Consider the following 55433-nt stretch of genomic DNA (forward strand, 5'->3'; position numbering starts at 1 on the left):
AACCTGCCACGCCTGATCCGCCGGCCGCAGGCTTTGGCCGGCGCCCTCGGCCTGCTGCTCGCCCCCTGGGGACTCGGCCAGGCGCTCAAGGGCCATGCCTGGACCGCGTCTGCCGGCGCGCCGCTGAAGATCGCCGCGGTGCAGGGCAACGTGCCGCAGAACCTCAAGTGGGACCCGGAGCAGCTCAGTGCCCAGCTGATGCTCTACCGCGACCTCACCCTGCAGCGGGCTGCTGCGGTCGACCTGGTGGTCTGGCCGGAAACCGCCGTGCCGATTCTCCGCGAGTATGCCGAGGACTACCTCGCCGGCCTCGACCGCTACGCCCGCCCGCGCAACATCGCACTGCTCACCGGGGTGCCGATCCGCCAGCGCAATGCGCAGGGCGAGCCGCACTACTACAACGGCATCACCGTGGCCGGCGAAGGCGCGGGCACCTACCTGAAGCAGAAACTGGTGCCCTTCGGCGAATACGTGCCGCTGCAGGAGCTGCTGCGCGGGCTGATCGCCTTCTTCGACCTGCCGATGTCCGACTTCGCCCGCGGCCCGGCCGACCAGCCGCTGCTCGAGGCCCGCGGCTGGCGGATCGCCCCCTACATCTGCTACGAGGTGGTCTACCCGGAATTCGCCGCCGGCCTGGCCGCGCGCAGCGACCTGCTGCTCACCATCAGCAACGACGCCTGGTTCGGCACCTCCATCGGCCCCCTGCAGCACCTGCAGATGGCGCAGATGCGCGCCCTGGAGGCCGGCCGCTGGATGATCCGCACCACCAACAACGGCGTCACCGCGCTGATCGACCCCTTCGGGCGGATCACCGAGCGCCTGCCGCAGTTCCAGCGCGCCGTGCTCTACGGCGAGGTGACGCCGATGCAGGGCCTCACCCCCTACCTGCAGTGGCGCGCCTGGCCGCTGGCGACCCTCGCCGTCCTGCTGCTCGGCTGGGCGCTGCTGCGCCGGCGCGCCGAACGGGCCTCGGCGGCCGGCGCGACCATCGAGGCTCAGCGGTAGAGAAGCGGATAGGCCAGTTGCCCGAGCGCCTCGTTGAGCAGCAGGCCGCTCTGCCACAGCGCCCGCCCCTCGGGCAGCCAGCCGCCCAGCGGGCGGCCGTTGGGCACGCCGAGAAAGCCCGCCGGGGCCGGCAGCACCGTGAAGCCGGCCCGCTCGAAGCACCAGCGCGCCCGCGGCATGTGCCAGGCCTGGGTCACCAGCACCACCCGGCGGATGCCCTCCGCCTGCAACAGCTCGGCGCTGTAGCGGGCGTTCTCCCAGGTGGTGCGGCTGCGCTCCTCGCGCCAGCGCAGCGGCAGGCCATGGTCGCGCTCCAGTACCTCGCCGAGCAGCGCCGCCTCGCTGGGCGGCGCACCGAAATGCAGTCCGCCGCTGGCCAGCAGCGGCAGGCCCGAGGCCCGCGCCAGGCGGGCGGCGTAGCGCAGCCGCTCGAGCGCCAGCGGGCTCGGCTGATCGCCGCCCCAGGCCGGATCGCCGCGCTCGCGGCCGCCGCCCAGCACCACGATGGCCTCGGCGCGCTGCGCCAGCTGCGGCCACTGCGCCTCGACCAGCGCCGGCTCGCGCTCGATGGCTCGCGCCGCCCACTCCACCGTCACCGGCAGGCTGAGCAGCCACAGCCCGCCCAGCCCGAGGGCGAAGCACAGCCCGGCCGCCCGCGGCGCACGGCGGCGCAGCCACCAGCCGAGCCCCAGCAGGAGCAGCAGGCCGGACGGCGGCAGCAGCAGTTGCTTGAGCAGATAGCGAAGCGGCATGGGCACCTCCGGGCGAGGCGCAGAGCCTAACCCGAGCGGCGCCGCAGAGCGACCCGGAACAGTCGCGAAGCGCAGACCGGACAGGCCGCGACGCAGCCGGCGCGCCGCCAGCGCACGGCCCGGCCGCACAGGGCGCAGAGCAAGTGGGCATGGCGAAGCCGCGGTGGCGCGGCGGGACGCTCCCTCGGCACGAAGAGATGGGCACGCTCCTGACGCTCGATCAGCGCCAGCTCCTCGGCCGCCGCCTGCCAGCCGCGCAGCCACTGCAGGTCCCGGCGCAGCCAGGCGCGGATCAGCGCCCGCTCGGCGGGCGACAGATCGTGCAGCTCCAGCACGACCGGCTCCGGCCCGCCGCGACAGCGTGCGCCCTCGGCTCCGGCGAGGGCGCAGGCGACCCGCTCGATCAGCCGCCGGTACAGTCCGCCACGCGCGCCCATCTCGTCCATCCCACACCTCACACCGGGAGAAACGATCTCTTTTCCCTGAGCTTAGCGTCCGCCCCCGCCGCGGTCGGCCGTCGCGACCAACGGCGGCGGAGTGCCAGCGGCCGGCGCCCCGCGCCGGCCAGGCGTTTCCCATGGCCAAGCCCGCTCATGTATGCTACCGGGTTTTCCACGCCCCCTTTTCCAGCGCCAGCAGACCATGCACGAACAGTATCAGCCCCGCGAGATCGAAGCCGCCGCGCAGTCCCTCTGGGATGCCCAGAAGTCCTTTGAAGTGCGCGAGCAGCCCGGCAAGGACACCTTCTACTGCCTGTCGATGTTCCCCTACCCCAGCGGCAAGCTGCACATGGGGCACGTGCGCAACTACACCATCGGCGACGTGATCGCCCGCTACCAGCGCATGCAGGGCAGGAACGTGCTGCAGCCGATGGGCTGGGACGCCTTCGGCATGCCGGCGGAAAACGCCGCGATGAAGAACCAGGTGGCGCCGGCCAAGTGGACCTACGAGAACATCGCCTACATGAAGTCCCAGCTGAAAAGCCTGGGCCTGGGCATCGACTGGTCGCGTGAGGTCACCACCTGCAAGCCGGACTACTACCGCTGGGAGCAGTGGCTGTTCACCCAGCTGTTCGAGAAGGGCGTGATCTACCGCAAGAACGGCACCGTCAACTGGGACCCGGTGGACCAGACCGTGCTGGCCAACGAGCAGGTCATCGACGGCCGCGGCTGGCGCTCCGGCGCGCTGGTCGAGAAGCGCGAGATCCCCATGTACTACTTCCGCATCACCGCCTATGCGGAAGAACTGCTGAGTAGCCTGGACGAACTGAGCGGCTGGCCCGAGCAGGTCAAGACCATGCAGCGCAACTGGATCGGCAAGAGCTTCGGCGCCGACATCGTCTTCGACTACGACGTCGCCAGCGTCGGCGAGGCCGGCCAGCTGAAGGTCTACTCGACCCGCCCGGACACCCTGATGGGCGCCACCTACGTCGCCGTCGCCGCCGAGCACCCGCTGGCCCAGCGCGCCGCCGAGCACAACGCCGAACTGCAGGCGTTCATCGCCGAATGCAAGGCCGGCTCGGTGGCCGAGGCCGACATGGCGACCATGGAGAAGAAGGGCCTGGCCACCGGCCAGTTCGTCATCCACCCGCTGAGCGGCGACAAACTGCCGGTGTTCGTCGCCAACTACGTGCTCTGGGGCTACGGCGAGGGCGCGGTGATGGCCGTGCCGGCCCACGACGAGCGCGACTTCGAGTTCGCCAACAAGTACGGCCTGCCGATCAGGCAGGTCTACGCCGCCGAAGGCAAGGACTTCAGCGCCGCCGAATGGCAGGCCTGGTACGCCGACAAGGAAGGCCTGACCACCGTCAACAGCGGCAAGTACGACGGCAAGGACTTCACCGCCGCCTTCGACGCCATCGTCGCCGACCTGGAAGCCGGCGCCCACGGCGCGCGCAAGACCCAGTTCCGCCTGCGCGACTGGGGCATCAGCCGCCAGCGCTACTGGGGCTGCCCGATCCCGATCGTCCACTGCGACAGCTGCGGCGACGTGCCGGTGCCGGAAGACCAGCTGCCGGTGGTGCTGCCCGAGGACGTGGTGCCGGACGGCAGCGGCTCGCCGCTGGCCAAGATGCCGGAATTCTACGAATGCACCTGCCCGAAATGCGGCAAGCCGGCCAAGCGCGAAACCGACACCATGGACACCTTCGTCGAGTCGTCCTGGTACTACGCCCGCTACGCCTCGCCCACCTATGAGCAGGGCATGGTCGACCCGCAGGCGGCCAACCACTGGCTGCCGGTGGACCAGTACATCGGCGGCATCGAGCACGCCATCCTGCACCTGCTCTACGCGCGCTTCTTCCACAAGCTGATGCGCGACGAGGGCCTGGTCTCCTCCAACGAGCCGTTCAGGAACCTCCTGACCCAGGGCATGGTGGTCGCCGAGACCTACTACCGCACCCTGGAAAACGGCGGCAAGGACTGGTTCAACCCGGCCGACGTGGAAGTCGAGCGCGACGCCAGGGCCAAGGTGATCGGCGCGAAGCTCAAGACCGACGGCCTGCCGGTGGAGATCGGCGGCACCGAGAAGATGTCCAAGTCGAAGAACAACGGCGTCGACCCGCAGGCGATGATCGACGCCTACGGCGCCGACACCTGCCGCCTGTTCATGATGTTCGCCGCCCCGCCGGAACTCAGCCTGGAGTGGTCCGACGCCGGCGTCGAGGGCGCCAGCCGCTTCCTGCGCCGGGTCTGGCGCCTGGCTCAGTCCCATGTCGCCGCCGGCCTGCCGGGCGTGCTGGACACCGGCAGCCTGAGCGACGCCCAGAAGGAAATCCGTCGCGCCACCCACCTGGCCATCAGGCAGGCCAGCCAGGATGTCGGCCAGCACCACAAGTTCAACACCGCCATCGCCCAGGTGATGACCCTGATGAACGTGCTGGAAAAGGCCCCGACCGCCAGCGAACAGGACCGCGCCCTGCTCCAGGAAGGCCTGGAAACCGTGGCCCTGCTGCTGGCGCCGATCACCCCGCACATCTGCCACGCGCTCTGGGAGGCGCTCGGCAAGGACGGCCTGATCATCGACGCCGCCTGGCCGGCGGTGGACGAGTCCGCCCTGGTGCAGGACACCCTGACCCTGGTGGTGCAGGTCAACGGCAAGCTGCGCGGGGAAATCCAGGTGCCGGCCGCCGCCTCCCGCGAAGAAGTCGAGGCCGCCGCCCGCGCCAACGAGAACGTGCTGCGCTTCACCGAGGGCCTGGCCATCCGCAAGGTCATCGTGGTGCCGGGCAAGCTGGTCAACATCGTCGCCAATTGATGCGCGTCCCGGCGGCAAGACGCCGCCGGTCACTCCAAGGGGAAAGCAGATGATCAAACGGAGCCTCGCGCTCATCGCCCTGACCGGCCTGCTCGGTGCCTGCGGCTTCCAGCTGCGCGGCACCGGCGAGACTGGACGCCTTGCCCTCAGCGAACTCAACCTGAGCGCCCGCAACGCCTACGGCGAGACCCAGCGGCTGCTGCGCCGCCAGCTCGAAGCCAGCGGCGTCAAGGTGTATCCCGGCGCGCCCTACGAGCTGGTGCTGGCCCGTGAATCCGAGAAGCAGCGCACCGCCAGCTACACCAGCTCGGCGCGCAGCGTCGAATACGAGCTGACCACCACCCTCGAATACGAACTGCTCGACGCCCGCAAGCAGCTGCTCGGCAGCAACGAGCTGGAGGTGCAGAAGGTCTACGTGCACGACCAGAACAACATCACCGCCTCGACCCAGGAAGCCCAGCAGCTGCGCGAGGAGATGCGCCGCGAGATGGTCCAGCAGCTGATGCTGCGTCTGCAGCAGCTCACCCCGGAGCGCATCGCCCTGATGGAGCAACGGGCCAAGGAGCGTGCCCAGGCCGAGGCACAGGCCGCGGAGGCGGAGCGCCGCGCCCAGGAAGAGCAGCAGGAAGCGCCGCAGCAGTCGCCGCTCGAACTGCCGCCCGCCCTCATGCCCTGATGTCGCCGGGCGGGGCCCAGGCCCCGCCCCTTCCGCCATGAAGCTCTCTTCCGCGCAACTGCCCAGGCAGCTCAAGGACACCCTGGCGCCGGTCTACGTGGTCAGCGGCGACGAGCCGCTGCTCTGCCAGGAGGCCTGCGACGCCATCCGCGGCGCCGCCCGCGCCCAGGGCTTCAGCGAGCGGCAGGTGTTCAACGCCGACGCCAACTTCGACTGGAACCAGCTCTACGCGGCCGGCGCCAGCCTGTCGCTGTTCGCCGAGAAACGCCTGCTGGAGCTGCGCATTCCCAACGGCAAGCCCGGCGACAAGGGCGCCGCGGCGATCCTCGAATACCTGACCCGTCCCGCCGAGGACAACCTGCTGCTGATCAGCCTGCCCAGGCTCGACGCCGCCACCCAGAAGAGCAAGTGGGCCAAGGCGCTGCTCGACGGCCCGCAGGTGCAGTTCGTGCAGGTCTGGCCGGTCGACGCCCAGCAGCTGCCGCAATGGATCCGCCAGCGCCTGTCCCAGGCCGGGCTGGCCGCCAGCCAGGAAGCGCTGGAGCTGATCGCCGCCCGCGTCGAAGGCAACCTGCTGGCCGCCGCCCAGGAGATCGAGAAGCTCAAGCTGCTCGCCGAGAACAACCAGGTCGGCGCCGACACCGTGCAGGCCGCGGTGGCCGACAGCGCCCGCTTCGACGTCTTCGGCCTGCTCGACGCCGCCCTCGCCGGCCAGGCCGCCCACGCCCTGCGCATGCTCGATGGGCTGCGCGGCGAAGGCGTGGAAACCCCGGTGATCCTCTGGGCGCTGGCCCGCGAACTGCGCCAGCTGGCCACGCTCGCCCAGCAGTACGCCCAGGGCGTGCCGCTGGACAAGGCCTTCGCGCAGCTGCGCCCGCCGGTCTGGGAAAAGCGCCGCCCGCTGCTGACCAAGGCCCTGCAGCGCCACCCGGCGGCGCGCTGGAGCCAGCTGCTGCTCGACGCCCAGCTGATCGACGCGCAGATCAAGGGCCAGGCCGAAGGCGAGCCGTGGAACGGCCTCGCCCGGCTGGCGCTGGCCATCGCCGGCCAGCGCCTGCAGCTGCCGCCGGAAAGCTGAGGCGGGCGCGGGAGCTTCCCCTGACGCGCCGGGGAGTCGAGGAATGCAGGCGGCGGAAACGAAAAAGCCCCGCGGAGACAGCGGGGCTTCGTCCTGAAAGCAGCGTCACATGGCCGAAGGGTCAGGCCCAGCGCAGCACGTTGGCGTCCAGTTCCATGCCACTTTTCGGGATGATTTTTGCGTTCAGTATTTCCGCCAGCGCCTCTACCGACAGCCTGGACTCGGGGCCGGAGTCCGCGATGCGCGCGTACACCTCCAGCATCCGCCGATAGCCGTCGGCCAGGATCCTGTGCGAGTCGGTATCGCGCCCCCTGAAGGCCGGCCAGCGGCCCAGGTCATCCACGAGGATATGGACGATCCCCCGCAGATCGGCCTCATGGCTGCCATCGAACCCGCAAAACCGTGGGTCACGCCCGAAAGCCGGGGCCAGTTCGGCCAGCTGATCTTTCCGGGCCTGATCGAACCCGGCATAGGTCTCCTCGATGGCCTCCCACATGGTCAGCACTTCGGCGACAAAGGTGACGGCCTCGGGGGCTTCGATGCCGTCCTCGAACAAACCGGGATAGGCCCAGCCAAGCGCCCAACCGTGACCACCCTGAACCATCCGCCGCACAAAGAGCGGATCAACGCTGTTGTCGATCCCAAGATGCGCGTGGATATCGGTGAGCAGGGTGATGATCAGCTTTTGTTGGTTGGAAAACTCCATTTCTACCTCATCCTTGTTTTTGTTTTGCTGGGGTACCAGCATAGTCCAAAGGTCCGAGGAGGCGCATGAACGAACCCCGCAGAGCGGCTTCCAGGACTGGCCAACGGATGCCTGGCCGATGTTCCGGACTCCGCAACCGCGCGACTGGACATTTTTTGAGCAGCCGCGCATGATGCGCGCGCCTGCATGGGGCAGGTCTCGCAGGAGGAACCTGATGGGCAAGAAATCCCGCTCCCGGCCGAACAAGGCCAAATCCCTGGTCGCACAACCGCTGTTCCGCTGCCGCCAGGAACAAGCGAAGAAGGGCAAGGGCAGCTACCGCCGCGAAGCCTTCCGGTCCGACGACCGGGAGGCTTTTGTCTTTCTGGCCGCCTGAAAGGCCCGCGTCCCCTCTCCTCCCCGTTTCCCTCCCTCTTCATTCGCCGCCACGGCGGAAATCTCTCCGGCACCAGCCACAGGTACGCGCCGAGAGCCGTACGTTTTGCCGTTCTCCCCGCCGTGCGCCTCGATGCCCAGGCATCTCGCCGCGAGCGTTCAGCGTCCCCGCGTGCCGTGCTTTCGGTCGGCCGTACATCAACAAACCAACAGCGGTGCCGGGAGATAGGCCTGTCCAGCACTCAAGAATTGAAAGATGGCGCCCGGGAGCAACCGGGAAATATCCAGACGCCCCGTCATCCACAGGTAAGCACCACCTGCCAGCACACCCGCCACCAGCATCGCCAGTATCCATGGCCATATCTTCCAGCCCTTTTCAACGGGCCGGGCTTTCCCTTTCCCGAACTTGCGCCATTCCCACGGCGGCACCCGCTTTGCCTTCGGCAAGGCCCACAGCCCCTGCCTGGCCTTGCGTGCCCGCTCTTCCAGCCGGGCAAACTCCGGCTCCCTGGAATAGTCATGGTAAACCCAGGCATGGCCATGCCTGACCATCTCCTCATTGACGAACGTACGTCCACGAAAGACCTTTCCGACAATGCGGCCATAACGATCCCGGGCAGTCTGTTCGATCCTGACGCTCTTGTTGAGCACCATCGCCGCCAGTGCCTCTCTCGCCTCCGGACCATAGGGCTGAGCCTGCTCCGGGGTATCGATGCTGCACAACCGCACCACCACGGTCAGGCCATTGCCACAGTTCGCCTTCAAGGTATCCCCGTCGGGGACATGAACCACCTTTGCTTCCAGCAGCTTCTTCCTGCCTACCATCAATGAACACCACTCACGCTGAAACCATATCCGGGACCCTCCGCAGCTCATGGCCCCCGACTGACGATGAAAAAGGCCGCGCAGTATGACAGGGGACTTCCACGCCGTAAGCCATCGCCTACAGCAGATCGAGCGCTCTCCCCATTGGTTCGGAACGGCCAGCGGCGTAGATTGAATCCCACCAAGACGTCGAAGGATCGACGCAGGCCGACCACGGATGGCGGCCAGAGGGACGGTTGCAGGATGCGGCCACTTCGTCAGGACGACGAGCAAGGGACGTAAGAAGCAAAAACGGCGAGGCCAACCCCCTCGCCGTTTTTGCGTGCGCCGGAAAAAGCAGCGGCCCAGTTCCGCTGCCGCCGAAAGCACCCCCGGAAAAGCGCAGCGGCGTGCTATGCCGAAGGCGCATCCAGCAGGGCCAGCACGGCCCGCACCGCCGCCTGGGCGCACTGCTCGTCCTCCCGCTCGGAAGCGCCCGAGATGCCGATGGCGCCCACCGCCGTCCCCTCGAACAGAAAAGGCTCGCCGCCGCCGAACAGCGCCATGCGCGGCTGCAGCGGCAGGCCCTGGCGGACGGCATCGGACATCCCGGCCAAGCGCTCCTCCCAGACCCGCGTCGGCACCCCGAAGCCCACGGCGGTGAGCGCCTTGTTCAGGGCGATGTCCCGGCACTGCAGCGGCGCGCCGTCCATGTGCGCGGTGTGGATCGGCAGCCCTGCCGCGTCGACCACGGCGATGCTGACCCGCACCGACAGCGCCGTAGCCTGGTCGAGCGCCGCCTGCAGGGCGTGCATGGCCAGGGCCAGGTTGATGCTGTCGATCCGGCGAAGAGAAGGTTTCATCGGGTTCACGTCCTGTCTTGGCAAAAAATACCCGGGAGCGAAACCGCTCCCGGGCTCGAAAAGCCGCCGCGGCACTGCCGGGCGGATCGCTTGGCTTCTTATGCGGAAGCCTGGCGGGCAGCGTCTCCCTGCTGGCGCAGCAGATCCAGCGCCACGTCGACGATCATGTCCTCCTGGCCGCCGACCATCCGCCGCTTGCCCAGCTCGACGAGGATGTCCACGGTGCTCAGGCCGTATTTGCTCGCCGCCACCTCGGCATGGCGCAGGAAGCTCGAGTAGACGCCGGCATAGCCGAGCGCCAGGGTCTCGCGGTCGACCCGCACCGGGCGGTCCTGCAGCGGGCGGACGATTTCGTCGGCGGCGTCCATCAGGGTGTAGAGGTCGGTGCCGTGGTTCCAGCCCAGGCGCTCGGCCGCGGCGATGAACACCTCCAGCGGCGCGTTGCCGGCCCCCGCGCCCATGCCGGCGAGGCTGGCGTCGATGCGGTCGCAGCCCTCCTCCACCGCAACGATGGAGTTGGCCACGCCGAGCGACAGGTTGTGGTGGGCGTGGATGCCGGTCTGGGTCGCCGGGTCGAGCAGGTCCTTGACCGCGCGAAAGCGCTCGCGCACGTCCTGCATGCTCAGCGCGCCGCCGGAGTCGACCACGTAGATGCAGGTGGCGCCGTAGCTTTCCATCTTCTTCGCCTCGACCGCCAGGTTCTGCGGGCTGGTCATGTGGCTCATCATCAGGAAGCCCACGGTGTCCATGCCCAGCTCGCGGGCGTAGGCGATGTGCTGCCGGGAGACGTCGGCCTCGGTGCAGTGGGTCGCCACGCGCACCACGCGGGCACCGGCCTCGTAGGCTTCCTTGAGATGGTGCACCGTGCCGATGCCGGGCAGCAGCAGGGTGGCGATCTTCGCGTGGCTCACCACTTCGGCGACCGCTTCGATCCACTCGATATCACTGTGGGCGCCGAAGCCGTAGTTGAAGCTCGAACCCTGCAGGCCGTCGCCGTGGGCGACCTCGATGGAGTCGACCCTGGCCTTGTCCAGCGCGCGGGCGATGGCCTGCACGTTGGCGATCGAGTACTGGTGACGGACGGCGTGGCTGCCGTCGCGCAGGGTCACGTCGGAGATGTACAGCTTCTTGTTCGGATCGAAAGTCATCTTGGCTCTCCTCGGGCGGCGCTATTCGTGCCGCTTTCCTTGACGGGTAACTGCCTCACAGCTTCACGCAGACGTTCTTCAGCTCGGTGTAGAACTCCAGCGAGTGCACCCCGCCTTCGCGGCCGATGCCCGACTGCTTGGCGCCGCCGAAGGCGGTGCGCAGGTCGCGCAGGAACCAGCTGTTGACCCAGACGATGCCGGCCTCGATCTGCCCGGCGACGCGGTGGGCGCGCGAGGCGTTCTCGGTCCAGATCGCCGAGGCCAGGCCGTAGGGCAGGCTGTTGGCCAGCTCGACGGCTTCCTCCTCGGTGTCGAACGGACGGATGTGGCAGCAGGGGCCGAAGATTTCCTCGGTGACCACCGGCGAATCGTCCGACAGGCCGGTCCAGATGGTCGGCTGCACCCAGGCGCCGCCGGCCAGGTGCTGAGGCATGTCCGGCACGCCGCCGCCGGTGACGATGGTGGCGCCCTCGTCCTGGGCCTTCTGGTAGTAGCTGAGGACCTTCTCGCGGTGCTTGTGGCTGACCAGCGGACCGAAGTTGGCCTTCGGATCGTTCGGCTCGCCGATCACCAGCGCCTCGGCGCCGGCCTTCAGGCGGGCGACGAATTCGTCGAAGATCGGCCGCTGCACGTAGACGCGCTCGGTGCCCAGGCAGACCTGGCCGCAGTTGGCGAAGGCCGAGCGCAGGGTGCCCTCGATGGCCTTGTCCAGGTCGGCGTCGGCGAAGACGATGCCGGCGTTCTTGCCGCCCAGTTCCAGGGACACCTGACGCACGCCCTTGGCCGCGGCGCGCATGATGGTTTCGCCGGTGCCGGTTTCGCCGGTGAAGGTGATGCCATCGACGTCCGGGTGGGCGGTGAGGAAGGCGCCGGCCGAGTCGCCGCCGAAGCCGTGCACCACGTTGTAGACGCCGGCCGGCACGCCGGCGGCATTCATCACTTCACCAAGCAGGGCGGTGGTGGTGGGGGTTTCCTCGGACGGCTTGACCACCACGGTGTTGCCGCAGGCCAGCGCCGGGCCGACCTTCCAGGTCATCAAGAGCAGCGGCAGGTTCCACGGACTGATCACGCCGATCACGCCCTTGGGCCGGCGCACGCCGTAGTTGAGCGCGCCGGTGCCGTCCGGGGTGGCCATCTCGAAGGCCTCGGTGGGCACGTTCTTCACCAGGTCGGCGAACACCGAAAAGTTGGCCGCGCCGCGCGGGATGTCGATGTGCGAGGCGAGGGACTTCGGCTTGCCGGTGTCCTGGCACTCGGCCTCGAGGAACTCGTCGAAGCGCGCGGTGATGCCGGCGGCGACGCGGTGCAGGATCTCGGTGCGCTCGGCCACGCTCATCCTGCCCCAGGGGCCTTTCAGGGCGGCGCGGGCGGCCTTGACCGCGGCGTCCACTTCGGCCTCGCCGGCTTCGTGGACCTTGGCGATCACCTGGCCGTTGGCCGGGTTGACGTTGTCGAACAGCCTGCCGCTGGCCGAACCGACGTATTCGCCGTTGATGAAATGCTTGATCTCTTTCATGGGCTCAATCTCGTGAAATCTGGAATCAGGTCAGGGCGGTGAGGAAGCGTTCGTTGAGCTGGCGGTCGTGGTAGAAGATCGCCTTGCCCAGCTGGTCGGCGGTCCAGGTCACCGGCGGATGGTCCGGGTAGTGGTAGTCGCCGCCGCAGAACACCTCGTTGCGGTTGCCCGACGGATCGAAGAAATAGATGGTCTTGCCGTGGGTCAGGCCGTGGCGGGTCGGACCGATGTCCAGCGAAGTGCCGCTCATGCTGATCAGGTCGGCGGCGCGCAGCACGTCCTCCCAGCTCTCGAGGAAGAACGAGGCGTGGTGGAAGCGGCCCTTCTCCGGATGCTGGATGAAGGCCACGTCGTGGGCCTTCATGCCGACGGTGAGGAACTGGGCGACGCGCTTGCCCGCATCGTCGAGCACCTGCTCGGCGAGGCTGAAGCCGAGCACCTCGGTGAACAGGCGCAGGGTTTCCGGCAGTTCGACGCCGTACAGCAGGCAGTGGTCGAAGCGGGTCGCCTTCATGCCCTGCAGGCCGCGCGGCCAGGCTTCCGGGTTGACCTCGGAGACGCCCCACTTGCCGGTCTGCTCCTTCTCGGCGAACAGCTCGAAGCAGTGCCCGGAGGGCGCCTCGAAGCGGATGCGCCGGCCGCAGCCCTTGAGTTCGCCGGCCGGCAGGCTTTCCACCTGGCAGCCGAAGGCGGCCAGCTCCTCGCTCAGGCGGCAGAGGGTGGCGTCGTCGACGACCTTGAAGCCGAGGAAATCCATGCCCGGCTCGTCGGCCTCGCGCAGCACCACCGAGAACCGGTCGATTTCGGTCCAGCCCTTGAGATACACGCGGCCCTGCGCATCCCTGTCCATCTCGATCAGCCCGAGCAGATCGACGTAGTGTTTGAGGGCAGCCTGCATGTCCAGCACGCGCAGCTGGATATGGCCCGGACGCATTACACCTTTTTTCATGATGACACCTATTGTTGTTCTGGAGCCGCCCGGACTGCCTCGCCGCACGCCTGTACCTCGGAATCGCCCAGGGGAAAGAGCCGGCAGGCCAGGGCCAGGCCCCGACCGCGCTCGTCGGTGCTTATGTGGCGGCAACTCATGGCGCCGAAGTCGAACCGGCCGGAAACCACCCGGACCTTGCAGACTCCGCAGCCGCCGCCCCGGCAACCGACCGGAATGCACCCCTTCCCATGGCGTTCCATGGCGCACAGCAACGATTCGCCAGGCCGCACTTCAAGCACTTCACCACTGACCCGCTCGAGGACCCGATGCGACCGGCTCATGGCCGTCGCCTCCCGCGAGCCCGGTCCACCGTCTAGACCAGCGCCGAAGGCAGAACCCGTACCTTGCCGCGCTCGGCCATCCGCTCGGCGCAGGACAGCGCCGCCGAGGTCATGATGTCGAGGTTGCCCGCATAGGCCGGCAGGTAGTGGGCGGCGCCCTCCACCTCGAGGAAGATCGAGGTCTTGAGGCCCGCGACCATGCCCACGTCCGGCACGTTGACCGGCGTCTCGAGCAGGTCGAACTGCACCTCCTGCTTGAGCCGGTAGCCCGGCACGTAGCGCTGCACGCTGGCGACCATCTCCGCGACGCTGGCGGCGATGGCGTCCCGGTCAACCGCCTCGGAGAGCACGAACACGCTGTCGCGCATGATCAGCGGCGGCTCGGCCGGATTCAGCACGATGATCGCCTTGCCCTTCTGCGCCCCGCCGATCACCTCGATGGCCTTGGAGGTGGTCTCGGTGAACTCGTCGATGTTGGCGCGGGTGCCGGGACCGGCCGACTTGCTGGCGATCGAGGCGACGATCTCGGCGTAGTGGACTTTGGCCACGCGCGACACCGCAGCGACCATCGGGATGGTCGCCTGGCCGCCGCAGGTGACCATGTTGATGTTCGACGCATCGAGCTCGGCGTCCAGGTTGATCGCCGGGACCACGTAGGGGCCGATGGCCGCCGGGGTCAGGTCGATGACCTTCACCCCGTGGGCCTGCAGCAGCTCGTTGTGATGGGCATGGGCGCCGGCCGAGGTGGCGTCGAAGGCGATGCCGATGTCCTTGAACTCCGGCAGCGCCAGCAGGCCCTCCACGCCTTGCGCGGTGGTGGCGACGCCGAGCCGCCTGGCGCGCGCCAGACCGTCGGACGCCGGATCGATACCGACCATGGCGCCCATTTCCAGGTGCTTGCCATGGCGCAGCACCTTGATCATCAGGTCGGTGCCGATGTTGCCCGAACCGATGATCGCAACCTTGCAACGGGACGATGTTCTATCCACGGAAAACCTCGATTGTTGTCATTGTGCTGGATGTCGGGCGGCGCGCTCAGCGGCCGCGCTGCTTGGCCGTCTGCCCGGCGATGCCGAAGTTGCTGCTGGGCACCTCGGTGATCACCACCCGTACGCTCTCGATCGGCGCATCGATGGCGTCCACGGTGGCACGGGTCAGGGCGTCGATCAGGCGGGCCTTCTGCTCTTCGCTGCGGCCTTCGATCAGGTAAACCTGCATGATGGGCATGGTGTCTTCCTCGCGGTCATACGAAGCGCATCGATACGCTGCCCAGATGCTGGTAGCGCACAATGACGTTGTCGCCGGCGGCCACCGCCACCGCCTCGGTGACCCCGCCGGTGAGAATCAGGGTGCCGGCGGGAATCTCACGGCCGCGGGCGCCGAGCATGTTGGCGAGCATCGCCACGCTCTGTGCCGGATGGCCGAGCACCGCGGCGCCGGAGGCCATGGCCACCACCTCGCCGTTCTTCTCCATCACCACGCCGAGGTTCTTCAGGTCGATGCCCTCGGCGTTGCGGTGGGTGCCGCCGAGGACGTAGCGCGCGGACGAGGTGTTGTCGGCGATCACGCTCTTCAGGTCGAAGCGGAAGTTCTCGTAGCGCGAGTCGATGATCTCCACTGCCGGCAGGATGAAGTCGGTGGCCGCCAGCACGGTGCCGATGTGGCAGCCCGGGCCCTTCAGCGGGCGCCTGGTGACGAAGGCGATCTCCGCCTCGACCTTGGGATGGATCAGGCGCCGGGTGTCGATCTCGCCGCCGTCGGCCACTGCGCCGTAGTCGGTGATGAAGCCGTAGACCGGATCGACGACGCCCATCTGGCGCATCTTGGCGTGGGAGGTCAGGCCCATCTTCAGGCCGGCGACGCGCATGCCGCGGGCTTCCTTGAGGGCGCGCAGGGCGTCCTGGATGGCGTAGGCGTCCTCCCAGTCCATCTCCGGGTAGTCGTCGGTGATCTTGTGGACCTCGCGACGCTCGGTTTCGGCGGCGTCGAGGTGGGCGGCGAGGCGCTCGATGGTTTGCGGGTCGAGATTCATCGAAATTCTCCTGTCAGACGAAACGCACGCCGGCCGAGCCGATGCCGCCGATGCTGATGCGCAGGTTGTCGCCGGCCTTGACCGGCAGCATGGTGGAGAGGGAACCGGAGAGGATCACCTCGCCGGCCTTGAGCGGCACCTCCAGGCGCCCGAGGGTGTTGGCCAGCCAGGCCACGGCGTTGGCCGGATGGCCCAGCGCGGCGGCGCCGGCGCCGGTGGCGGCGATCTCGCCGTTGAGTTCGAGGGTCATGCCGACCACGCCCAGATCCAGGCGGCGCGGATCGACGGCGGCATCGCCGAGCACGAACAGCGCCGAGGAGGCGTTGTCGGCCACGGTGTCCTGGATCCTGATCTTCCAGTCGGCGATCCGCGAATCGACGATCTCGAAGCAGGGCACCACGTATTCGGTGGCGCGCAGCACGTCGGCGACGGTCACCCCCGGTCCGGCCAGCTCGTGCTTGAGGACGAAGGCGATCTCGCCCTCGGCCTTCGGCGCGATCAGCCCGGCGGCCTCGATGGCCGCGCCGTCCTCGCGAAGCATGCCGGAGGTCAGGTGGCCGAAGTCGGGCTGGTCGACCTTGAGCAGGTCCATGACCACCCGGCTGGTGACGCCGATCTTCTTGCCGATCACGGTCTCGCCGTCGGCGTCCAGGCGCCGGGCGATCAGGCGCAGCTGGATCTGGTAGGCCTCCTCCAGGGTGAGCTGCGGATCGCGCTCGGTCAGCGGGGCGATGGGACGGCAATCCTTGAGCGAGCGGTAGAGCTCGTCGGCGTACTGGTTGAGCAGGGCTTGGCGCATGGTTGTTTTCCTGCGGGCTAAGCGTGAATGGCGAAAGGGGTGTCTGTATCGAGGCGCCCGCCAGGAGCGGAACGCTTCGGGAGTGGCTGGAAGGTAAACAGGGGCAGCAATGCCGTCCAATCGAATCTAGGCACCAAACGATGCCTTGAAGGCATCATTGAATTCCGCTCTTCGCGATTGCCGAAGAACTTCCAGCAAATCAGGCGATTGCCTTTTTCCACAGGCGGAAGTTGCCTGCCCAAGTTCAAGGAAATGTTCTTTCCGGATATCCGGTTTTCGATTTTGCGCACTTGGCCGAAGACGAAAACACGCTCTTTTTCGATCATCAACCAAAACGACAACAGTCTGTTTCGCATTTATGCCTTGTCCTCCCGAGCAGATAACCCTGAAACTTTGAAAACGTTGTGTGGAACAGTTCGGCAGCCTGTTTCCTGCAACCTTCCGATATACCCATACGGCCCGGCGTTAATTGCTCGCACAGGAAACTCCGGACAAAGACGACTAAAACAACTTGATCGCATAGTTGATGATGATGCGGTTCTCATCGATGTCGGTGGCGTAGTTGGAACGGGCGATCGCGTTGCGCCAGCGGATGCTGACGTTCTTCAACGGCCCGCTCTGGATGGTGTAGGCCAGGTCGAGGTCGCGCTCCCACTCCTCGCCCTCGAAGCCGCGCGGCCCGGTGTCGACGTTGTCGCCCTGGACGTAGCGCAGGGTGCTGGTCAGGCCGGGCAGGCCGAGGGTGGCGAAGTCGAAGTCGTGGCGGATCTGCCAGGAGCGCTCGTCCGGCGCGGAGAACTGGTAGGTCGGCAGCTCGTTGCCGAGCGGCGAGAGGGTGTCGCCGATGCGCAGGAAGCCGTCGTCGCCGTAGACGCCCTGGTAGCCGACGAAGAAGGTGTGGCCCTGGTATTTGGCCGAGAACAGCCCGTAGAGCAGCTGATTGTCGAGGCTGCCGGCGTCGGTGTTGCCGTCGTCCTGGGCGGTGTAGTAGCCGATGTCGGCGGCCAGGGTCCAGGCGCCCAGCGGCAGGGCATGCCTGATGCCGTAGAAGCGCTGCTGGTAGATGTCCTCCAGCTGGCCCTGCCAGAAGCTCAGCGTGGTGCGGTTGGCGTTGAAGCTGTAGTCGCCGCCGATGTAGTTGTAGTGATCGCCCGTGACGTGGGCCAGGCGCCTGGGGTTGATCGGGTCGTTGATGATCAGTGCGGTCATCTCGCCGTCGTCGGTCGAGTTGCGCATGCTGGCGGAGTTCAGCCGGCCGGCCTGCAGGGTCAGCCCGGGGATCTCCCGGGAAATCAGGGTCGTGCCCTGGTAGGTCTGCGGCAGCAGGCGGTTGTCGGTGTGCGCCAGGATCGGCAGGTTCGGCGTCTGCTCGCCGAAGCGCAGCTCGGTGTTGGAGAAGCGGGTCTTCAGCGTCAGCCCCAGGCGGGCGTACTCGTCGGCCGCCTCGCCGTCGTCGTGCACCGGCAGCAGCGCAGTGTTGGTGCGGTCGCGGCTGCTGTCGAGCTTGACGCCCACCAGGGCGAGCGCGTCGAGGCCGAAGCCGACCGGTCCCTGGGTATAACCGGACTTGAAGTTGAGGATGAAACCCTGCGCCCACTCCTCCGCCTTGGACTGCCGGTTGCGTCCCTGGATATCGGAGAAGTCGCGCATGAAATAATAATTGCGAAGTTGCAGGGTGGCGGTGGAGTCCTCGATGAATCCACTTTCGGCCATTGCTGCAGGAATACCGCCGGCCGTCGCAAGAGTTATAGCGAATTGCAGTTTTCGCTTCATGATGTGTCTCTTGTTGTTATTGTCAAAAGTGCCTGGAAAGTTATCAGGCGCACTCACATGCAGTTGTTGGCAATAGAGTTCTCGAATGCAGCAATGCCGGCCTCGGTTCGGCCGCATTGATTCACGGTGCTGTGTTTATTTCCCGTTTCCGGGACAACTTTCGTGAGACGGCGAAAGAGCGCGCGAAAACAGACCCGGCAGCCCTTCGCTTCCCCTCCGCCGCCTCTCCCGCCCGTTACGCCAGGGCCGCGGCGCCTGTCGCCTGCCGGTGCGCGCAGAACAGGGTCATGGCGATGGCCGCGACCAGGCCGGGGATGGCGAAGGCGATGAAGTTCACCTGCAGCGGCAGGCTCATGCCGACCAGCGCCCCGCCGAGCAGCGGGCCGACGATGGCGCCGTTGCGGCCGATCCCCGAGGCCCAGCCGAGACCGGTGGAGCGGATGGCCATGGCGTAGAACTGCGCGGTACAGGCGTAGAGCAGGATCTGCGAACCGATGGTGGTGGCGCCGGCGATGGCGATCAGGCCGTAGAGCACCGGGGTCGGCGTCTTGAAGCCGAGCAGGCCGATCGACAGGGCAGCGACGGAGAAGAACGCCACCAGCACCTTGGGCAGGTTCAGCCGGTCGCCCAGCCAGCCGCCACCGATGGCGCCGAACACCGCGCCGAAGTTCAGCACCAGCAGGAACGACAGGCTGGAGCCGAGGCTGTAGCCGGCGCTGGCCATCATCTTCGGCAGCCAGGAGCTGAGCGCATAGACCATCAGCAGGCAGCAGAAGAACGCCACCCAGATCGACAGGGTGCGCAGCGCGCGGCCCTCGCGGAACAGCTGCAGCACCGGCGCGCCCTCGCTTTTGGCCTCGGCCATCTCCAGCAAATCGTCATCCGTCAGTAGCCGGTCCGGGTCGATGCGCCGGAGGATGGCGCGCGCCTGCTCGGTACGGCCCTGGCGCAGCAGGTAGCCGACCGATTCGGGCAGGAACCAGAGGATCAGCGGCAGCAGCAGCAGCAGCGGCACGGCGGCGGCCTGGAACATCGCCTCCCAGCCGAAGCGCGGCAGCATGTAGATGCCGAGCCCCGCGGAGAGCATGCCGCCCAGCGAATAGCCGCTGAACATGATCGCCACCAGGGTGCTGCGGATCTTCTTCGGCGCGTATTCGTTCATCAGCGCCACCACGTTGGGCATCAGCCCGCCGATGCCGAGGCCGGCGAGGAAGCGGCAGATGCCGAACTCGGTGGGGGTGCGGGTGAAGCCGTTGAGCACGGTGAAGCCGCTGAACAGCAGAAAGCAGATGGCGATGCCCTTCTTGCGGCCGATCTTGTCGGCTAGCGGGCCGAAGAACAGCGCGCCGAACATCATGCCGAACAGCGCGTAGCTGCCCAGGGCGCCGGCCTCCAGCGGCGTCAGGCCCCAGGTCTTCATCAGTACCGGCAGGACCACTCCATAGATGAACAGGTCATAGCCGTCGAAGATCAGCAGCAGTGCGCACCAGCACAGCACCATCCAGTGGAAGCGGTTGAAGCGCGCCTCGTCGATGAGGCGATTGACATCGATTGTTTGCATGGCGTGGATCTCTGTTGTTGTTGTAATCGCAAAACCACGTGCGCGCTCCGCCCGACGGCGGAGCCCCGGCTTCAACCCAGGTCGCCGCCGCCCACCGGCAGGGTCGTGCCGGTGATGTAGGAGGCCTCGTCGGAAGCCAGGAAGAGGATCGCCCCGACCTGCTCGTCGATGGTCCCGTAGCGCTTCATCAGCGAGCTGTCGACGGTCTGCTCGACGATCTGCTGGTACCAGGCCTTCTCCTGCCCGCTCGGCTCGGCGGCGTTGCGCGGGATGCGCCGCGGCGGCGCCTCGGTGCCGCCGGGAGCGGTGGCGTTGACGCGGATGCCGCGCTCGGCGGTCTCGAAGGCCAGGCAGGCGGTGAGCGCGTTGACGCCGCCCTTGGCCGCGCCGTAGGGCACCCGGTTGACGCCGCGGGTGGCGATCGAGGAGACGTTGACGATGGCCCCCCTGCCCTGTTCGAGCATCGGCGGCAGGGCGGCGCGGCAGCACCACAGGGTGGGGAACAGCGAGCGGCGCACCTCGGCCTCGATCTCCTCCTCTGCGTAGTGCTCGAAGGGCTTGGCCCAGATGGTGCCGCCGACGTTGTTGATCAGGATGTCGAGACGGCCGAAGCGCTCGACCGTCGCCGTCATCACCCCCTGGCAGTCGGCGAAGCGCTCCAGGTCGGCGGTTAGGGTCAGCACCCGGCCGGCGCCCAGCGCCTCGAGCTCGTGGACCAGCTCGGAGCGGTCCACGGCGACCAGCCGGGCGCCCTCGGCAACCAGCCGCTCGGCGACGCGCCGGCCGATGCCCTGGGCCGCGCCGGTGACCACCGCGACCCTGTCTTGAAAGCGTTTTTCATGCATGGCGTTTCTATCCTTGGGGCCGCCCGTGCGGACACGGGGCGGCGGCTCAGACGCTGGCGGCGAACTTCTCGTAGTGGAAATTGGCCGGCTGGATGCCCTGCTCGCGGAGGAACCCGTTGACCGCCTCGACCATCGGCGGCGGGCCGCACAGGTAGATGTCCACCTCGCCGTCGTTCAGGTGCACCGGCGCGATGTGCTGGGTGACGTAGCCCTTGTGCGGATAACTGCTCTCCGGGCTGGCCACGCAGGCGGTGAAGCTGAAGGTGGGAATGCGCGCGGCGAACTCCTGCAGGCGGTCCATTTCCACCAGGTCGGCATCGTGGGTGACGCCGTAGATCAGGTGGACCGGATGCTCGCTGCCTCTTTCGGCGATCTTCTCCAGCATGGCGGTGAAGGGCGCAAGACCGGTGCCGCCGGCCAGCATCAAGAGCGGGCGGCGGATCTCGCGCAGGTAGAAGCTGCCCAAGGGCCCGGTCAGGGTCATGGCGTCGCCGGCCCTGGCCTGCCGGCTGAGATAGCCGCTCATCAGGCCGCCCGGCACGTTGCGGATCAGGAAGCTGACCTCGCCGTCCTGCGGCAGCGAGCTGAACGAGTAGGCGCGGGTCTGGTCGCTGCCCGGCACCCGGAGATTGACGTACTGGCCCGGCAGGAAGGACAGCCTGGTCAGGGACGCGCCCTTGATCGACAGGCCGATCACGCTGGGAGACAGCGCGCGCACGTCGCTGATGAGCGCCTCGTAGCTGGCCTGCGCGGTCTTGCAGACTTCGGAGGAGGCCGGAATGCGCAGCACGCAGTCGCTCTCCAGACGCATCTGGCAGGTCAGCACCAGGCCTTCGGCCTTCTCCGCCGCGCTCAGCGCGTCCTCGATGTAGTTGTCGCCCAGGTCGTAACGACCGGCCTCGGCAAGGCACTTGCAGGCGCCACAGGCTCCGTCGCGGCAGTCCAGCGGAATATTGATGCCCTGACGGTAGGCGGCGTCGGCGACGGTTTCGCCACTGTCCACCTCGATGAAACGGGTGACCCCGTCTTCGAAATTCAGCGCAACCTTGTATGACATATGGCACCCCGCTCTCATTCTTCGGTTGGAGCAGCCGCCGGACGGCGGGCGGGACGCAGGGGTCCCGCACGGCGCCGGCGGAGCGCGGTCTTCGAGCTGTGTTCAGACGTGATAGATGTCGAGGACGTGACGCACGTAGTCGTTCTTCAGCACCACCTTCTTCGCCTTGATCAGCGGGTTCTCGCCGCGGATGTCCAGGGTGTAGAAGCTGGTGCCGTAGAACTGGTCGACGGTCTTGTAGCGGAAGCTCAGGGTGTGCCAGTTGAAGCGCAGGCGGCACAGCTCGCCGGTCTGCTCGAGGATTTCCAGGTTGGCGATGTTGTGCGAGGTGCGGGTATCCGGGATGGTCGCGCTGGAGCGCTCGGTGCGGATGCGGAACACCCGGTCCTCCAGACCGCGGCGGTTGCCGTACCAGATCAGCGAGATCTGGCTCTGCGGATCTTCGGTCAGCTGGTCGCGGTCGTCCCAGGACGGCATCCAGAAGGTGCAGTCGGGGGCGTACTGCTCCAGCCAGCTGTCCCAGTCCTTCTCGTCCAGATAGCGGGCTTCACGGTAGAGGAAGTCGCGTACGGCTTCGTAGGATGCGTTCATGATCAGTTGCCCTCCACGTGAATCAGCTTGTCCTGCTCGTTCTTCAGTGCCGCGGTCATGCGCTCCTGCCAGTAGCGGTGCTGCATGATGTAAAGCCCTTCGTCCTCGGTGCGCACGCCGCTCATCTTCGGCGCCAGGCCGATTTCCCTGGCGGCCTCGTCAGCCCCGTCGATCCAGTGGGTGGCACCGCGGGACATGTCGTTCCAGACCGCCGCGCGGCCCTGGAAGCCCTGCTGGCAGGCGCGGAACTCCTCGAGGTCGTCCGGAGTGGCCATGCCGGTCACGTTGAAGAAGTCTTCGTACTGGCGGATGCGGTGGGCGCGCGCCTCGGCGTTCTCGCCCCTGGGCGCGATGCAGTAGATGGTCACCTCGGTCTTGTCGACCGAGATCGGCCGGAGCACGCGCAGCTGCGAGCCGAACTGGTCCATCAGGTAGAGGTTGGGGTACAGGCAGAGGTTGCGCGAATGGCCGATCATCCAGTCGGCGCGTGCCTGGCCGAACGCCTGGGCCAGCTCGTCGCGGCGCTGGTACAGCGGACGGTCTTCCGGGTTGTCCCAGCGGGTCCAGAGCAGGATGTGGCCGTTCTCGAAGGCGTAGAAGCCGCCGCCCTTCTTGCCCCAGCCGCCGGCGCTCATGGCGCGGATGTCGTCGCCGGCCTCCTTGAGCTTGCGCTGGTTCTGGGTCGCGGCGTAGTTCCAGTGGGTGGCGGTCACGTGATAGCCGTCGGCGCCGTTCTCGGCCTGCAGCTTCCAGTTGCCCTCGAACACGTAGGTGGAGGCGCCGTGCAGCACTTCCAGGCCTTCCGCCGACTGGTCGACCACCATGTCGATGATCTTCGCCGACTCGCCGAGGAACTCGCTCAGCGGCTGGACGTCGGCATTCAGGCTGCCGAACAGGAAGCCGCGGTAGGACTCGAAGCGGGCGATCTTCTGCAGGTCGTGCGAGCCGTTGCAGTTGAAGCTGTCCGGGTAGCCCGCATCGGCCGGGTCCTTCACCTTCAGGAGCTTGCCGGAGTTGCTGAAGGTCCAGCCGTGGAACGGACAGGTGTAGGTGGCCTTGTTGCCGCTCTTGAAGCGGCACAGCGCCGCGCCGCGGTGGCTGCAGGCGTTGATGAAGGCGTTCAGCTCGCCGTCCTTGGTGCGGGCGATGATGATCGGCTGGCGGCCGATGTAGGTGGTGTAGTAGTCGTTCTTCTCGGGGATCTGGCTGTCGTGGGCCAGATAGATCCAGTTCCCTTCGAAGATGTGCTTCATCTCCAGCTCGAAGAGTTCTGCGTCGATGAACATGTCCCGCTTGCAGCGATAGAGGCCCTTTTCGCGATCCTCTTCCAGCAAGCCATTGATCTCGTCGATTCCAAGAGTCATTGCCGTCGGCTCCGTTGTTGTTATGTCAGAGCCCCATGCTAAGAAGCGGCAACAGCCGGAAATATCCGTTTTCTGCAGGACCTTTATCCACTCTCTGCAAGCGCGGTATGCAGGTTCCGAACGGAAACGAACGCGCCGCCCAAGCACAAGGCCGGGGCGGCGCGGATGACGGTGCGGCGAGGTGGAAGGGTCAGCAGGCGCGGCGTTTCAGGGTGTCCGAAGGCAGCTCGCCGAAGGCGTTGCGGTAGGATTCGGAAAAGCGCCCCAAGTGCAGGAAGCCGTAGTCGAGCGCCACCTCGGTGATGTTGCGCACCGGCGCCGAGGGGTCGCGCAGGCTGGCGTTGATCCGCTCGAGCTTCTTCTGCCGCACGTAATGCCTGGGCGTGGTCCTGGCGTGTTTCTCGAACAGAGCATAGAGCGAGCGCGGGCTGACGTTCACCAGCCCGGCCAGCTGTTCGAGGGTGATGTCCTGCTTGAGGTTCTCCTCGATGAAGTGCACGACCCGCTCGAAGATCGCCGAGGCACCTCCCGGCTGCTCGCGGCGCACGTTGTTCTGCAGGCAGAGCAGCTTGTTGGCGATGATCCGCCCGTAGTGCTCCTGCAGGCGGGGCGGCGCGATGCCGGACTCGGCCTCCTCGCAGACCAGGCCGAGCAGGTTGAGCAGGCCGCCGATCTCCTGAAGGCTGTGCCGGCTGGCGGTGAAGCGGATGCCCTCGCCGGGCCAGTGCCAGTGGTTCTCGGCGCAGGCCGCCTCGAGCAGGGAGCCGGGCATCTTGACGATGAACTTCTCGCAATCCTGCGAGTAGGTCAGATCCACCGGATCGTCCGGATTGATCAAGAGCAGCTCGCCCGGCACGAAGTGGTGCTCCTGGCCGCGCGCGCCGCGCCACAGGCAATGGCCCTTGAGCAGGATCTGCAGGTGATAGATGGTTTCCAGGGCTTCGGAAGTGACGCGCACGGTGCCGCCGTAGCTGATCCGGCAGAGGTCGAGATCGCCGAACTTGCGATGGCTGAGGTCGGCGGCGGGATGGCTGGACTGCGACAGGCGGATGGAATGGGAGCCGACATGCTGGTTCACGTAGCCGGAAACGTCGTAGGGGTCGGCGCCCTGGAAGACCACGCTCTTTTCTTTCAGTAAAGAAAACTCCATCACTCAAGGCCTCTCGATATTGTTTTTCTTATAAAACCCAGGCGGTGCTTTGCCGCTCTGGACTCGTTCTTCACAACGCACACCATCCATCCCTGGCGGGGGATTCTACCGATTGCTCTCCTGATGCCGGCACGCCACCTAAGTTGAAGATAAACAGCCGCGGCGATGCCGTCCAATCGAATACAATCACCGAACGATACCCGAACGGCATCGGTGCCCCCTCGTTTCCGACCAGCATGGTGATCCCTTGGAAATCAGGCAGTTGAAGTATTTCGTCGCGGTGGCCGAAGAGCTGAACTTCAATCGCGCCGCCGAACGGCTGTACATCACCCAGCCCGCGCTGAGCCGGCAGATCCAGCAGCTGGAGGAAGCCATTCCCGCCGTCCTGCTGGAGCGCAACTCCAAGCGCGTCGCACTGACCGACGCCGGCCAGGCCTTCTACCAGCAGGCGCTGAACATCCTTGCCCAGCTGCAGCACGCGGCCGACGAGTCGCGCCTGCTCGCCGAGGGCCGCAAGGGCAGTCTGGTGATCGGCATCTTCGGCTCGTCGATCCTCGACTTCATCCCGCGGGTGCTGCAGGCGTTCGGCCGCACCCATCCGGCCGTGGAGATCTCCCTGCATCCGATGGACAAGGACGCGCAGATCCAGGCGCTGCGCGAGCGCCGGCTCAGCATCGGCTTCAACCGCCTGGTGCCCGGCGAGCCGGACATCGAGCAGGAACTGGTGCGCAGGGAGGCGCTGATGCTGGCGCTGCCGGCCAAGCACGCGCTGGCGGCGCGGGACAGCATCGAGCTGGGCGAGGTGCTGGAGGAACCCTTCATCCTCTACCCGCGCGGCGTGCGGAAGGGCCTGACCACCCATGTGCGGCGGCTGTTCGCCGACTACGACGCCACCCCCCGGGTGGTTCAGGAGGTCACCGACGTGACCACCAGCATCGCCTTGGTGGCCGGCGGGCTGGGGCTCTGCGTGGTGCCCCAGTCCACCGTCAACCTGCGCCTGCCGGGGGTGGAATACCGCGCCCTGCGCTGCCGCGGCAAGGCCGAGATCGAGCTGGCCTGCCTGTACCGCAAGGGCGACAGCTCGCCGATCCTGCGCGCCTTCCTCGATACGGTCCGCCAGCTCGGCAGCCAGGAAGCAACGCTCGCGGCGGACAACCGGCAGGCGTCGTGAGGACGGCGGCAGCCTGAGCGGGAAGGCTGCTCAGGCCGTCGGCTCCTGCTCCAGGCGGTCCGGCAGCGCCGTCCGCTCCTCCGCCCGCAGCGCGGGCGCCGCCTCCTCGCGGTGCAGCCAGCGGTACAGCGCCGGCAGCACCAGCAGGGTCAGCAGGGTCGAGGAGACGATCCCGCCGATGACCACGGTGGCCAGCGGCCGCTGCACCTCGGAGCCGGCGCCGACGTTGAAGGCCATCGGCAGAAAGCCCAGCGAGGCCACCAGGGCGGTCATCAGCACCGGGCGCAGGCGGCCGAGGGCGCCCTCGACGATCGCCGTCTCGAGCCCGGCGCCGCGCTCGCGCAGCTTGCGCACGAAGGCGATCATCACCAGCCCGTTGAGCACCGCCACCCCGGACAGGGCGATGAAGCCGACCCCGGCGGAGATCGACAGCGGAATGCCGCGCAGCGCCAGGGCGATCACCCCGCCGGTCAGCGCCAGCGGCACGCCGCTGAACACGATCAGCGCGTCGCGCACCGAGCCGAAGGCCCAGAACAGCAGGGCGAAGATCAGCGCCAGGGTCGCCGGCACCACGATCGCCAGGCGCTGGCTGGCCGAGATCAGCTGCTCGAAGGTGCCGCCGTAGTCGACCCAGTAGCCGGCCGGCACCTCGACCTCGGCGGCCACCCGCTGGCGCAGTTCGGCGACGAAGCCGCCGAGGTCGCGGCCGCGCACGTTGGCGGTCACCACCACCCGGCGCTTGCCGTTCTCGCGGTTGATCTGGTTCGGCCCTTGGTGGACCTCCAGCGTCGCCACCTCGCGCAGCGGCACGGTCTGCGGCGCGCCGGCCAGCCAGGCGGCGGCGCGGCTCGACTCGTCGGCGTTGAGGCTGGCGCCGAGCGGGATCGGCAGGTCGGCCAGGGCCGCCGGGTCCTGGCGCAGGCGCTCGGGCAGGCGCACCACGATGTCGAAGCGCCGGTCGCCCTCGAACAGCTGGCCGGCGACCTCGCCGCCGACCGCCGTGGCCAGGGTGTCCTGTACCGCGCCGGGGTTGAGGCCATAGCGCGCCAGCGCCTGGCGGTCGGGGCTGACGCTGAGCAGCGGCAGCCCGGTGGCCTGCTCCAGCTTGACGTCGGCCGCCCCCGGCACCGCCCTGGCGACGCGCTCGATCTCCTGGCCGACCGCCACCAGCTGCTCCAGGTCGTCGCCGTAGAGCTTGATCGCCACGTCGGCGCGCACCCCGGAGATCAGCTCGTTCATGCGCATCTGGATCGGCTGGGTGAACTCGTAGTTGTTGCCCGGCAGGCGCTTGACCGCCGCCTCGATCTCGCCGATCAGCTCGGCCTTGGGCTTGCGCGGGTCGGGCCACTGCTCGCGCGGCTTGAGGATCAGGAAGGTGTCGGCCACCGAGGGCGGCATCGGGTCGGTGGCCACCTCGGCGGTGCCGAGCTTGCCGAACACCCGCTCGACCTCGGGGAACTGCTTGATCCGCGCCTCCAGGGTCGCCTGCATGCGGATCGCCTGGTCCAGGCTGGTGCCGGGAATGCGCAGCGCGTGCAGGGCGATGTCGCCCTCGTCGAGGCCCGGCACGAACTCGCTGCCGAGGCGGGTGGCGAGCGCCCCGCAGGCGGCGACCAGCGCCAGCGCCGCGGCGATCACCCAGCCGCGCCGGCGCAGCGACCAGCCCAGCACCGGCGCATAGCCGCGCCGCGCCCAGCGCATCAGGCGGGTGTCGTGCTCGGCCACCCGGCCGCGCAGGAACAGCGCGACGGCCGCCGGCACGAAGGTCAGCGAGAGCAGCATGGCGCCGCTCAGGGCCAGCACCACGGTGATCGCCATCGGCTGGAACATCCGCCCCTCGACGCCGCCGAGGGCGAAGATCGGCAGGTAGACGGCGGTGATGATGCCGAGGCCGAACAGGCTCGGGCGGATCACCTCGGCGGTGGCCGAAGCCGCGGCGTCCAGCCGCTCGCCGTCGTTCATCGGCCGGCCCAGCGCCTGCTGCAGCATCCCGAAGCGGCGCAGGCAGTTCTCGATGATGATCACCGCGCCGTCGACGATCAGGCCGAAGTCCAGTGCGCCCAGGCTCATCAGGTTGCCCGACACCCCGCCGCGCAGCATGCCGGTGACGGTGAGCAGCATGGACAGCGGGATCACCGCCGCGGTGATCAGCGCGGCGCGGAAGTTGCCGAGCAGGAGGAACAGCACCACGATCACCAGCAGCGCGCCCTCGGCGAGGTTCCTGGCCACCGTCTCGATGGTGCGCTCGACCAGCAAGGTGCGGTCGTAGACCGGGTTGGCGCTGACCCCGGGCGGCAGGCTCCGGCTGGCCTCGGCCAGCTTCTCCGCCGAGGCCAGGGCGACCTCGCGGCTGTTCGCGCCGATCAGCATGAACACCGTGCCCAGCACCACCTCGCGGCCGTTCTGGGTGGCCGCGCCGTTGCGCAGCTCCGGCCCCTCGCCCACCTCGGCCACGTCGCGCACGCGGATCGGCACGCCCTCGCGGCGGTCCAGCACGATGTCGCGCAGGGCGTCGAGGTCGGCGATCTGCCCGGGGGCGCGGACCAGGAACTGCTGGCCGTTGCGCTCGATGTAGCCGGCGCCGACGTTCTGGTTGTTCGCCGCCACCGCGCGGACCACGTCGTGCAGGGTGAAGCCCAGGGCGACCAGCCGCGCCGGATCGGGAGTGATGTGGATCTGCCGGGCGAAGCCGCCGATGGTGTTGACCTCGGTGACGCCGGGGGTGTTGCGCAGCTGCGGGCGCACCACCCAGTCCTGCAGGGTGCGCAGGTCGGTGGCGCTCCAGGGGCTGCCGTCGGGCTTGCGCGCTCCGGGGTCGGCCTCGAGCGTGTACATGAAGATCTCGCCCATGCCGGTGGCGATCGGCCCCATCGCCGGCTCGAGGCCGGCCGGCAGCTGGCCGCGCACCTGCTGCAGGCGCTCGCCGACCTGCTGACGGGCGAAGTACAGGTCGGTGCCGTCCCTGAACACCACGGTGACCTGCGACAGGCCATAGCGCGAGATCGAGCGCGTGTAGTCCAGGCCGGGCAGGCCGGCCAGTGCGGTCTCGATCGGGAAGGTCACGCGCTGTTCGGCCTCGAGCGGCGAGTAGCCGGCGGCCTCGGTGTTGATCTGCACCTGGACGTTGGTGATGTCCGGGGTGACGTCGATCGGCAGCCGGGTGAAGCTCCAGCCACCCAGGCCGGCCAGGGCCAGGGTGAGGGCGAGCATCAGCCAGCGCTGGGCGATGGCGAAGCGGATGATGTTCTCGAGCATCGCGGCGTCCTCAGTGGTCGTGGGAAGCGCCGGACTTCTCGATGTCCGCCTTCACCAGGTAGCTCTGCTCGACCACGATCTGGTCGCCCTTCTCTATTCCGGCCAGCACCTCGACCCGCTCGGCGTCGCGCCGGCCCAGTTCGACCGGGCGCACCTCGTAGGTGTCGCCGACGCGGACGAACACCACCTCCCAGTCGCGGAAGGTCTGCAGCGCCGCCAGCGGCACGACCAGTTCGGCCGGCTGGCGGGCGACGACGATGCGCGCCTTGACCGCCGAGCCGGGACGCCAGAAGCCGTCGGCGTTGGCCAGGCTGGCGCGGGCCACGGTGCTCTGGCTGACCGTCGCGGTGCCGGGCAGCACGCGCTCGAGCACACTGCGGGCAGTGGCGCCGTCGCTCAGGCGGGTCACCTCGACCGGCAGGCCGGGGCGGATGTGCTGGGCGTCGGCGCCGAACAGGTGCAGGTCGACCCACAGGGTCGACAGGTCGGCGATCTCGAACAGCGCTGCGCCCTCGCCGGCCAGCATGCCGAGGCTGGCGTTGCGCGCCAGCACCACGCCGGAGATCGGCGCGGTCAGCGCATATTCGGTCAGGCTCAGGTTGCTCTCCACGCTGGCCAGGGTCTGTCCGGCGCGCACCGGGTCGCCGACGTCGACGGCAAGGCGGCGGATCGGCCCGGGGAAGCGCGCGGTGACCCGGGCGACCTTGCCGTCGACCGGGGTCAGCAGGCCCTGCACCTCGTGGGCATCGGCGATCTCGCCGGGGCCGGCCGGCGCCACGCGGATGCCAGCCTCCTCGGCGATGGTCCGCTCGATCTCGGTGCGCCCCTCGTAGCTCGGGTAGCTCCAGCGCAGCGCCTGGCCCTCGATGCTGGCGAGCACCTCGACGTCGAAGGAGTGCGGCTCGCCGACCACGCTGGAGGCCATCAGGCTGCCATCGGCCTGGGCTTCCAGCCGGTGGTTCTCGGCGCGATCGAGACGCTTGAGGCGCACCTCGACGCTGCCGGCCGAGGGCGGCAGCAGCTGGCCGTCGCGGTACAGCCAGGCCTGGTATTTCGGCGGCGTGCCTTCTTCGGCGATGGCCAGCTCGACGGTCAGCGCGTCCTGTTCGAGCAGGCGGCCGCCGTGTTCGCCCTTGCGCGGCTCGTCGTGTGCTTCGTGCTCGCCATGCCCGCCGTGTGCGCCGGCATGTTCGTGAGGGGCGGATTCGCCCGTCGGATGGCCGTCGCAGGCAGACAGCGCCAGGGTCAGGGCCAGCAGCAGGCCGGCCGGGAGGGATGCTTTCACGGGGCGTTTCCTTTGTCGGTGGACTGACCGGCGATGAACGCCTGGCCGGTGAGTCGCTGGATTTCGATGAGGGTGCGCTGGGCGTCGAGGGCGGCGTCGAGCTGCTGGCGGCGCGCCGCGGTCCGCTCGGACTGCAGCTGGGCCCATTCCAGATAGCTGATGGCGCCGGCGCGATAGGCGCGCTCGGCGGCGCCCTCGGCGCGCGACAGCAGGGGGATCACCTCGTCCTGCAGGCGGCGGACCTCGAGCTGTGCGGTGCGATAGCGGCCGTGGGCCTCGACCAGGGTGGAATGCAGCGCCAGCCCCCGGGCCTCGCGCTCGATCTCCAGCGCGCCCAGCTCGGCCTCGGCGGCGCGGATCCCGGGTGCGGCGCGGCGTTCCGCGCCCAGCGGCAGCGACAGGCTGCCGACCATGCCGAAGTCGTCGCTCGCCTCGAGGCGGCGCACGCCGAGCTGCCAGTCCAGATCCGCCGTCGCCTGGCTGCGCGCCAGTTGCAGGCGCGCCTCGCGGATGCGCCGCTCGCCGACGAACTGCTCGAGTTCCGGGGTGCGCTCGAGCAGCGCGGTCAGCGCAGCGAAGTCGGCGATCTCCGGCAGCCGCGCGGGATCGGCGGCGACCACCTCGAAGCGCGGATCGCGCTCGCCCCACAGCGCCGCCAGATACTGGCGCGCGGAGTCGAGGCGCTGCTGCGCGCGGGCCCGCTCCAGTTCGGCGCGGGCCAGCGCCGCCTCGGCGGTGAGGACCACCGACTCCGGCGAGGCGCCGGCCTGCAGGCGCTGGCGCGCGCCGGCCAGGGTCCGCCGGCGCTGGGCGATGTCCTGCGCGGCAATCTCGCCCTGGCGGCGGGCGGCGACCATCGCCAGATAGCGCCGGGCCACTTCGGCGAGCAGGTCCAGGCGGCGCGCCTCGCGCTCGACCGCCAGGGCGTCGATCTGGCTGCGCGCCAGGGTCCGGCGTGCGTCGAGCTTGCCGCCGCGCTCCAGCACCGAGGCCAGCGTCAGGGTCAGCTCGGCACCCTGCAGGCCGCGCGCCTCGTCGGTGCCGAAGGCGTTCTCCAGGGTGGCGCCGGCGACCAGCGCCGGACGCAGGGCGGCGCGGTCGCGTTCCGCGGCGAGCACTGCGCCGCGGCTGTCGAACAGGCGCAGCTCGGGATGGGTGGCGGCGACGCGGGCGAAGGCGTCGTCCAGGGAAAGGCGGTCGGCGGCAAACGCGGGCCAGGCCACGACGGATGCCGCGACCCAGGCGGCAAGCGCCGCGAGTCGTGAACGCATGAAGAAACTCCGATCGATCGAGGTAAGGAAATGCCGGCCACAGGCCAGGCAGGCGCTTACGCGAAGATCGGCGGTCGGTAGGGCGCGCGTGCGGGAGACGCCGGCAGGAGCGGCGTCTCGTCCTGCGGATGGGCGCTGCCCGGCGGGAGGGCGGTCAGGCGCGGGAAGGCGCCCAGGGCGACCTGCGCGGCATGGCCGGCGCAGTGGGCGGAATGGAGCAGCGCATGGAAACCACCGCTGCCCTCCTCGCCCAGCTCCGGCTGGGTGGGCGGGTCGCCGTCATGGCCGGCCTCGAGCCCCGCATGGGCGTGCGCGCCGAACGGCGCATGGGAGAGATCATGGAGCTCGCCGAGCGAGGTCAGTACCGGCAGCAGCGCCATGGCCAGCAACAGCGCCAGTGCGACGAGGCACGGGACGAGCGCGGGGCGATGGCGAGAAGAACCGGACATGGCTGCAAGGACCTGGGCAATCGGCTGTCGAGCGGTCGGGGGCAGGAAGCGCGGGCCACCCTACACGCGCCGGCAACGCGGCGCAACCTGGGCGCTCCCCTTCCGACGGCACGGGCGGACAAGCCTTTCCCCGGCATGTTATGGTCACCGCTTGATTGCAGCCTTTCGAGATGTACCGATGCTCAGCACCCCGGCCCCCGGCCAGATCCTTCGCCAGCTGATCGCCGGCAGCGCACTGGTCCTGCTGACCGCCTGCGTCGACACCCCCACCGCCGACTCCGCGCCGGCAGTCGCCGCGCCGGCGCCGAGCGCGGCCGTGGCCCCGGCGCCGACGATCGCCACGCCGCCCGCCCAGCCGAGCGCACCGCTCGCCGCCATCCGCTTCGAGGACTGGCGCGACAACTTCCGCCGCGAGGCGCTGGCCGGCGGCATCCAGCCGCTGGTCTTCGACCGGGCGTTCGCCGGCGTCGAGCCCGATTCCGCGGTGATCTCCGCGGACCGCAGCCAGCCGGAGTTCACCCGGCCGGTCTGGGCCTACCTGGAAGGTGCCCTGGCCGAGCAGCGGGTGCGCAGCGGTCAGACCCTGCTGAATCGGCATGCCGAGCTGCTGGGCCAGATCGAGGCGCGCTATGGCGTCGACCGCCAGGCGCTGGTGGCGATCTGGGGCATGGAAAGCAACTTCGGCCAGGTCATGGGCAACAAGTCGGTGATCCGCTCGCTGGCCACCCTGGCCTTCGAGGGGCGTCGCCCGCAGTTCGCCCACGACCAGTTGCTGGCGGCCCTGTCGATCCTGCAGAACGGCGACGTGCGGCCGGAGCGGATGATCGGCTCCTGGGCCGGCGCCATGGGCCAGACCCAGTTCATCCCGACCACCTACCTCAGCCACGCGGTGGACTTCGACAGCGACGGACGCCGCGACATCTGGGACTCGACCGCCGACGCCCTGGCCTCCGCCGCCCACTACCTGCAGGCTTCCGGCTGGCGCCGGGGCCAGCCGTGGGGCTTCGAGGTACGGCTGCCGCAGGGCTTCGACTACGCCCAGGCCGACATGGCCACCCGCAAGTCGCTGGGCGAGTGGCGCCAGCTGGGCGTGGCCCTGCCCGCCAGCGGCAACGGCCTGGCGGCCGGGGAGCAGGCCAGCCTGCTGCTGCCCGCCGGGCACCGCGGCCCGGCCTTCCTGGTGCTGGACAACTTCCGCAGCGTGCTCAAGTACAACAACTCCACCTCCTATGCGCTGGCCATCGGGCTGCTCGGCGAGCGCTTCGAGAACCGCGGGCAGATCGTCGGCGCCTGGCCGCGCGGCGATACGCCGCTGAGCCGCAGCGAACGCATCGAGCTGCAGAACCTGCTGGCCGGCAATGGCTTCGACCCCGGCAGCGCCGACGGCATCATCGGCGCCAATACCCGCAAGGCGGTGCGCAGCTTCCAGCAGCGCCTCGGCTGGCCGGCCGACGGCTATCCGACCAGCGAACTGCTCGAGGCCCTGCGCCGGCAGTAAGGCACCGTGCTGGCCGGCGCCCGCGCGCCGGTCCGGCCCAGGTTGCTCCCCCCCCCTTCTCCGCCATTCGGCAAGGCCCCAGCTCTTGATTTGAGCCCACGACCTGCCTCGGGGCAGCTTGCCAAACAAAAAACCGAAGACTAAGGTAGCGCTATCTTTAATGGCCTGCTCCCTGCAGCCGCCCGCTTCGGAACCGCTCCGGCGGTAGTCCACAAGAACAACAAGATAGCGACGACAGCCCCTGCCCTGCAGACTTGTTCGATCCGCAGAGATAGCGCTGTCCATACGCCGAGGTCTTCCCCGCCATGCGCGTGCGTACCGACGCTGCTGCTTTCAGCAGCCCCAGCCCCCCCAGCGTTCCTTACCTTCGATGCCCCGCATCGCAGTCGCTAGAGCCGTTTCACTGTACCCGGGCTCAAGGAATGCCCGGACTTCTCCCCTCTCCCTGGCATAGGGGCGGGCGCTGAAGGCCGTCGCTCCCAAAGATTGCTGCAGACTTGAGCCGGTGCTTCATGAACATGCTCCAGGGCCAGCCGCCGTCTCCCCGCGGCAAGCAGCGTCTCCGACTTCCCACAACAACAATGAGGCCCTACGGATAGCTCATGAAAACCCTTCGTCATCCCCACCCAAGCCCCCTGCTCGCCCTGTCCCTCTCGATCCTGCTGGCCAGCGCCGGCACGGCCTTCGCTCAAGGCACCTGGAGCCATGAGGACGCCAGCACAGCGCGGGCGCTCACCCCCGACGAGGCCTACCCGGAACTCTTCCAGAGCGTCCAGCAGCAATGGCTGTTCGACGACCAGAAGCAGTTCGTGGACGCCGTGCCGCGGCGCGATCCCGCCGCCATCCGGGCCGACTACCTGACCCGCCACCAGCAGCCCGGCTTCGACCTGCGGCAGTTCGTAGCGGACAACTTCGTCCCCCCGGCCTCGGCGGAAACCCAGCCGACCCGTCCGGGGGTGAGCCTGCGCGAGCACATCGGCAACCTCTGGCCGGCGCTCACCCGCCAGCATGCCGAGGTTCCTGCCTACAGCAGCGAGCTGCCGCTGCCCCACCCCTACGTGGTGCCGGGCGGACGCTTTCGCGAGCTGTACTACTGGGACTCCTACTTCACCATGCTGGGCCTGGTGGAGAGCGGCGAGAAGCAGCTGGCCCGGCAGATGGTCGACAACTTCGCCCACCTGATCGATACCTACGGGCATATCCCCAACGGCACCCGCTCCTACTACCTGAGCCGTTCGCAGCCGCCCTTCTTCTCGTTCATGGTCGAACTGGTCGCGCAGGCGGAGGGCGACGACGCCTATCGCCGCTACCTGCCGCAACTGCAGAAAGAATACGCCTACTGGATGGAAGGCTCGCAGACCCTCAAGCCCGGCGAGGCGGCACGCTACGTCGTCCGGCTGGCCGACGGCAGCCTGCTCAACCGCTACTGGGACGACCGCGACACACCACGCCAGGAATCCTACATGCAGGACCGCGAGACCGCCGAACAGGCCCACGGCCGTCCGGCCAGCGAGGTCTACCGGGACCTGCGCGCCGGCGCCGCCAGCGGCTGGGACTACAGCTCGCGCTGGCTGGAGGATGGCAAGACCATGGCCACCATCCGCACCACCGCCATAGTGCCGATCGACCTGAACAGTCTGCTGCATCACCTGGAGAGCACCATCGCCCTGGCGTGCGGGAAGAGCACCATGCCGAGCTGCACCGAGGCCTACGGCGCACGCGCCGAGCGGCGCCGGCAGGCGATCGAGCGGCATCTGTGGAACGACGCCGGCTACTACGCCGACTTCGACTGGAAGAAGAAGCGGCTCAGCGCGCAGATCACCGCCGCCACCCTCTATCCGATGTTCGTCAGCGTGGCCTCCCCCGAACGGGCCGGCCTCACCGCCAGGACGGTGGAGGCGAACCTGGTCAAGCCGGGCGGGCTGAATACCACGCAGACCGACAATGGCCAGCAGTGGGACTCCCCCAACGGCTGGGCGCCGCTGCAGTGGATCGCCGTCTCTGGCCTGCGCCGCTACGGCCAGGACGCGCTGGCGCAGACCATTGGCCAGAACTTCCTCGCCCAGGTGCAGGCGCTGTTCGACAAGGAGCACAAGCTGGTGGAGAAATACAGCGTGGAAGGAGAGAACCTCGGCGGGGGCGGCGGCGAATACAAGCTGCAGGACGGCTTCGGCTGGACCAACGGCGTCACCCTGAAACTGCTGAGCCTCTATCCGCAGGAGAAGGCGGCACCCTGAGCAGCAGGCGGCGTTCCCGAGCCCATGAAAAAGCCCCCTCGCGGGGGCTTTTTCGTTGCGGCTGGCGGGCGATCAGTCGCCCTTGGCGCCGTGGGCCTGCTGGTCGGCGTGGTAGGAGGAACGCACCAGCGGGCCGGAGGTGACGTTCTTGAAGCCCATCTTCTGCCCTTCCTCGGCGAACCAGGCGAAGGTGTCGGGATGGACGAAACGCTGCACCGCCAGGTGGCTGCGCGAGGGCTGCAGGTACTGGCCGAGGGTGAGCATGTCGATCTCGTGCTCGCGCATGCGCTGCATGGTCTCGATCACTTCCTCGTCGGTCTCGCCGAGGCCGAGCATCAGCCCGGACTTGGTCGGCACGCCCGGCACGCGCTTCTTGAATTCCTCCAGCAGGTCCAGCGACCACTCGAAGTCCGAACCCGGGCGGGCGGCCTTGTACAGGCGCGGCACGGTTTCCAGGTTGTGGTTGAACACGTCCGGCGGCTCGCTGGCGGTGATCTCGAGGGCGATCTCCATGCGTCCGCGGTAGTCGGGCACCAGGGTTTCCAGCTGGGTGCCGGGGCTCAGCCGGCGGATCTCGCGCAGGCAGTCGGCGAAGTGCTGGGCGCCGCCGTCGCGCAGGTCGTCGCGGTCCACCGAGGTGATCACCACGTATTTCAGGCGCAGGTCGGCGACGGCCACGGCGAGGTTCTTCGGCTCGTCCGGATCGAGCGGGTTCGGCCGGCCATGGCCGACGTCGCAGAACGGGCAGCGGCGGGTGCAGATGTCGCCCATGATCATGAAGGTGGCGGTGCCGCCGGCGAAGCACTCGCCGAGGTTCGGGCAGGAGGCTTCCTCGCAGACGCTGTGCAGCTTGTGCTGGCGCAGCAGCTGCTTGATCCGGTCGACCTCGGGGGACGCCGGCATGCGCACGCGGATCCAGTCCGGCTTGCGCGGCAGCTCCTCGGTCGGAATGACTTTCACCGGGATGCGCGCGACCTTCTCCGCGCCGCGCAGTTTGACCCCGGTCTCAACCTTGTTGGCCGGGCCCTTGCCCGTGGTTTCCGTCGTGCTCATATGCTTTCGATCCCGCCCGTAAGGGTCTTTGCTTCAGCGTAACCGAGCTGCGCAGCGAGCTGTGCACGCAGGCGGCTGCGCACCTCGGCGAATTCGACCGGCCCGCGGGCCTGATCCTTGAGTTGTGTCATGACCATGCCGGCGTAGCCGCAGGGGTTGATGCGCTGAAAGGGCGCCAGATCCATGTCCACGTTCAGGGCCAGGCCATGGAAGGAACAGCCGTTGCGGATGCGCAGGCCGAGGGAGGCGATCTTCATCTCGCCGACGTAGACCCCCGGCGCATCCGCCTTGGCATAGGCCTCGACCCCATAGCCAGCGAGCAGCTCGATCAGGCTGCGCTCGATGCGGCTGACCAGCTCGCGCACGCCGATGCCCAGGCGCCGCACGTCCAGCAGCAGGTAGCCGACCAGCTGGCCGGGGCCGTGGTAGGTCACCTGGCCGCCGCGATCCACCTGCACCACCGGGATGTCGCCGGGGAACAGCAGATGCTCGGCCTTGCCGGCCTGCCCCTGGGTGAACACCGGGGAATGCTCGAGCAGCCAGAGTTCGTCGCCGGTTTCCGGACCGCGCCCATTGGTGAAGCGCTGCATCGCCTGCCAGGTCGGCAGGTAGTCGAGCAGCCCCAGCTCGCGGACGCCGATCACGCCTGGCATCAGAGCACCATGTGCACGCGCCCGGTGGCACGCAGGTCGAGGTGGATGGCCTGCAGCTGCTCGACGCCGGTGGCGGTGATCAGCACCTGCACGGCGAGATAGCGCCCGTTGCGGCTGTCGCGCAGCCTCAGGGTGGAGCTGTCCAGCCCGGGCGCATGGCGCTGGATCACCTCGACGACCAGGTCGGCGAAACCCTCGCCGGCATCGCCGATCACCTTGATCGGATAGCGCTCGCAGGGAAATTCGATTTTCGGAGCTTGTACGTCGGTATCGGTCATGGCTGTGGCGGGCCGTTCGGCCCGCGGGGACGGCCGCCCGCCGGAAACGGCAGGCGGCGGTCGGCAGAGGTTCAGTTGAACAAACCGTAGAAGAACAGTCGGATGCTATCCCATAGACGACGGAACAGGCCACCCTCCTCGACGGTTTCCAGGGCGATCAGGTCGGCGCTGCGCAGCACTTGCTCGCCCAGCCTGACCTCGACCTTGCCGATCACGGCGCCCTGCGGGACCGGTGCGATCAGCTGCGGCTCGAGGGTGCTGGTGGTGGTCAGCTGCTTGAGCTGGCCGCGCGGCACGGTGAGGGTCAGATCCTCGGCCAGGCCGACCTTGACCTCGGGGCTGGCGCCCTTCCAGACCGTCGAGCGGGCCAGCTCGGTGTTCTTCTGGAAGAAGGTCTGGGTCTCGAAGAAGCGGAAGCCGTAGGTCAGAAGCTTCTGGGTCTCGGCGGCGCGCGCCTGTTCGCTCCTGGTGCCGAACACCACGGAGATCAGGCGCTGGCCGTCACGCACCGCGGAGGCCACCAGGCAGTAGCCGGCCTCCTCGGTGTGACCGGTCTTCAGGCCGTCGACGGTCTTGTCGCGCCACAGCAGCAGGTTGCGGTTGGGCTGCTTGATGTTGTTCCAGAAGAACTCCTTCTGCGCATAGATCGCATAGTGGGCCGGGTCGTCATAGATGATGGCACGGGCCAGCTTGGCCATGTCGTGGGCCGAGGAGTAGTGCTCCGGATGCGGCAGGCCGGTGGCGTTCATGAAGTGCGAATTGCTCATCCCGAGACGCTGCGCGGTGGTGTTCATCATGTCGGCGAAGGCGTCCTCGCTGCCGGCGATGTGCTCGGCCAGCGCCACGCTGGCGTCGTTGCCGGACTGGATGATGATGCCGTGCAGCAGGTCGCCGACGCTCACCTGGGTGCCGACCTGGATGAACATCCGCGAGCCGCCGGTGCGCCAGGCGCGCTCGCTGATGGTGACCATGTCGCCTTCCTTGATCTGCCCGCGCTTGATCTCCAAGGTGGCGATGTAGGCGGTCATCAGCTTGGTCAGGCTGGCCGGCGGCAGGCGCTGGTCGCCGTTGCTGTCGATCAGCACCTGGCCGCTGGCGGCGTCCATCAGCAGGTAGGAGGTGGCGGCCAGCTGCGGCGCTGCCGGGATGGCCTGGGGCTCCGCGGCACGCGTCGGCGTCGGCACCGGGGTGGCCTGGGGCTCGGCGGCCCAGGCGCTCGGCACGCAGATAAGGAGGGCCAGGAAAAGGCGTTGCACAAGTCGGGTGGTTTTCATCGTTTCTCGGATCGTAGGCTAGTCGGACACAGCCTTGCGGGCTGTGGAGAGGGTCCCGATCTCAATCGGGCTTGACCAGGGTCGGCTGGCCGAGTCTGGCCAGGCGCACGCTGTCCTGCAGCTGCCGGGCCTCGTCCGGGCTGCCGATCGGCCCCAGGCGCACGCGATGGAAGGTCTGCCGGTCGCGCACCACCGGGCTGACGAACGCCGGGGTGGCACTGATCCGGCTCAGCTTGTCCTTGAGCAGCTCCGCCGCGTCCGGATTGGCGAAGGCGCCGACCTGCAGGTACAGGCCCTCGGCCGGAGTGGCGGCCTGGCTGGCGGCGACCGCCACGGGCAGCACGGCGTCCGCATGCTGGCCGGGCGGCGGCGAGTATTCCTCGATCGGCTGCGTCGCCGCACGGGTGGCCGGCGGCGCCTTGGCCACCTGCGGCTGGGCCAGCACCAGCGGCGGTTTGCGGCCCTGCTGGGCCCACCATTCCTCCGGATCGATGCCTTCCACGCTGACCCGCGCGGTGCCGGTTTCGGCATAGCCGAGCTTCTTCGCCGCGGCGAAGGACAGGTCGATGATCCGGTCGGAATAGAAGGGGCCACGGTCGTTGACCCGCAGGACCACGCTCTTGCCGTTGTCCAGGTTGGTCACCCGGACATAGCAGGGCAGCGGCAGAGTCTTGTGCGCCGCGCTCATCCCGTAGAGGTCGTAGTGCTCGCCGTTGGCGGTGGCCTGGCCATGGAACTTGGTGCCGTACCAGGAGGCGGTGCCGGTCGCCTTGTAGCGGCGGCCGTCGTTCATCGGGTAGTAGGTCTTGCCCAGCACCGTGTAGGGGTTGGCCTTGACCGGCCCATAGTGGGGCGCGGGCACCGCGTCGGGAATCTTCGAGACATCGACGTCCCACCAGGGCGCGCCGTCCTTGAGCGGGCGCGGGTAGTGGGCCTTGGCGGAGGAGCTCGACGGCGTGCCGCGCTCCGGCGGCGTGCTGGAGCAGCTGGCCAGCAGTGCCAGGCCGCCGAGCAGGACCAGACGGAACGGCAGGGCGCGCCTCGTCATCGGCGGCCGCCCCGCGCCTGGAGCAGCAGATCGGAGAGCTGGTGCACGGCCATGGCGTACATCACGCTGCGGTTGTAGCGGGTGATGGTGTAGAAGTTCGGCAGCCCCATCCAGTATTCCGCACCGTCCGCGCCGTCCAGGCGGAAGGCGGTGACCGGCAGGCCGTCGTCGAGGCGGTCGCGGGTCTTCCAGCCGAGGCTGCGCAGCTCGCCGACGCTCTTCACCGGCTCCAGCCCCTCGGTCAGGCCCTGCTCGGCGTCCGGCCCATTGATCTCGGCGCGGCTGGCCACCGGTCCGCCGGCGCTCCAGCCGTGGCGCTTGAAGTAGCTGGCGACGCTGCCGATGGCGTCGGTCGGGTTCTTCCAGATATCGATGTGGCCGTCGCTGTCGAAGTCCACCGCATAGGCGCGGAAGCTGCTCGGCATGAATTGCGGCAGGCCCATGGCGCCGGCGTAGGAGCCGGTCAGGGTGAGCGGGTCGACCTGCTCCTCGCGGGTCATCAGCAGGAATTCGCGCAGCTCCTTGCGGAAGAAGGGCGCGCGCGGCGGATAGTCGAAGCCCAGGGTGGACAGCGCATCAATCACCCGGTAGTTGCCGGTGTTGCGCCCGTAGAAGGTTTCCACGCCGATGATCGCGACGATCACCTGGGCCGGCACGCCGTATTCCTGCTCGGCACGGGCCAGAGCCGCCTCGTGCTCGCGCCAGAAGTCCAGGCCGCGGGCCACGCGGGCCTCGGTGATGAAGATCGGCCGGTACTCCTTCCACGGCTTGGCCTTCTCTGCCGGCCGCGAGATGGCGTCGAGGATCGGCTGCTTGCGCTGCACCTCGCGGAACAGGCCGAGCAGCTGTTCGCCGGCAAAGCCATAGTCGCGGGTCATCTCCGCGACGAACTCGTCGACCTGCGGCGAATCCGTGTAGTCGCCGGCCAGCGCCGCGCCGCCATGCAGTGCGCAGGCCAGCCCCAGGAAGCCCGCCAGGCTGGCCAAATCCAGGGTTCTGGCCGCTCGGCCACGCCGTATGTGCATCGATCCGTTACTCTTCAAACTTGCGCGATCCATTTGCGATGGGTGTGGATCGACATCAAAACCCCGAACCCTGACAGCAGGGTCACCAGCGAAGTTCCGCCGTAGCTAATGAACGGCAGGGGTACGCCCACCACCGGCAGCAGGCCGCTCACCATGCCGATGTTGATGAAGACGTAGACGAAGAAGGTCATGGTCAGGCCGCCGGCCCACAGCTTGCCGAACAGCGTCTGCGCCTGCACGGTGATCACCAGTCCGCGGGCGATCAACAGCAGGTAGACCAGCAGCAGCAGACAGACGCCGACCAGGCCGAACTCTTCGGCCAGGACCGCAATGATAAAGTCCGTATGGCTTTCCGGCAAAAAATCCAGGTGCGACTGGGTGCCGAGCAGCCAGCCCTTGCCGAACACCCCGCCCGAGCCGATCGCCGCCTTCGACTGGATGATGTTCCAGCCGGTGCCGAGCGGGTCGCTCTCCGGGTCGAGGAAGGTCAGCACCCGCTGCTTCTGGTACTGCAGCAGGACGAAATACCACATGCCCACGGCGACCGGCACCACAGCCGCTACCGCCCCGCCGATCCACAACCAGGGCAGCCCGGCGACGAACAGCACGAAGGCACCGGAGGCGAGGATCAGCAGCGAGGTGCCGAGGTCCGGCTGGCGCAGGATCAGCACGAAGGGCACGCCGATCAGCGCCAGGCTGACGGCGGTGTGCTTGAGCCCCGGCGGCAGGTTGTTGCGGGCCAGGTACCAGGCGATGGTCGCCGGCATGATGATCTTCATGAACTCCGAGGGCTGGAAGCGGATCACCCCGGGGATGTTGATCCAGCGGGTGGCGCCCATGGCGTTGTGGCCCATGACTTCCACCACCGCCAGCAGGATCACGCCCAGCACGTAGGCCAGCGGCACCCAGCGGGCGATGAAGCGCGCCTCCAGCTGGGCGATGACCAGCATGGCGAGCATGCCGAGACCGAACGAGCTGGCCTGCTTGACCAGCAGGTCGAGGTTCCTGCCGCTGGCCGAATAGAGGACGAACAGGCTGCCGGCGGCGAGCAGCAGCAACAGCAGCAGCAGCGGGCCGTCGATGTGCAGGCGCTGCAGCAGGGTGGCGCGGCGACGCAGCACGTCCTCGTCGGACAGGGTGCGGTCGAAACTAGCGTTCATTGTCATGGGCAAGCTCCTGCGGCGGTGCGGCGAACCGGGCCTTCAGGCGGCCTTTCTCGTCGAGCAGCCAGGCATCCATCACCTGCTTGGCCACCGGCGCGGCGACGCCGGAGCCGGACTCGCCGTTCTCCACCATAACCGCCACGGCGATCTGCGGATTCTCGGCGGGGGCGAAGGCGATGAACAGGGCGTGGTCGCGATGGCGCTCCTGCAGCTTGTTGCGGTCGTACTTCTCGCCCTGGCGGATCGCCACCACCTGTGCCGTACCGCTCTTGCCGGCGATCCGGTAGCGCGCCGTGGCGCCGACCTTGTGCGCGGTGCCGCGTGCGCCGTGCACCACCTGCTGCATGTCGGAGTTGATCAGGTCCCAGTTGTGCGGATCCTTGAGCTGGATGTCCGGCGGCGCCGGACGCGCCGCCAGCAGGCCGCTCGCCATCAGCTGCTCCGGCGACAGGCCGTCGGCCTTCATCAGCAGCCGCGGACGGTGCCACTTGCCCTTGTTCGCCAGGAGGGCGGTGGCCTGGGCCAGCTGCAGCGGAGTGGCCAGCATGTAGCCCTGGCCGATGCCGGTGATCAGGGTCTCGCCCGGATACCAGGCCTGGCGGCGGCTGACCCGCTTCCACTCGCGCGAGGGCATCAGCCCGGCGGCCTCCTCGAACATGTCCAGGGACACCCGCTGGCCGATGCCGAAGTGGCTCAGGTAGCGGTGCAGGCGGTCGATGCCCATGCGGTGCGCCAGGGAGTAGAAATAGGTGTCGTTGGAGCGGGCGATGGCCAGCTCCATGTTCACCCAGCCGTCGCCGCCGCGGTTCCAGTTGCGGTACTTGTGCTTGACGTTGGGCAATTGATAGAAGCCCGGGTCGAAGACCCGCGTGCTGCGCTCCACCACCCCGCTGTCGAGGCCGGCCAGGGCGACCACCGGCTTGATCGTCGAGCCCGGCGGGTAGATGCCGCGCAGCACCCGGTTGTACAGCGGGCGGTCGATGGAGTCGCGCAGCGCGGCGTAGTCCTTGATGCTGATCCCGGTGACGAACAGGTTGGGGTTGAAGCTCGGCTGGCTGATCATCGCCAGCACCCCGCCGCTGGTCGGGTCGATGGCGATCACCGCGCCGCGGCGGTCGCCGAGTGCCGCCTCGGCGGCCTTCTGCAGGTTCAGGTCGAGGCTCAGGGTGAGGTCCTTGCCGGGCACCGGGTCGGTGTGCTTGAGCACCCGCAGCACCCGCCCGCGGGCGTTGGTCTCGACCTCCTCGTAGCCCACCTGGCCGTGCAGCAGTTCCTCGTAGAACAGCTCCACGCCGGTCTTGCCGATGTGGTGAGTACCACTGTAGTCGACCGGATCGAGCTTCTTCAGCTCGCGCTCGTTGATCCGCCCGACGTAGCCGACCGAATGGGCGAAGTGCTCGCTCTGCGGGTAGTGGCGGACCAGCTGGGCGGCCACCTCCACGCCCGGCAGGAGGAACTGGTTGACCGCGATGCGGGCGATCTGCTCCTCGGACAGTTCGAACAGCACCGGCACCGGCTCGAACGGCCGGCGTCCCTGGCGCACGCGCTTCTCGAACAGGGTGCGCTCCTCCTCGCCGAGTTCGAGCACCGAAACGATGGTGTCCAGCACCTTCTGCCAGTCGCCGGCGCGCTCGCGGGTCACCGTCAGGCTGAAGCTCGGCCGGTTGTCGGCGAGGATCACCCCGTTGCGGTCGAAGATCAGCCCGCGGTTCGGCGGGATCGGCTGCACGTGGATGCGGTTGTTTTCCGCCAGGGTCGAGTGGTGCTCGTACTGGATCACCTGCAGGTAGTACAGGCGCGCCACCAGCACCAGCGACAGCAGCAGGACGACCGTGGCGCCGACGACGGCCCGCGCGCGCACCAGGCGCGCGTCCTTCTCGTGGTCTTTGAGGCGAATCGGCTCCGGCATCTGCGCAAACCGCGGTCACTTGTGATACGGATGCCCGGACAGCAGGGTCCAGGCGCGATAGATCTGCTCGCCGATGAGGATGCGGACCAGGGGATGCGGCAGGGTCAGCGGCGACAGCGACCAGCGCTGTTCGCTACGCGCGCAGACCTCCGGCGCCAGGCCTTCCGGGCCGCCGACCATGAGGTTGACGGTGCGCGCGTCGAGCCGCCAGCGCTCCAGCTCGGCGGCCAGCTGCTCGGTGCTCCAGGACTTGCCGGTCACCTCGAGGGTGACGATGCGTTCGCCCGCCTGCACCTTGCCCAGCATGGCCTCGCCCTCCTGGCGGATCAGGCGGGCCACGTCGGCATTCTTGCCCCGGGTGTGCAGGGGGATTTCCACCAGTTCGAGGGCCAGCTCGGGCGGCAGGCGCTTGGCATACTCGTGCCAGCCCTCCTCCACCCAGCGCGGCATCCGCGAACCCACGGCGATCAGGCGCAGACGCACGGCGATCTCATTCCTCGCCGTGCTGGGCCCGGCTCTGCTCCGCGCCCTGCCAGAGACGCTCGAGGTCGTAGAACTGGCGGGTGGCGACCTGCATCACGTGGACCACCACGTCGCCCAGATCGAGCAGCGCCCATTCGCCACCCTCCAGCCCCTCGCTGCCCAGCGGGCGCACGCCCTGCTCCTTGACCTTCTCCAGGACGTTGTCGGCAAGGGATTTCACATGGCGGCTGGAGGTGCCGCTGGCGACCACCATGAAATCGGTGACGCTGGTCTTGCCGCGCACATCGATGACGGTGATGTCCTTGGCCTTGAGATCGTCCAGGGCGTCGACCGCCAGCTGGACCAGTTGTTCGTTCTGCATGGATGGCTCGTATGTGATGTTCAGTTCGACGCCGGGTACAACCCGTGCGCATGGATATAGGCCAGTACCGCGTCGGGTACCAGGAAGCGCACCGAGCGGCCGCTGGCCAGGCGTTCGCGGATCTGCGTGGCGGACACCTCCAGCGGCGTCTGCCAGACGAAGGCGATTTGCCCGCCCGGCCCGGCGAGGGCCTGCGGATCGCCGACGCTGCGCGCCGCCAGCAGGTTGCGCAGGGCTTCCGGCGGCTCGCTGGCGGCCTCCGGGCGCTGCAGGACCAGGATGTGGCAGTGGTCGAGCAGTTCCTGCCAGCGGTGCCAGCTCGGCAGGCCGCAGAAGGCGTCCCAGCCGAGCACGAGAAACAGCTGGTCGTCCGGGGCCAGCTCGCCGCGCAAAGATTCCAGGGTGTCAATGGTATAGGACGGCCGCTCGCGGCGAAGTTCACGATCGTCCACGGTCAGGGGCGGCACGTCGTCGACCGCACAGCGCACCATCGCCAGGCGGTCGGCCGCCGACACCTGCGGCGACAGCCGGTGCGGCGGGCGCGCGCAGGGAATCAGGCGCAGCTCGTCGAGGCCGAACTGCTCGGCGACCTCGAGGGCGCCGCGCAGATGACCGATATGGATGGGGTCGAAGGTGCCGCCGAGAATTCCGATCTTTTTCGCCATCAGCCGCGCACGTGGCCATCGCCGAACACGACGTACTTCTCGCTGGTCAGCCCTTCCAGGCCGACCGGGCCGCGGGCGTGCAGCTTGTCGGTGGAGATGCCGATCTCTGCGCCCAGGCCGTATTCGAAGCCGTCGGCGAAGCGCGTCGAGGCGTTGATCATCACCGAGCTGGAGTCCACCTCGGCGAGAAAGCGCCGTGCGTCGGTGAAGCTCTCGGTGACGATGGCGTCGGTGTGGTGCGAGCCGTAGTGGTTGATGTGGGCGATGGCCTCGTCCAGCGAGTCCACCACGCGCACCGAGAGGATCGGCGCGTTGTATTCGGTGGACCAGTCCTCCTCGCTCGCCGCCAGGGTGCCTGGGCCGAGCAGTTCGCGGCTGCGCGGGCAAGCCCGCAGCTCGACGCCCTTGGCCCGGTAGATCTCGCCGAGCGGCGGCAGCGCGCGCGCGGCGACGGCGGCGTGCACCAGCAGGGTTTCCATGGTGTTGCAGGGCGCGAAGCGCTGGGTCTTGGCGTTGTCGGCGACGCGGATCGCCTTGTCGAGGTCGGCGGCGACGTCGATGTAGACGTGGCAGATGCCGTCCAGATGCTTGATCACCGGCACCTTCGCCTCGCGGCTGATGCGCTCGATCAGGCCCTTGCCGCCGCGCGGGACGATCACGTCGACGAATTCCGGCATGCTGATCAGCGCGCCCACCGCGGCGCGGTCGGTGGTCTCCACCACCTGCACGGCGGCCGCCGGCAGGCCGGCCTCGGCCAGGCCGAGCTGGATGCAGCGGGCGATCGCCTGGTTGGAGTGGATCGCCTCGGAACCGCCGCGCAGGATGGTGGCGTTGCCGGACTTCAGGCACAGGCTGGCGGCGTCGATGGTCACGTTGGGGCGCGACTCGTAGACGATGCCGATCACCCCCAGCGGCACGCGCATCCTGCCGACCTGGATGCCCGAGGGCATGTAGCGCATGTCGCGGATCTCGCCGATCGGATCGGGCAGCCGGGCGACCTGGCGCAGCCCCTCGATCATCTCGTCGATGCGCGCCGGGGTCAGCGCCAGACGGTCGAGCATGGCCTCGTCCAGGCCGCTGGCGCGGCCGGCGGCCAGGTCCTGGGCGTTGGCCGCGGCGAGCTCCTCGCGAGCGGCGTCCAGGGCGGCGGCAGCGGCCTCCAGGGCACGGTTCTTCTGCGCGGTGCTGGTGCGCGCGAGCACCCGCGAGGCTTCGCGGGCGGCGCGGCCCAGGCGGGTCATGTAGTCGAGCACGGACTCGGTCATGGTCTCGGGTCTGGCAGTCGGGGAAAGCGGCTGATTATAGCGATACCGCCGTCCTGCGCCCAGCATGCTCGGGCAGAAGTCGCGCCCGGAACAGGCCTCCGTGCCGCCAGCGGCGGCTGCTATCATGCGCCGCTTGGCGATACGGCCCGCGCGGCCGGCCCGGAACCATCCCATCCCTCACAGGCCCACGACAAGGAGCGCCGCCCGATGAGCGCATGGCTCGACAGCCTGACCGGCTGGCTGACCTCTCACCCCGAATGGCTGGGACTGGCCATCTTCCTGATCGCCTGCGTCGAATGCCTGGCGATACTCGGCATCATCGTTCCCGGCACCGTGCTGATGTTCGCGGTCGCCGCGATGGCCGGCAGCGGCGCCCTGACCCTCGGCCAGACCCTGCTGCTGGGCTATGCCGGCGGGCTGCTCGGCGACGCGATCTCCTATGCCCTGGGCCGGCATTTCCACCAGGGCATCCGGCGCCTGCCCATCCTGCGCCATCATCCGGAATGGCTGGTCGGCGCCGAGGTGTATTTCCAGCGCTACGGCATCGTCAGCCTGCTGGTCGGCCGCTACATCGGCCCGCTGCGGCCGATGCTGCCGATGATCGCCGGCATGCTCGACATGCCGCTGCCGCGCTTCATCGCCGTCAGCCTGCTGGCCGCCGCCGGCTGGGCGGTGGCCTACCTGCTGCCCGGCTGGGCCACCGGCGCCGCTTTGCGCCTGCCGCTGCCGGAGGGCTTCTGGAGCGACGCCGGGGTGATGGCGGCGGGGCTGGCGCTGGTCCTCGGCCTGATCGTGCAGACCAGCCTGCGCCGCCAGCGCTGGGCCACGCCGCTGGCCGCCGGCCTCTGCCTGGCGGCGCTCGGCGCCCTGCTGCTGGGCTGGAGCCGGTTGCACGAACTCGACCAGGGGCTGCTGACGCTGATCCAGGAGCAGCGCCACGCCAGCCTGGACCAGGTGATGGTACTGATCACCCGCCTGGGCGACTTCAACACCCAGCTGTACGCCGGCGCGCTGCTCGGCCTGCTGCTGCTGGCCCTGCGACAATGGCGCGCGGCGCTGTTCGCCGGCCTGGCCCTGCTCGGCACGGCCCTGGCCAACGGCGGCCTGAAGGCGCTGTTCGCCCGCGGCCGTCCGGAGGTTCTCCTCGAGCCGCTGCACAGCTACAGCCTGCCCAGCGGACACAGCTCGGCGGCCTTCGCCTTCTTCCTCACCCTGGGCATCCTCGCCAGCCGCGGCCAGACGCCGCGGATGCGCCTGACCTGGCTGCTGCTCGCCTGCCTGCCGGCAATCGCCATCGCCCTGTCGCGGGTCTACCTGGGCGTGCACTGGCCGACCGACATCATCGCCGGCGGCCTGCTCGCCGGTGGCTTCTGCGCCGCCAGCCTGGCCCTGGTGCAATACCGCCAGCCGCTGGAGGCACTGAGCGCACGGGTCTGGTGGCTGATCGTGCCGCTGTGCCTGGCGCTGCTGGGCGGCGCCGCCAGCTGGGCGCTGCCGGAAGCCCTGGCGCTGTACCGCTACCGCTGAACGGCAGCCTTACCCCCGAGATCCTGCACTCTTCGCCACTTCGGGCCGGGCGCCAGGGCAACGGCCCGGCGCCCGAACGCAACGGCATTCCGATACCAGCATGCTGAATCGTTTTACCTAAAGAAAGTCCAAGGTATACCCTCTGAAAAACAGGGAAGTCGACGAGGCGACTTCCCCTGTCTGCTCCGCCACGGCCCCGGCCGCAAGCGGGAAGCACCGAACAACAAGAACCCAAGCCCGGAAAAGGAAAATTTCATGCAGAAGGCAAGCTTTCGCAAAACGCTGTTGAGCGTCATGATCGGCACTCTGGCCATATGTCAAACGGCAATGAGCACCCCGAGCACAGGCAGCGACACGGCGAAAGAAGACGCTCCGCAAACCCCGGCCGCCCGTCCCGGCGCGCCCTGGTGGAAGGAGGCGGTCGTCTACCAGATCTATCCGCGCTCGTTCAACGACACGAACGGCGACGGCATCGGCGATCTGAACGGCATCACGGCGAAGCTGGACTACCTGAAGACGCTGGGCGTCGACACGATCTGGCTGAGCCCGCATTTCGACTCGCCCAACGCCGACAATGGCTACGACATCCGCGATTACCGCAAGGTAATGAGCGAATTCGGCAACATGGACGACTTCGACCGCATGCTCGCCGAGATGAAGAGGCGCGGCATGCGTCTGATCATCGACCTGGTGGTCAACCACAGCAGCGACGAGCATCGCTGGTTCGTCGAGAGCCGCCAGTCGAAGGACAACCCCTATCGCGACTACTACATCTGGCGCGACGGCAGGGACGGCGGAGCACCGAACAACTACCCGTCGTTCTTCGGCGGCTCGGCCTGGAAGAAGGACGAGGCCACCGGGCAGTACTATCTCCACTACTTCGCCCGGAAACAGCCCGACCTGAACTGGGAAAATCCCAAGGTCCGCGCCGAGGTCTACGACATCATGCGCTTCTGGCTGGACAAGGGCGTGTCCGGCTTCCGCATGGACGTGATCCCCTTCATCTCCAAGCCGGACGGCCTGCCCGACCTGCCCGCGGAAAACCTTGCCCATCCCGAATTCGTCTACGCGAACGGCCCGCGCGTCCACCAGTATCTCCAGGAGATGAACCGCGAGGTCCTGTCCCGCTACGACGCCATGACGGTCGGCGAGGCCTTCGGCATCAGCTTCGAGCAGGCGCCACTGTTCACCGACGCGCGCCGCCGCGAACTCGACATGATCTTCCATTTCGATCTGGTCCGGCTCGATCGCGACGGCTGGCGCAAGAAGGACTGGACGCTGCCCGAGCTCAAGGCGGCCTATGCGCAGATCGACCGCACGGGCGGCAGCCATGGCTGGAACACCAGTTTCCTGACCAACCACGACAATCCCCGCACCGTCTCCCATTTCGGCGACGACAGTCCCGAATGGCGCGCCGTCTCGGCCAAGGCGCTGGCGACCATGATGCTCACCCAGCGCGCCACGCCCTTCCTCTACCAGGGTGACGAACTGGGCATGACCAACTATCCCTTCCACGGCATCGAGGACTACGACGACGTCGAAGTGAAGGGTCAATGGCACGACTTCGTGGAAAGCGGCAAGGTGTCGGCGGAGGAATACCTGTCCCACCTGCGCCAGACCAGCCGCGACAACGCCCGCACCCCGATGCAGTGGAGCGCGGCGCCGAACGGTGGCTTCACCACCGGCACGCCCTGGCTGGCGGTCAATCCGAACTATGCGCAGATCAATGCGACGGCTCAGGTCGACGACGCCGGCTCGGTCTACCACCATCATCGCCGCCTGATGGAGGTGCGCCGCCAGATCCCCGCGCTCATCCATGGCGAATTCCGGGATCTCGATCCGGCCAACCCCAAGGTCTTCGCCTATACGCGCACGCTCGACGACAAGCGCTATCTGGTGCTGATCAACTTCACCCGCGAGACGGTCGCCTACGACCTGCCGGCGGGGCTGAAGATCGCCACCACGCTGCTGGACAACGGCGCCGCGCAGCAGCCGCTGCAGCCCGGCGCCGCAAGCGTCTCGCTGCAGCCCTGGCAGGCGACGATCTACCAGCTCTGAGCGAGCCTCTTCGCAGAGCCGCCCGGACCTGGAGCCCGCGGCCGACTCAGGCCGGCGCCTCGCCCTGCAGGCGCTCCAGCAGGTGCTGGATGTGCTCCAGGCGGCGCGCCGGATCGCCCATCGCCAACAGTTTCAGCTTCTCCTCGGCCTCGAACGGCAGCAGGTAGCTCAGCTGGTTGGCCAGCGCCTGCTGATCCGCCGGCGTGCCGCCCATGCCCAGCGCCTCGATCAGCGGATGCTCCGCCAGCGCCTGCAGCAGGGCGGCCAGTTCGGCGTGCCCGGCGGCCAGCGGCGCCGCCTGGACCTCGTGCAGCCAGTCCACCTCGGCGACGGTCAGCTGGTCGCGCCGCACCTCGGCGCGATTGACGCGAAAACGCCGGGCGCCCTCGACGCGGACTTCCAGCACCCCGTCGGGGCGCTGCTGCCAGTCGCGGATCAGCGCCTCGCAGCCGAGCGCGGCGAAGCGGCTGGCCGCCTCGCCGACCTCCTCGCCCTCGAGGATGCACACCACGCCGAAGCCCGTGCCCTGGCGCAGGCAGCGACTGAGCATGTCCAGATAACGCGCCTCGAAGATCGACAGATCCAGCCGGCAGCCGGGAAACAGCACGGTATTCAGGGGAAACAGCGGAAAGTCCATCGCGCCTCCTCAGACGACCATGGCCACGCTCAGGGGTAGCAGGATCGCGGTGAACACCCCCATCAGACTCATCCCCAGGGCAGCGAAGGCGCCGCATTCCTCGCCCTCCTGCAGCGCCCGCGAGGTGCCTACCGCGTGGGAGGTCAGGCCCAGGGCGATGCCCAGCGCGGCCGGATGGCGCACCCCGCAGCGGCGCAGCAGCGCGGGGCCGAACACCGCGCCGAGGATGCCGGTGATGAGTACGAACACCGCCGCCAGGCCGGCCACCCCGCCGATCTGCTCGGACACCAGCATGGCGATCGGCGAGGTGACCGACTTCGGCGCCAGGGTCATCAGCATCAGCCGCTCGGTGCCGAACAGCCAGGCCAGCCCGATGCCCAGCAGGGTGGTGAGCAGGCCGCCGACCAGCAGGGTCGCCACCACCGGCCAGAACAGCAGGCGAATGCGCTTCAGGTTGAGAAACAGCGGCACGGCCAGCGCCACCGTGGCCGGGCCGAGGAACACCGTGAGAATCCTCGCGCCGTCGCGATAGGCGGCGTAATCCACCCCGCAGAGCAGCAGCACGCCGATCACCAGCAGCATCGACACCAGCACCGGCTGCAGGAACACCCAGCGGGTCTTCTCGTAGGCGGCCACCGCCAGCTGGTAGGCGCCGAGGGTGATGCCGAAGGCGAACAGCGGATGCTGCACCAGCGCCTGCCAGGCCCCCTGCCAGTCGAAGCTCATGCCTCCTCCTCCCGACGCGCCTGGCGCTCGATCAGCCGCTGCATCAGCCAGCCGACGAAGGCCAGCGACACCAGCAGGGACAGCAGCAGCGCCCCGGCGATGGCCCAGAAGTCGGCGGCGATGGCATCGACATAGGCCATCAGCCCCACCGCCGGCGGCACCAGCAGCAGCGGCAGATAGCGCAGCAGCGTGGTGGCCGCCTCCTGGACCGGCGCGCTCACCTCGCCGCGCCAGACCAGATAGACGAACAGCAGCAGCAGGCCGATGATCGGCCCCGGCAGCATGGGCAGGCAGAGCGCCTGGATGGCCGTGCCAAGCAACTGGAACAGCACCAGCCAGGTGAGGCCTCGCAACAACATATGAACCTCCGCGGTCGAGCCGCCTGCCTGAAAAAACCCCGACGCCAGGGCGCGCGCCGGGACAGACGGACGGGAAAGGGCCCATTATAGGCAGGCACAGCGGCTCGCCATAAAGCGCGACAGCCTACCCGACCGGCTGGCAAAGGCCAGCGGGCAGGAACAAGGGCTTTGGGCCACACTACAACTCATAACAACAAGCGAAACGGTAGGGTCTGTTGACGTTTTGGCGTAGGCCGCGACGGCGGCCCGTTTGGCGCAGAACAAGGAGCGAGGAGAGAAGTTTGGTCATTCCAAATGAACGACGAGCGACGCCGTGCTGCGCCAGACGGGCCCCGTCCCTTCGGGTTGCGCGGCAAATGCCGCCATGCGGCGTTGCGGGGCTTGGCAAGGGAATGCCATTGCCGGCGCCTCGCGCCTTGCCTGGCGGCATTTGACGCGGCAACGCGGCTCACGCCAAAACGTCAACAGACCCTCGACTGGCCGCTGCACGGAGCGCGCTTGCGCCAGCCGACCGCTCGATCACCTTGCGCGAGGATCGCCCCATGTACCTGACGCCCCAGCACATCCTGCTCGCCGGCGCCACCGGCCTGGCCGGCGAGCACCTGCTCGATCGCCTGCTTACCGAACCGACCATCGCCCGGGTGCTGGCCCCCACCCGGCAGGCGCTGGCCGAGCATCCGCGCCTGGAAAACCCCCAGGGCCCGCTGGCCGACCTGCTGCCACGCCTGAGCGGGCCGCTCGACACCGCCTTCTGCTGCCTCGGCAGCAGCGCCGAACAGGCCGGCAGCCAGGAAGCCTTCCGCGCCATCGACCACGATCTGGTCCTGGCCTTCGGCCGCCGCGCCCGCGAACTGGGCGCCCGCCACCTGCTGGTGATCAGCGCGCAGTGCGCCGACCCGCACTCGTCGCGCTTCTATTGCCGGGTCAAGGGTGAAATGGAGGAAGGCCTCAAGGCCCAGGACTGGCCGCAGCTGACCCTCGCCCGGCCGACCCAGCTGCTCGGCCCGCGCCGCGAACTGCGCCTGCTCGACCAGCTGAGCGACCCGCTGCTGCGCCTGACCCCCAGCCACTACCGCGCCATCGACCCCTGCACCCTGGCCCGCGCCCTCTGGCGCCTGGCCCTGGAGGAAGAGGACGGGGTGCGCGTCGTCGAGGCGGAGGAACTGCACCGACTGGGGCGCTAAAGACTCGCTACTTCACCGCATCCTGGGGCTGGCGCGCCTGCCACTCGGCCAGCATCCTGGCGTATTCGGCGCGGGCCTCGTGGTATTGCTCCCAGACACAGGCCTCGCCGCAGCCATCCTCGCAGCACTCGCCCTCCTGGGGCGGCTCGGGCGGCAGCGGGCGGGAGTCGTCGTGTTCCTCGCTCATTGTGGCGTCGCTCCGGATGATTCGACGGGATTCTCCTGCGCCTCCCCGACCAGGGCGGACAGCTGCTCGGCATCGAGGGTTTCCTCCTCCAGCAGGCGCCGGGCGCTGCGCTCGAGCAGTTCGCGGCGCTCCTCGAGCAGGGCCACGGTGCGCTGGAAGGCGCGCTCGACGATCGCCTGCACCTCGGCGTCGATGGCGGTCGCGGTGGTCTCGCCGTATTCGTGGCGGGCCGGCAGGCCGTACAGCTGCTCGACGCCCAGGTAGCTGTGCTGCTCGCGCTCCAGGGTGACGTGGCCGAGGCGTTCCGACATGCCGTAGCGGGTGACCATGGCGCGGGCGATGTCGGTGACCTTGGCCAGGTCGTCGGCGGCGCCGGTGGAGAAGTGGGAGTAGATGACCCACTCGGCGGCACGGCCGCCGAGCAGCACCGCCATCTTGTTCTCCAGCTCGTCGCGGGTCATCAGGAAGCGGTCCTCGGTGGGCCGCTGGATGGTGTAGCCGAGCGCGCCCATGCCACGCGGGATGATCGACACCTTGTGCACCACGTCCATCCCCGGCAGAGCCATGGCCACCAGCGCATGGCCCATCTCGTGGTGGGCGACGATCTCCCGCTCCTTCGGGTTGAGCAGGCGGTTGCGCTTTTCCAGGCCGGCGACGATGCGCTCCACGGCGGCGGTGAAATCGTCCATGGTCACCGCCTCGGCACGCCGGCGGGTGGCGAGCAGGGCCGCCTCGTTGACCAGGTTGGCCAGGTCGGCACCGGTGAAGCCGGGGGTCAGCGCGGCGATCTGCTGCGGATCGACGTCGGCCGCCAGCTGCGCCCGCTTCAGGTGTACCTGGAGGATCTGCACGCGCCCGGCCTTGTCCGGCCGGTCGACCAGCACCTGGCGGTCGAAGCGGCCGGCACGCAGCAGCGCCGGATCGAGGATTTCCGGACGGTTGGTGGCGGCCAGCAGGACCAGCCCGGTGGAGGTGTCGAAGCCGTCCAGCTCCACCAGCAGCTGGTTGAGGGTCTGCTCCTTCTCGTCATGGCCACCGCCCAGCGGGCCGACGCCGCGGGCGCGGCCGAGAGCGTCCAGCTCGTCGATGAAAATGATCGCCGGGGCCTGTGCCCGCGCCTGCTCGAACAGGTCGCGAACCCTTGCTGCGCCGACGCCGACGAACATCTCGACGAACTCGGAGCCGGAGATCGAGAAGAACGGCACCTTCGCCTCGCCGGCCACCGCCCGCGCCAGCAGGGTCTTGCCGGTGCCCGGCGGGCCGACCAGCAGCACGCCCTTGGGCATGCGCCCGCCGAGGCGGCCGTAGGTCTTCGGGTCCTTGAGGAAGTCGACGATCTCCTTGAGCTCGTCCTTGGCCTCGTCGACCCCGGCCACGTCGGCGAAGGTCACCTTCATGTCGGTCTCGACGTAGACCTTCGCCTTGCTCTTGCCGATCTGCATCATGCCGCCGCCGAGGCCGCCGCCGATACGCTTGAGCAGGAACAGCCAGAGGCTGAAGAAGATCAGCGCCGGCAGGGTCCAGGACAGCAGGTCGCGCAGCAGGGTGCTCTCGATCTTGCCGGCGTAGCGCACCGGGTACTGCTGCAGGTGCTCGGCCAGCCGCGGCTCGATGCGGGTGGCGGCGAAGCGGGTCTGGCCGCCGGGCAGCGGCTCCTTGAGCGTGCCCTCGATCTGCCGCTCGGTGATCGCCAGCTCCTCGACCCTGCCCTCCTTCAGGTACTGCTCGAACTCGCTGTAGGGAATTTGCGCCACCTGCTGCTGCTCGGTCAGCAGGCTCTGGATGAGCAC

53 protein-coding genes (2 of these 53 running past the window's edge) are annotated in these 55433 nt (G+C 68.5%); 11 read left to right on the plus strand and 42 right to left on the minus strand.

Going from position 1 to position 55433, the window contains the following annotated elements; all coding sequences use genetic code 11:
- Positions 1–1005, plus strand: partial view of an apolipoprotein N-acyltransferase gene (lnt, locus tag ACG10_RS17305; RefSeq protein ID WP_089169163.1) — the 3' portion only. Its footprint begins 549 nt before the window's first position; only the last 1005 of its 1554 coding nucleotides appear in the window; its start codon lies off the left edge, out of view; its stop codon occupies positions 1003–1005.
- Here lnt and ACG10_RS17310 read toward each other — a convergent pair.
- Complete coding sequence (locus tag ACG10_RS17310; RefSeq protein ID WP_089169164.1) at positions 996–1757, minus strand: YdcF family protein; 762 nt, start codon at positions 1755–1757, stop codon at positions 996–998. The genes lnt and ACG10_RS17310 overlap by 10 nt on opposite strands.
- A gap of 26 nt (positions 1758–1783) precedes the next feature.
- Positions 1784–2203 carry a zinc ribbon-containing protein gene (locus tag ACG10_RS17315; protein WP_039805877.1) on the minus strand — a complete coding sequence of 140 codons (420 nt, stop codon included), beginning with the start codon at positions 2201–2203 and terminating at the stop codon, positions 1784–1786.
- Between the two features lie 196 nt (positions 2204–2399).
- On the opposite strand from ACG10_RS17315, the gene leuS reads away from it, so the two are divergent.
- The 3 genes from leuS to holA are packed head-to-tail and all read left to right on the plus strand — an operon-like array spanning position 2400 to position 6766.
- The gene (gene leuS / locus ACG10_RS17320; RefSeq protein ID WP_089169165.1) at positions 2400–5012 is read left to right on the plus strand and encodes a leucine--tRNA ligase; all 2613 of its coding nucleotides are present in this window, start codon (positions 2400–2402) and stop codon (positions 5010–5012) included.
- Between the two features lie 49 nt (positions 5013–5061).
- Positions 5062–5688, plus strand: a complete 627-nt coding sequence (locus ACG10_RS17325) for an LPS-assembly lipoprotein LptE (RefSeq protein WP_039805879.1) — start codon at positions 5062–5064, stop codon at positions 5686–5688.
- A 37-nt stretch (positions 5689–5725) separates the two neighbouring features.
- On the plus strand, positions 5726–6766 hold the full coding sequence (gene holA / locus ACG10_RS17330) for a DNA polymerase III subunit delta (protein ID WP_089169166.1): 1041 nt from the start codon (positions 5726–5728) through the stop codon (positions 6764–6766).
- A 121-nt stretch (positions 6767–6887) separates the two neighbouring features.
- On the opposite strand, the gene ACG10_RS17335 is transcribed toward holA, so the two are convergent.
- Positions 6888–7514 (minus strand): YfbU family protein, encoded by a 627-nt coding sequence (locus ACG10_RS17335; RefSeq protein ID WP_089169167.1) that lies wholly within the window; start codon positions 7512–7514, stop codon positions 6888–6890.
- Between the two features lie 172 nt (positions 7515–7686).
- Between ACG10_RS17335 and arfA the strand changes: the two genes are divergently transcribed.
- Positions 7687–7848: an alternative ribosome rescue factor ArfA gene (gene arfA / locus ACG10_RS17340; protein ID WP_089169168.1), complete on the plus strand. Its 162-nt coding sequence runs from the start codon at positions 7687–7689 to the stop codon at positions 7846–7848.
- Positions 7849–8045: 197 nt separating this feature from the next.
- Here arfA and ACG10_RS17345 read toward each other — a convergent pair whose 3' ends face one another.
- The 18 genes from ACG10_RS17345 to ACG10_RS17425 all read right to left on the minus strand — a co-directional run bounded on the left by ACG10_RS17345 (position 8046) and on the right by ACG10_RS17425 (position 24622).
- Positions 8046–8672: a thermonuclease family protein gene (locus ACG10_RS17345; protein ID WP_089169169.1), complete on the minus strand. Its 627-nt coding sequence runs from the start codon at positions 8670–8672 to the stop codon at positions 8046–8048.
- Positions 8673–9064: 392 nt separating this feature from the next.
- A complete protein-coding gene (locus ACG10_RS17350) occupies positions 9065–9514 on the minus strand; it encodes a GlcG/HbpS family heme-binding protein (RefSeq protein WP_089169170.1) in 450 nt (149 codons plus the stop codon).
- Positions 9515–9612: 98 nt separating this feature from the next.
- Entirely contained in the window at positions 9613–10662 is a 1050-nt protein-coding gene (gene dmpG / locus ACG10_RS17355) for a 4-hydroxy-2-oxovalerate aldolase (RefSeq protein ID WP_089169171.1), read from the minus strand.
- 55 nt (positions 10663–10717) lie between these two features.
- Positions 10718–12178 carry a 2-hydroxymuconic semialdehyde dehydrogenase gene (locus ACG10_RS17360; RefSeq protein WP_089169172.1) on the minus strand — a complete coding sequence of 487 codons (1461 nt, stop codon included), beginning with the start codon at positions 12176–12178 and terminating at the stop codon, positions 10718–10720.
- Positions 12179–12203: 25 nt separating this feature from the next.
- On the minus strand, positions 12204–13127 hold the full coding sequence (locus tag ACG10_RS17365; RefSeq protein ID WP_089169173.1) for a catechol 2,3-dioxygenase: 924 nt from the start codon (positions 13125–13127) through the stop codon (positions 12204–12206).
- An 8-nt stretch (positions 13128–13135) separates the two neighbouring features.
- A complete protein-coding gene (locus tag ACG10_RS17370) occupies positions 13136–13450 on the minus strand; it encodes a 2Fe-2S iron-sulfur cluster-binding protein (protein WP_089169174.1) in 315 nt (104 codons plus the stop codon).
- Positions 13451–13482: 32 nt separating this feature from the next.
- Positions 13483–14439, minus strand: a complete 957-nt coding sequence (locus ACG10_RS17375) for an acetaldehyde dehydrogenase (acetylating) (RefSeq protein WP_089169175.1) — start codon at positions 14437–14439, stop codon at positions 13483–13485.
- 46 nt (positions 14440–14485) lie between these two features.
- Entirely contained in the window at positions 14486–14677 is a 192-nt protein-coding gene (locus ACG10_RS17380; RefSeq protein WP_039805889.1) for a tautomerase family protein, read from the minus strand.
- A gap of 16 nt (positions 14678–14693) precedes the next feature.
- Positions 14694–15482 (minus strand): 2-oxo-3-hexenedioate decarboxylase, encoded by a 789-nt coding sequence (gene dmpH, locus ACG10_RS17385; protein ID WP_089169176.1) that lies wholly within the window; start codon positions 15480–15482, stop codon positions 14694–14696.
- Positions 15483–15495: 13 nt separating this feature from the next.
- Positions 15496–16281, minus strand: a complete 786-nt coding sequence (dmpE, locus tag ACG10_RS17390; RefSeq protein WP_089169177.1) for a 2-oxopent-4-enoate hydratase — start codon at positions 16279–16281, stop codon at positions 15496–15498.
- A 17-nt stretch (positions 16282–16298) separates the two neighbouring features.
- Entirely contained in the window at positions 16299–16637 is a 339-nt protein-coding gene (locus tag ACG10_RS23840; protein ID WP_157731477.1) for a hypothetical protein, read from the minus strand.
- Between the two features lie 145 nt (positions 16638–16782).
- Entirely contained in the window at positions 16783–18054 is a 1272-nt protein-coding gene (locus tag ACG10_RS17395) for an OprD family porin (RefSeq protein ID WP_089169178.1), read from the minus strand.
- A 235-nt stretch (positions 18055–18289) separates the two neighbouring features.
- A complete protein-coding gene (locus tag ACG10_RS17400; RefSeq protein WP_089169179.1) occupies positions 18290–19615 on the minus strand; it encodes an MFS transporter in 1326 nt (441 codons plus the stop codon).
- Positions 19616–19686: 71 nt separating this feature from the next.
- Positions 19687–20460: a 1,6-dihydroxycyclohexa-2,4-diene-1-carboxylate dehydrogenase gene (locus tag ACG10_RS17405; protein WP_089169180.1), complete on the minus strand. Its 774-nt coding sequence runs from the start codon at positions 20458–20460 to the stop codon at positions 19687–19689.
- Positions 20461–20506: 46 nt separating this feature from the next.
- Positions 20507–21517 carry a benzoate 1,2-dioxygenase electron transfer component BenC gene (gene benC, locus ACG10_RS17410; protein WP_089169181.1) on the minus strand — a complete coding sequence of 337 codons (1011 nt, stop codon included), beginning with the start codon at positions 21515–21517 and terminating at the stop codon, positions 20507–20509.
- A 102-nt stretch (positions 21518–21619) separates the two neighbouring features.
- Positions 21620–22108: a benzoate 1,2-dioxygenase small subunit gene (gene benB / locus ACG10_RS17415; RefSeq protein WP_089169182.1), complete on the minus strand. Its 489-nt coding sequence runs from the start codon at positions 22106–22108 to the stop codon at positions 21620–21622.
- Positions 22109–22110: 2 nt separating this feature from the next.
- Positions 22111–23472: a benzoate 1,2-dioxygenase large subunit gene (gene benA, locus ACG10_RS17420; protein ID WP_089169183.1), complete on the minus strand. Its 1362-nt coding sequence runs from the start codon at positions 23470–23472 to the stop codon at positions 22111–22113.
- 190 nt (positions 23473–23662) lie between these two features.
- Positions 23663–24622 (minus strand): AraC family transcriptional regulator, encoded by a 960-nt coding sequence (locus ACG10_RS17425; RefSeq protein ID WP_089169184.1) that lies wholly within the window; start codon positions 24620–24622, stop codon positions 23663–23665.
- A gap of 262 nt (positions 24623–24884) precedes the next feature.
- On the opposite strand from ACG10_RS17425, the gene ACG10_RS17430 reads away from it, so the two are divergent.
- Positions 24885–25793 carry a LysR substrate-binding domain-containing protein gene (locus tag ACG10_RS17430; RefSeq protein WP_232487136.1) on the plus strand — a complete coding sequence of 303 codons (909 nt, stop codon included), beginning with the start codon at positions 24885–24887 and terminating at the stop codon, positions 25791–25793.
- Positions 25794–25823: 30 nt separating this feature from the next.
- Here the strand turns inward: ACG10_RS17430 and ACG10_RS17435 are convergent, their stop codons facing one another.
- Genes ACG10_RS17435 through ACG10_RS17450 form a run of 4 tightly spaced genes read right to left on the minus strand, consistent with a single transcriptional unit; the run spans position 25824 to position 32053 of the window.
- Positions 25824–29048, minus strand: coding sequence for an efflux RND transporter permease subunit (locus ACG10_RS17435; protein WP_089169186.1), 3225 nt, complete (start codon positions 29046–29048; stop codon positions 25824–25826).
- A 10-nt stretch (positions 29049–29058) separates the two neighbouring features.
- A complete protein-coding gene (locus ACG10_RS17440; RefSeq protein ID WP_089169187.1) occupies positions 29059–30333 on the minus strand; it encodes an efflux RND transporter periplasmic adaptor subunit in 1275 nt (424 codons plus the stop codon).
- Entirely contained in the window at positions 30330–31604 is a 1275-nt protein-coding gene (locus ACG10_RS17445; RefSeq protein WP_089169188.1) for a TolC family protein, read from the minus strand. Before ACG10_RS17445 ends, ACG10_RS17440 begins: the two co-directional genes overlap by 4 nt.
- Positions 31605–31660: 56 nt before the next feature.
- On the minus strand, positions 31661–32053 hold the full coding sequence (locus ACG10_RS17450; protein ID WP_089169189.1) for a hypothetical protein: 393 nt from the start codon (positions 32051–32053) through the stop codon (positions 31661–31663).
- A 178-nt stretch (positions 32054–32231) separates the two neighbouring features.
- Between ACG10_RS17450 and ACG10_RS17455 the strand changes: the two genes are divergently transcribed.
- Together ACG10_RS17455 and treA are read left to right on the plus strand one after the other, a co-directional pair.
- A complete protein-coding gene (locus tag ACG10_RS17455) occupies positions 32232–33551 on the plus strand; it encodes a lytic murein transglycosylase (protein ID WP_089169190.1) in 1320 nt (439 codons plus the stop codon).
- Positions 33552–34153: 602 nt separating this feature from the next.
- The gene (gene treA / locus ACG10_RS17460) at positions 34154–35788 is read left to right on the plus strand and encodes an alpha,alpha-trehalase TreA (RefSeq protein ID WP_089169191.1); all 1635 of its coding nucleotides are present in this window, start codon (positions 34154–34156) and stop codon (positions 35786–35788) included.
- A 72-nt stretch (positions 35789–35860) separates the two neighbouring features.
- On the opposite strand, the gene lipA is transcribed toward treA, so the two are convergent.
- The 12 genes from lipA to ACG10_RS17520 form a co-directional block, all read right to left on the minus strand.
- On the minus strand, positions 35861–36841 hold the full coding sequence (lipA, locus tag ACG10_RS17465) for a lipoyl synthase (RefSeq protein WP_089169192.1): 981 nt from the start codon (positions 36839–36841) through the stop codon (positions 35861–35863).
- Positions 36838–37494 (minus strand): lipoyl(octanoyl) transferase LipB, encoded by a 657-nt coding sequence (lipB, locus tag ACG10_RS17470; protein WP_089169193.1) that lies wholly within the window; start codon positions 37492–37494, stop codon positions 36838–36840. The genes lipA and lipB overlap by 4 nt, the downstream gene beginning before the upstream one ends.
- Complete coding sequence (locus tag ACG10_RS17475) at positions 37494–37772, minus strand: DUF493 domain-containing protein (RefSeq protein ID WP_039805908.1); 279 nt, start codon at positions 37770–37772, stop codon at positions 37494–37496. The genes lipB and ACG10_RS17475 overlap by 1 nt, the downstream gene beginning before the upstream one ends.
- A gap of 71 nt (positions 37773–37843) precedes the next feature.
- Positions 37844–39046, minus strand: a complete 1203-nt coding sequence (locus tag ACG10_RS17480; RefSeq protein ID WP_089169194.1) for a D-alanyl-D-alanine carboxypeptidase family protein — start codon at positions 39044–39046, stop codon at positions 37844–37846.
- 61 nt (positions 39047–39107) lie between these two features.
- On the minus strand, positions 39108–40094 hold the full coding sequence (locus tag ACG10_RS17485; protein ID WP_089169195.1) for a septal ring lytic transglycosylase RlpA family protein: 987 nt from the start codon (positions 40092–40094) through the stop codon (positions 39108–39110).
- Positions 40091–41119, minus strand: coding sequence for a lytic murein transglycosylase B (mltB, locus tag ACG10_RS17490; protein ID WP_089169196.1), 1029 nt, complete (start codon positions 41117–41119; stop codon positions 40091–40093). Before mltB ends, ACG10_RS17485 begins: the two co-directional genes overlap by 4 nt.
- A gap of 14 nt (positions 41120–41133) precedes the next feature.
- On the minus strand, positions 41134–42279 hold the full coding sequence (gene rodA / locus ACG10_RS17495) for a rod shape-determining protein RodA (protein WP_039805912.1): 1146 nt from the start codon (positions 42277–42279) through the stop codon (positions 41134–41136).
- Positions 42269–44191 carry a penicillin-binding protein 2 gene (gene mrdA / locus ACG10_RS17500; protein ID WP_089169197.1) on the minus strand — a complete coding sequence of 641 codons (1923 nt, stop codon included), beginning with the start codon at positions 44189–44191 and terminating at the stop codon, positions 42269–42271. Before mrdA ends, rodA begins: the two co-directional genes overlap by 11 nt.
- Positions 44192–44206: 15 nt before the next feature.
- Positions 44207–44674: a 23S rRNA (pseudouridine(1915)-N(3))-methyltransferase RlmH gene (gene rlmH / locus ACG10_RS17505; RefSeq protein ID WP_039805914.1), complete on the minus strand. Its 468-nt coding sequence runs from the start codon at positions 44672–44674 to the stop codon at positions 44207–44209.
- 7 nt (positions 44675–44681) lie between these two features.
- Complete coding sequence (gene rsfS / locus ACG10_RS17510; RefSeq protein ID WP_089169198.1) at positions 44682–45035, minus strand: ribosome silencing factor; 354 nt, start codon at positions 45033–45035, stop codon at positions 44682–44684.
- Positions 45036–45055: 20 nt separating this feature from the next.
- Positions 45056–45700 carry a nicotinate-nucleotide adenylyltransferase gene (nadD, locus tag ACG10_RS17515; RefSeq protein WP_089169199.1) on the minus strand — a complete coding sequence of 215 codons (645 nt, stop codon included), beginning with the start codon at positions 45698–45700 and terminating at the stop codon, positions 45056–45058.
- A complete protein-coding gene (locus ACG10_RS17520; RefSeq protein WP_039805917.1) occupies positions 45700–46965 on the minus strand; it encodes a glutamate-5-semialdehyde dehydrogenase in 1266 nt (421 codons plus the stop codon). The genes nadD and ACG10_RS17520 overlap by 1 nt, the downstream gene beginning before the upstream one ends.
- Positions 46966–47172: 207 nt before the next feature.
- Between ACG10_RS17520 and ACG10_RS17525 the strand changes: the two genes are divergently transcribed.
- Positions 47173–48492 carry a bifunctional DedA family/phosphatase PAP2 family protein gene (locus ACG10_RS17525; RefSeq protein ID WP_089169200.1) on the plus strand — a complete coding sequence of 440 codons (1320 nt, stop codon included), beginning with the start codon at positions 47173–47175 and terminating at the stop codon, positions 48490–48492.
- Between the two features lie 255 nt (positions 48493–48747).
- Positions 48748–50550, plus strand: a complete 1803-nt coding sequence (locus tag ACG10_RS17530) for an alpha,alpha-phosphotrehalase (RefSeq protein WP_089169201.1) — start codon at positions 48748–48750, stop codon at positions 50548–50550.
- 46 nt (positions 50551–50596) lie between these two features.
- On the opposite strand, the gene ACG10_RS17535 is transcribed toward ACG10_RS17530, so the two are convergent.
- From ACG10_RS17535 to ACG10_RS17545, 3 genes are read right to left on the minus strand one after another with little or no spacing between them, the layout of a single operon-like run.
- Positions 50597–51187, minus strand: a complete 591-nt coding sequence (locus ACG10_RS17535; protein WP_089169202.1) for an LON peptidase substrate-binding domain-containing protein — start codon at positions 51185–51187, stop codon at positions 50597–50599.
- A 9-nt stretch (positions 51188–51196) separates the two neighbouring features.
- Positions 51197–51913, minus strand: a complete 717-nt coding sequence (locus ACG10_RS17540; protein ID WP_089169203.1) for an LrgB family protein — start codon at positions 51911–51913, stop codon at positions 51197–51199.
- The gene (locus tag ACG10_RS17545; protein WP_089169204.1) at positions 51910–52272 is read right to left on the minus strand and encodes a CidA/LrgA family protein; all 363 of its coding nucleotides are present in this window, start codon (positions 52270–52272) and stop codon (positions 51910–51912) included. The genes ACG10_RS17540 and ACG10_RS17545 overlap by 4 nt, the downstream gene beginning before the upstream one ends.
- 542 nt (positions 52273–52814) lie before the next feature.
- Between ACG10_RS17545 and ACG10_RS17550 the strand changes: the two genes are divergently transcribed.
- Entirely contained in the window at positions 52815–53456 is a 642-nt protein-coding gene (locus ACG10_RS17550) for a Rossmann-fold NAD(P)-binding domain-containing protein (protein ID WP_089169205.1), read from the plus strand.
- 7 nt (positions 53457–53463) lie between these two features.
- Here the strand turns inward: ACG10_RS17550 and ACG10_RS17555 are convergent, their stop codons facing one another.
- Together ACG10_RS17555 and ftsH are read right to left on the minus strand one after the other, a co-directional pair.
- Positions 53464–53643: an oxidoreductase-like domain-containing protein gene (locus ACG10_RS17555; RefSeq protein ID WP_232487137.1), complete on the minus strand. Its 180-nt coding sequence runs from the start codon at positions 53641–53643 to the stop codon at positions 53464–53466.
- Positions 53640–55433, minus strand: partial view of an ATP-dependent zinc metalloprotease FtsH gene (gene ftsH, locus ACG10_RS17560; protein WP_089169206.1) — the 3' portion only. Its footprint extends 57 nt past the window's final position; 1794 of the gene's 1851 nt are visible here — the last part of the coding sequence; the start codon falls outside the window, past its right edge; it ends in the stop codon at positions 53640–53642. The genes ACG10_RS17555 and ftsH overlap by 4 nt, the downstream gene beginning before the upstream one ends.

This window comes from Azotobacter chroococcum, assembly GCF_002220155.1.
Classification (GTDB): domain Bacteria; phylum Pseudomonadota; class Gammaproteobacteria; order Pseudomonadales; family Pseudomonadaceae; genus Azotobacter; species Azotobacter chroococcum.

Bases quoted from the DNA above. Each gene is read 5' to 3' on its own strand.
- ACG10_RS17310 (WP_089169164.1), bottom strand. From the start codon at position 1,757: ATGCCGCTTCGCTATCTGCTCAAGCAACTGCTGCTGCCGCCGTCCGGC.
- ACG10_RS17315 (WP_039805877.1), bottom strand. From the start codon at position 2,203: ATGGACGAGATGGGCGCGCGTGGCGGACTGTACCGGCGGCTGATCGAG.
- leuS (WP_089169165.1), top strand. From the start codon at position 2,400: ATGCACGAACAGTATCAGCCCCGCGAGATCGAAGCCGCCGCGCAGTCC.
- ACG10_RS17325 (WP_039805879.1), top strand. From the start codon at position 5,062: ATGATCAAACGGAGCCTCGCGCTCATCGCCCTGACCGGCCTGCTCGGT.
- holA (WP_089169166.1), top strand. From the start codon at position 5,726: ATGAAGCTCTCTTCCGCGCAACTGCCCAGGCAGCTCAAGGACACCCTG.
- ACG10_RS17335 (WP_089169167.1), bottom strand. From the start codon at position 7,514: ATGCTGGTACCCCAGCAAAACAAAAACAAGGATGAGGTAGAAATGGAG.
- arfA (WP_089169168.1), top strand. From the start codon at position 7,687: ATGGGCAAGAAATCCCGCTCCCGGCCGAACAAGGCCAAATCCCTGGTC.
- ACG10_RS17345 (WP_089169169.1), bottom strand. From the start codon at position 8,672: ATGGTAGGCAGGAAGAAGCTGCTGGAAGCAAAGGTGGTTCATGTCCCC.
- ACG10_RS17350 (WP_089169170.1), bottom strand. From the start codon at position 9,514: ATGAAACCTTCTCTTCGCCGGATCGACAGCATCAACCTGGCCCTGGCC.
- dmpG (WP_089169171.1), bottom strand. From the start codon at position 10,662: ATGACTTTCGATCCGAACAAGAAGCTGTACATCTCCGACGTGACCCTG.
- ACG10_RS17360 (WP_089169172.1), bottom strand. From the start codon at position 12,178: ATGAAAGAGATCAAGCATTTCATCAACGGCGAATACGTCGGTTCGGCC.
- ACG10_RS17365 (WP_089169173.1), bottom strand. From the start codon at position 13,127: ATGAAAAAAGGTGTAATGCGTCCGGGCCATATCCAGCTGCGCGTGCTG.
- ACG10_RS17370 (WP_089169174.1), bottom strand. From the start codon at position 13,450: ATGAGCCGGTCGCATCGGGTCCTCGAGCGGGTCAGTGGTGAAGTGCTT.
- ACG10_RS17380 (WP_039805889.1), bottom strand. From the start codon at position 14,677: ATGCCCATCATGCAGGTTTACCTGATCGAAGGCCGCAGCGAAGAGCAG.
- dmpH (WP_089169176.1), bottom strand. From the start codon at position 15,482: ATGAATCTCGACCCGCAAACCATCGAGCGCCTCGCCGCCCACCTCGAC.
- dmpE (WP_089169177.1), bottom strand. From the start codon at position 16,281: ATGCGCCAAGCCCTGCTCAACCAGTACGCCGACGAGCTCTACCGCTCG.
- ACG10_RS23840 (WP_157731477.1), bottom strand. From the start codon at position 16,637: ATGCGAAACAGACTGTTGTCGTTTTGGTTGATGATCGAAAAAGAGCGT.
- ACG10_RS17395 (WP_089169178.1), bottom strand. From the start codon at position 18,054: ATGAAGCGAAAACTGCAATTCGCTATAACTCTTGCGACGGCCGGCGGT.
- ACG10_RS17400 (WP_089169179.1), bottom strand. From the start codon at position 19,615: ATGCAAACAATCGATGTCAATCGCCTCATCGACGAGGCGCGCTTCAAC.
- ACG10_RS17405 (WP_089169180.1), bottom strand. From the start codon at position 20,460: ATGCATGAAAAACGCTTTCAAGACAGGGTCGCGGTGGTCACCGGCGCG.
- benC (WP_089169181.1), bottom strand. From the start codon at position 21,517: ATGTCATACAAGGTTGCGCTGAATTTCGAAGACGGGGTCACCCGTTTC.
- benB (WP_089169182.1), bottom strand. From the start codon at position 22,108: ATGAACGCATCCTACGAAGCCGTACGCGACTTCCTCTACCGTGAAGCC.
- benA (WP_089169183.1), bottom strand. From the start codon at position 23,472: ATGACTCTTGGAATCGACGAGATCAATGGCTTGCTGGAAGAGGATCGC.
- ACG10_RS17425 (WP_089169184.1), bottom strand. From the start codon at position 24,622: ATGGAGTTTTCTTTACTGAAAGAAAAGAGCGTGGTCTTCCAGGGCGCC.
- ACG10_RS17435 (WP_089169186.1), bottom strand. From the start codon at position 29,048: ATGCTCGAGAACATCATCCGCTTCGCCATCGCCCAGCGCTGGCTGATG.
- ACG10_RS17445 (WP_089169188.1), bottom strand. From the start codon at position 31,604: ATGCGTTCACGACTCGCGGCGCTTGCCGCCTGGGTCGCGGCATCCGTC.
- ACG10_RS17450 (WP_089169189.1), bottom strand. From the start codon at position 32,053: ATGTCCGGTTCTTCTCGCCATCGCCCCGCGCTCGTCCCGTGCCTCGTC.
- ACG10_RS17455 (WP_089169190.1), top strand. From the start codon at position 32,232: ATGCTCAGCACCCCGGCCCCCGGCCAGATCCTTCGCCAGCTGATCGCC.
- treA (WP_089169191.1), top strand. From the start codon at position 34,154: ATGAAAACCCTTCGTCATCCCCACCCAAGCCCCCTGCTCGCCCTGTCC.
- lipA (WP_089169192.1), bottom strand. From the start codon at position 36,841: ATGAGCACGACGGAAACCACGGGCAAGGGCCCGGCCAACAAGGTTGAG.
- lipB (WP_089169193.1), bottom strand. From the start codon at position 37,494: ATGCCAGGCGTGATCGGCGTCCGCGAGCTGGGGCTGCTCGACTACCTG.
- ACG10_RS17475 (WP_039805908.1), bottom strand. From the start codon at position 37,772: ATGACCGATACCGACGTACAAGCTCCGAAAATCGAATTTCCCTGCGAG.
- ACG10_RS17480 (WP_089169194.1), bottom strand. From the start codon at position 39,046: ATGAAAACCACCCGACTTGTGCAACGCCTTTTCCTGGCCCTCCTTATC.
- ACG10_RS17485 (WP_089169195.1), bottom strand. From the start codon at position 40,094: ATGACGAGGCGCGCCCTGCCGTTCCGTCTGGTCCTGCTCGGCGGCCTG.
- mltB (WP_089169196.1), bottom strand. From the start codon at position 41,119: ATGCACATACGGCGTGGCCGAGCGGCCAGAACCCTGGATTTGGCCAGC.
- rodA (WP_039805912.1), bottom strand. From the start codon at position 42,279: ATGAACGCTAGTTTCGACCGCACCCTGTCCGACGAGGACGTGCTGCGT.
- mrdA (WP_089169197.1), bottom strand. From the start codon at position 44,191: ATGCCGGAGCCGATTCGCCTCAAAGACCACGAGAAGGACGCGCGCCTG.
- rsfS (WP_089169198.1), bottom strand. From the start codon at position 45,035: ATGCAGAACGAACAACTGGTCCAGCTGGCGGTCGACGCCCTGGACGAT.
- nadD (WP_089169199.1), bottom strand. From the start codon at position 45,700: ATGGCGAAAAAGATCGGAATTCTCGGCGGCACCTTCGACCCCATCCAT.
- ACG10_RS17520 (WP_039805917.1), bottom strand. From the start codon at position 46,965: ATGACCGAGTCCGTGCTCGACTACATGACCCGCCTGGGCCGCGCCGCC.
- ACG10_RS17525 (WP_089169200.1), top strand. From the start codon at position 47,173: ATGAGCGCATGGCTCGACAGCCTGACCGGCTGGCTGACCTCTCACCCC.
- ACG10_RS17530 (WP_089169201.1), top strand. From the start codon at position 48,748: ATGCAGAAGGCAAGCTTTCGCAAAACGCTGTTGAGCGTCATGATCGGC.
- ACG10_RS17535 (WP_089169202.1), bottom strand. From the start codon at position 51,187: ATGGACTTTCCGCTGTTTCCCCTGAATACCGTGCTGTTTCCCGGCTGC.
- ACG10_RS17540 (WP_089169203.1), bottom strand. From the start codon at position 51,913: ATGAGCTTCGACTGGCAGGGGGCCTGGCAGGCGCTGGTGCAGCATCCG.
- ACG10_RS17545 (WP_089169204.1), bottom strand. From the start codon at position 52,272: ATGTTGTTGCGAGGCCTCACCTGGCTGGTGCTGTTCCAGTTGCTTGGC.
- ACG10_RS17550 (WP_089169205.1), top strand. From the start codon at position 52,815: ATGTACCTGACGCCCCAGCACATCCTGCTCGCCGGCGCCACCGGCCTG.
- ACG10_RS17555 (WP_232487137.1), bottom strand. From the start codon at position 53,643: ATGAGCGAGGAACACGACGACTCCCGCCCGCTGCCGCCCGAGCCGCCC.